The 57,671-nt window shown below is 23.3% G+C and carries 75 protein-coding genes and 3 pseudogenes (2 of these 78 only partly in view); 38 read left to right on the top strand and 40 right to left on the bottom strand.

What is annotated here, in order from left to right:
• Both SPIRDC1_RS10725 and SPIRDC1_RS06180 read right to left on the bottom strand, forming a co-directional pair.
• On the bottom strand, nucleotides 1-774 hold the 5' portion of the coding sequence (locus SPIRDC1_RS10725; RefSeq protein ID WP_174481025.1) for a hypothetical protein. Its footprint begins 546 nt before the window's first position; only the first 774 of its 1,320 coding nucleotides appear in the window; its start codon is at nucleotides 772-774; its stop codon lies beyond the left edge, outside the window.
• A gap of 14 nt (nucleotides 775-788) precedes the next feature.
• Nucleotides 789-1,340 carry a hypothetical protein gene (locus SPIRDC1_RS06180; protein ID WP_174481026.1) on the bottom strand — a complete coding sequence of 184 codons (552 nt, stop codon included), beginning with the start codon at nucleotides 1,338-1,340 and terminating at the stop codon, nucleotides 789-791.
• Between the two features lie 705 nt (nucleotides 1,341-2,045).
• On the opposite strand from SPIRDC1_RS06180, the gene SPIRDC1_RS06190 reads away from it, so the two are divergent.
• From SPIRDC1_RS06190 to SPIRDC1_RS06205, 4 genes are all read left to right on the top strand, one after another.
• Nucleotides 2,046-2,345, top strand: a complete 300-nt coding sequence (locus SPIRDC1_RS06190) for a UPF0236 family transposase-like protein (protein WP_174481028.1) — start codon at nucleotides 2,046-2,048, stop codon at nucleotides 2,343-2,345.
• A gap of 87 nt (nucleotides 2,346-2,432) precedes the next feature.
• Nucleotides 2,433-3,188: an Mbov_0401 family ICE element transposase-like protein gene (locus SPIRDC1_RS06195; protein ID WP_174481029.1), complete on the top strand. Its 756-nt coding sequence runs from the start codon at nucleotides 2,433-2,435 to the stop codon at nucleotides 3,186-3,188.
• Between the two features lie 756 nt (nucleotides 3,189-3,944).
• Nucleotides 3,945-4,235 (top strand): hypothetical protein, encoded by a 291-nt coding sequence (locus SPIRDC1_RS06200; protein ID WP_174481030.1) that lies wholly within the window; start codon nucleotides 3,945-3,947, stop codon nucleotides 4,233-4,235.
• Nucleotides 4,236-4,615: 380 nt separating this feature from the next.
• Complete coding sequence (locus SPIRDC1_RS06205; RefSeq protein WP_174481031.1) at nucleotides 4,616-5,122, top strand: hypothetical protein; 507 nt, start codon at nucleotides 4,616-4,618, stop codon at nucleotides 5,120-5,122.
• Nucleotides 5,123-5,370: 248 nt separating this feature from the next.
• On the opposite strand, the gene SPIRDC1_RS06210 is transcribed toward SPIRDC1_RS06205, so the two are convergent.
• The 4 genes from SPIRDC1_RS06210 to SPIRDC1_RS06225 all read right to left on the bottom strand — a co-directional run bounded on the left by SPIRDC1_RS06210 (nucleotide 5,371) and on the right by SPIRDC1_RS06225 (nucleotide 8,687).
• On the bottom strand, nucleotides 5,371-5,655 hold the full coding sequence (locus SPIRDC1_RS06210) for a hypothetical protein (RefSeq protein ID WP_174481032.1): 285 nt from the start codon (nucleotides 5,653-5,655) through the stop codon (nucleotides 5,371-5,373).
• A 105-nt stretch (nucleotides 5,656-5,760) separates the two neighbouring features.
• Nucleotides 5,761-6,756: a PTS transporter subunit EIIC gene (locus tag SPIRDC1_RS10325; protein WP_368668564.1), complete on the bottom strand. Its 996-nt coding sequence runs from the start codon at nucleotides 6,754-6,756 to the stop codon at nucleotides 5,761-5,763.
• A complete protein-coding gene (locus SPIRDC1_RS06220) occupies nucleotides 6,663-7,571 on the bottom strand; it encodes a PTS transporter subunit EIIC (protein ID WP_174481034.1) in 909 nt (302 codons plus the stop codon). Before SPIRDC1_RS06220 ends, SPIRDC1_RS10325 begins: the two co-directional genes overlap by 94 nt.
• 486 nt (nucleotides 7,572-8,057) lie before the next feature.
• Nucleotides 8,058-8,687 (bottom strand): hypothetical protein, encoded by a 630-nt coding sequence (locus SPIRDC1_RS06225; protein WP_174481035.1) that lies wholly within the window; start codon nucleotides 8,685-8,687, stop codon nucleotides 8,058-8,060.
• A 101-nt stretch (nucleotides 8,688-8,788) separates the two neighbouring features.
• On the opposite strand from SPIRDC1_RS06225, the gene SPIRDC1_RS06230 reads away from it, so the two are divergent.
• The 5 genes from SPIRDC1_RS06230 to SPIRDC1_RS06245 all read left to right on the top strand — a co-directional run bounded on the left by SPIRDC1_RS06230 (nucleotide 8,789) and on the right by SPIRDC1_RS06245 (nucleotide 11,410).
• The gene (locus tag SPIRDC1_RS06230; RefSeq protein ID WP_174481036.1) at nucleotides 8,789-9,424 is read left to right on the top strand and encodes a hypothetical protein; all 636 of its coding nucleotides are present in this window, start codon (nucleotides 8,789-8,791) and stop codon (nucleotides 9,422-9,424) included.
• Entirely contained in the window at nucleotides 9,390-10,202 is an 813-nt protein-coding gene (locus SPIRDC1_RS06235; protein ID WP_174481037.1) for a hypothetical protein, read from the top strand. The genes SPIRDC1_RS06230 and SPIRDC1_RS06235 overlap by 35 nt, the downstream gene beginning before the upstream one ends.
• Before the next feature lie 232 nt (nucleotides 10,203-10,434).
• The gene (locus tag SPIRDC1_RS06240) at nucleotides 10,435-10,764 is read left to right on the top strand and encodes a hypothetical protein (protein WP_174481038.1); all 330 of its coding nucleotides are present in this window, start codon (nucleotides 10,435-10,437) and stop codon (nucleotides 10,762-10,764) included.
• Nucleotides 10,765-11,062: 298 nt separating this feature from the next.
• A complete protein-coding gene (locus SPIRDC1_RS10330) occupies nucleotides 11,063-11,185 on the top strand; it encodes a hypothetical protein (RefSeq protein WP_255495924.1) in 123 nt (40 codons plus the stop codon).
• 18 nt (nucleotides 11,186-11,203) lie between these two features.
• Nucleotides 11,204-11,410, top strand: a complete 207-nt coding sequence (locus tag SPIRDC1_RS06245) for a hypothetical protein (RefSeq protein WP_174481039.1) — start codon at nucleotides 11,204-11,206, stop codon at nucleotides 11,408-11,410.
• A gap of 56 nt (nucleotides 11,411-11,466) precedes the next feature.
• On the opposite strand, the gene SPIRDC1_RS10525 is transcribed toward SPIRDC1_RS06245, so the two are convergent.
• From SPIRDC1_RS10525 to SPIRDC1_RS06270, 5 genes and pseudogenes are all read right to left on the bottom strand, one after another.
• Nucleotides 11,467-12,175: IS256 family transposase (locus tag SPIRDC1_RS10525; RefSeq protein ID WP_174481098.1), on the bottom strand; the 709-nt coding region annotated here is incomplete at its 5' end.
• A 1-nt stretch (nucleotide 12,176) separates the two neighbouring features.
• A pseudogene (locus tag SPIRDC1_RS10635) lies at nucleotides 12,177-12,225 on the bottom strand (hypothetical protein); the annotation flags it as partial.
• Between the two features lie 765 nt (nucleotides 12,226-12,990).
• Nucleotides 12,991-14,322 carry a ribosome biogenesis GTPase Der gene (gene der, locus SPIRDC1_RS06260; protein ID WP_174481041.1) on the bottom strand — a complete coding sequence of 444 codons (1,332 nt, stop codon included), beginning with the start codon at nucleotides 14,320-14,322 and terminating at the stop codon, nucleotides 12,991-12,993.
• Nucleotides 14,323-14,349: 27 nt separating this feature from the next.
• A complete protein-coding gene (gene cmk, locus SPIRDC1_RS06265) occupies nucleotides 14,350-15,021 on the bottom strand; it encodes a (d)CMP kinase (RefSeq protein WP_174481042.1) in 672 nt (223 codons plus the stop codon).
• Between the two features lie 16 nt (nucleotides 15,022-15,037).
• Nucleotides 15,038-15,685: a hypothetical protein gene (locus tag SPIRDC1_RS06270; protein ID WP_174481043.1), complete on the bottom strand. Its 648-nt coding sequence runs from the start codon at nucleotides 15,683-15,685 to the stop codon at nucleotides 15,038-15,040.
• A 477-nt stretch (nucleotides 15,686-16,162) separates the two neighbouring features.
• Here SPIRDC1_RS06270 and SPIRDC1_RS06275 point away from each other — a divergent pair, with 477 nt between their 5' ends.
• Together SPIRDC1_RS06275 and SPIRDC1_RS06280 are read left to right on the top strand one after the other, a co-directional pair.
• On the top strand, nucleotides 16,163-16,675 hold the full coding sequence (locus tag SPIRDC1_RS06275) for a hypothetical protein (protein WP_174481044.1): 513 nt from the start codon (nucleotides 16,163-16,165) through the stop codon (nucleotides 16,673-16,675).
• 116 nt (nucleotides 16,676-16,791) lie between these two features.
• Nucleotides 16,792-17,421: a hypothetical protein gene (locus SPIRDC1_RS06280; protein WP_174481045.1), complete on the top strand. Its 630-nt coding sequence runs from the start codon at nucleotides 16,792-16,794 to the stop codon at nucleotides 17,419-17,421.
• A gap of 72 nt (nucleotides 17,422-17,493) precedes the next feature.
• Here SPIRDC1_RS06280 and SPIRDC1_RS10045 read toward each other — a convergent pair whose 3' ends face one another.
• On the bottom strand, nucleotides 17,494-17,835 hold the full coding sequence (locus tag SPIRDC1_RS10045; RefSeq protein ID WP_233214995.1) for a hypothetical protein: 342 nt from the start codon (nucleotides 17,833-17,835) through the stop codon (nucleotides 17,494-17,496).
• Nucleotides 17,836-18,040: 205 nt separating this feature from the next.
• Between SPIRDC1_RS10045 and SPIRDC1_RS06290 the strand changes: the two genes are divergently transcribed.
• The 12 genes from SPIRDC1_RS06290 to SPIRDC1_RS06345 all read left to right on the top strand — a co-directional run bounded on the left by SPIRDC1_RS06290 (nucleotide 18,041) and on the right by SPIRDC1_RS06345 (nucleotide 23,921).
• Nucleotides 18,041-18,709 (top strand): SDR family oxidoreductase, encoded by a 669-nt coding sequence (locus tag SPIRDC1_RS06290; protein WP_174481047.1) that lies wholly within the window; start codon nucleotides 18,041-18,043, stop codon nucleotides 18,707-18,709.
• 84 nt (nucleotides 18,710-18,793) lie between these two features.
• Nucleotides 18,794-19,789: an IS3 family transposase gene (locus tag SPIRDC1_RS06295; RefSeq protein WP_174479968.1), complete on the top strand. Its 996-nt coding sequence runs from the start codon at nucleotides 18,794-18,796 to the stop codon at nucleotides 19,787-19,789.
• 16 nt (nucleotides 19,790-19,805) lie between these two features.
• Nucleotides 19,806-20,246, top strand: coding sequence for a hypothetical protein (locus SPIRDC1_RS06300; protein ID WP_174481048.1), 441 nt, complete (start codon nucleotides 19,806-19,808; stop codon nucleotides 20,244-20,246).
• 8 nt (nucleotides 20,247-20,254) lie between these two features.
• The gene (locus tag SPIRDC1_RS06305; RefSeq protein ID WP_174481049.1) at nucleotides 20,255-20,608 is read left to right on the top strand and encodes a hypothetical protein; all 354 of its coding nucleotides are present in this window, start codon (nucleotides 20,255-20,257) and stop codon (nucleotides 20,606-20,608) included.
• Nucleotides 20,609-20,689: 81 nt separating this feature from the next.
• Entirely contained in the window at nucleotides 20,690-20,857 is a 168-nt protein-coding gene (locus SPIRDC1_RS06310) for a hypothetical protein (protein WP_233214996.1), read from the top strand.
• Between the two features lie 60 nt (nucleotides 20,858-20,917).
• On the top strand, nucleotides 20,918-21,082 hold the full coding sequence (locus SPIRDC1_RS06315; protein WP_174481051.1) for a hypothetical protein: 165 nt from the start codon (nucleotides 20,918-20,920) through the stop codon (nucleotides 21,080-21,082).
• A gap of 117 nt (nucleotides 21,083-21,199) precedes the next feature.
• Nucleotides 21,200-21,490 carry a SemiSWEET family sugar transporter gene (locus SPIRDC1_RS06320; protein ID WP_174481052.1) on the top strand — a complete coding sequence of 97 codons (291 nt, stop codon included), beginning with the start codon at nucleotides 21,200-21,202 and terminating at the stop codon, nucleotides 21,488-21,490.
• A complete protein-coding gene (locus SPIRDC1_RS06325) occupies nucleotides 21,483-21,788 on the top strand; it encodes a SemiSWEET family sugar transporter (protein WP_174481053.1) in 306 nt (101 codons plus the stop codon). The genes SPIRDC1_RS06320 and SPIRDC1_RS06325 overlap by 8 nt, the downstream gene beginning before the upstream one ends.
• Nucleotides 21,789-21,818: 30 nt before the next feature.
• The gene (plsY, locus tag SPIRDC1_RS06330) at nucleotides 21,819-22,544 is read left to right on the top strand and encodes a glycerol-3-phosphate 1-O-acyltransferase PlsY (protein WP_174481054.1); all 726 of its coding nucleotides are present in this window, start codon (nucleotides 21,819-21,821) and stop codon (nucleotides 22,542-22,544) included.
• A gap of 167 nt (nucleotides 22,545-22,711) precedes the next feature.
• Nucleotides 22,712-22,981: a 30S ribosomal protein S15 gene (rpsO, locus tag SPIRDC1_RS06335; protein WP_174481055.1), complete on the top strand. Its 270-nt coding sequence runs from the start codon at nucleotides 22,712-22,714 to the stop codon at nucleotides 22,979-22,981.
• A 209-nt stretch (nucleotides 22,982-23,190) separates the two neighbouring features.
• Entirely contained in the window at nucleotides 23,191-23,421 is a 231-nt protein-coding gene (locus tag SPIRDC1_RS06340) for an ankyrin repeat domain-containing protein (RefSeq protein WP_174481056.1), read from the top strand.
• 71 nt (nucleotides 23,422-23,492) lie between these two features.
• A complete protein-coding gene (locus SPIRDC1_RS06345; RefSeq protein ID WP_174481057.1) occupies nucleotides 23,493-23,921 on the top strand; it encodes a hypothetical protein in 429 nt (142 codons plus the stop codon).
• A 73-nt stretch (nucleotides 23,922-23,994) separates the two neighbouring features.
• Here SPIRDC1_RS06345 and SPIRDC1_RS06350 read toward each other — a convergent pair whose 3' ends face one another.
• The 13 genes and pseudogenes from SPIRDC1_RS06350 to SPIRDC1_RS06410 form a co-directional block, all read right to left on the bottom strand.
• The gene (locus tag SPIRDC1_RS06350) at nucleotides 23,995-24,231 is read right to left on the bottom strand and encodes a YneF family protein (protein ID WP_233214998.1); all 237 of its coding nucleotides are present in this window, start codon (nucleotides 24,229-24,231) and stop codon (nucleotides 23,995-23,997) included.
• Between the two features lie 13 nt (nucleotides 24,232-24,244).
• Nucleotides 24,245-26,251 carry a transketolase gene (gene tkt / locus SPIRDC1_RS06355; RefSeq protein ID WP_174481058.1) on the bottom strand — a complete coding sequence of 669 codons (2,007 nt, stop codon included), beginning with the start codon at nucleotides 26,249-26,251 and terminating at the stop codon, nucleotides 24,245-24,247.
• Between the two features lie 302 nt (nucleotides 26,252-26,553).
• Nucleotides 26,554-27,791 (bottom strand): annotated as a pseudogene (locus SPIRDC1_RS06360) (IS256 family transposase).
• Between the two features lie 596 nt (nucleotides 27,792-28,387).
• On the bottom strand, nucleotides 28,388-28,588 hold a 201-nt coding region (locus SPIRDC1_RS10050; protein WP_233214999.1), incomplete at its 5' end, for an IS3 family transposase.
• A gap of 328 nt (nucleotides 28,589-28,916) precedes the next feature.
• The gene (locus tag SPIRDC1_RS06370; protein ID WP_174480113.1) at nucleotides 28,917-29,105 is read right to left on the bottom strand and encodes a hypothetical protein; all 189 of its coding nucleotides are present in this window, start codon (nucleotides 29,103-29,105) and stop codon (nucleotides 28,917-28,919) included.
• Nucleotides 29,106-29,139: 34 nt separating this feature from the next.
• Nucleotides 29,140-29,298: a hypothetical protein gene (locus SPIRDC1_RS06375; protein WP_174480111.1), complete on the bottom strand. Its 159-nt coding sequence runs from the start codon at nucleotides 29,296-29,298 to the stop codon at nucleotides 29,140-29,142.
• 16 nt (nucleotides 29,299-29,314) lie between these two features.
• On the bottom strand, nucleotides 29,315-30,139 hold the full coding sequence (locus tag SPIRDC1_RS06380; RefSeq protein ID WP_174480110.1) for a hypothetical protein: 825 nt from the start codon (nucleotides 30,137-30,139) through the stop codon (nucleotides 29,315-29,317).
• An 11-nt stretch (nucleotides 30,140-30,150) separates the two neighbouring features.
• Nucleotides 30,151-30,387, bottom strand: a complete 237-nt coding sequence (locus SPIRDC1_RS06385; protein WP_174480108.1) for a hypothetical protein — start codon at nucleotides 30,385-30,387, stop codon at nucleotides 30,151-30,153.
• Nucleotides 30,388-30,390: 3 nt separating this feature from the next.
• The gene (locus SPIRDC1_RS06390; protein ID WP_174480107.1) at nucleotides 30,391-30,549 is read right to left on the bottom strand and encodes a hypothetical protein; all 159 of its coding nucleotides are present in this window, start codon (nucleotides 30,547-30,549) and stop codon (nucleotides 30,391-30,393) included.
• Nucleotides 30,550-30,552: 3 nt separating this feature from the next.
• The gene (locus SPIRDC1_RS06395; protein WP_174480106.1) at nucleotides 30,553-30,846 is read right to left on the bottom strand and encodes a hypothetical protein; all 294 of its coding nucleotides are present in this window, start codon (nucleotides 30,844-30,846) and stop codon (nucleotides 30,553-30,555) included.
• Nucleotides 30,847-30,858: 12 nt separating this feature from the next.
• The gene (locus SPIRDC1_RS06400) at nucleotides 30,859-31,269 is read right to left on the bottom strand and encodes a hypothetical protein (RefSeq protein ID WP_174480105.1); all 411 of its coding nucleotides are present in this window, start codon (nucleotides 31,267-31,269) and stop codon (nucleotides 30,859-30,861) included.
• Nucleotides 31,270-31,277: 8 nt separating this feature from the next.
• Nucleotides 31,278-31,481 (bottom strand): hypothetical protein, encoded by a 204-nt coding sequence (locus SPIRDC1_RS06405; RefSeq protein WP_174480103.1) that lies wholly within the window; start codon nucleotides 31,479-31,481, stop codon nucleotides 31,278-31,280.
• Between the two features lie 134 nt (nucleotides 31,482-31,615).
• Complete coding sequence (locus tag SPIRDC1_RS06410; RefSeq protein WP_174480101.1) at nucleotides 31,616-32,134, bottom strand: hypothetical protein; 519 nt, start codon at nucleotides 32,132-32,134, stop codon at nucleotides 31,616-31,618.
• A 711-nt stretch (nucleotides 32,135-32,845) separates the two neighbouring features.
• Between SPIRDC1_RS06410 and SPIRDC1_RS06415 the strand changes: the two genes are divergently transcribed.
• The 6 genes from SPIRDC1_RS06415 to SPIRDC1_RS06435 all read left to right on the top strand — a co-directional run bounded on the left by SPIRDC1_RS06415 (nucleotide 32,846) and on the right by SPIRDC1_RS06435 (nucleotide 35,718).
• A complete protein-coding gene (locus SPIRDC1_RS06415) occupies nucleotides 32,846-33,205 on the top strand; it encodes a hypothetical protein (protein ID WP_174481060.1) in 360 nt (119 codons plus the stop codon).
• A complete protein-coding gene (locus SPIRDC1_RS06420; RefSeq protein WP_174481061.1) occupies nucleotides 33,198-33,695 on the top strand; it encodes a RuvC family protein in 498 nt (165 codons plus the stop codon). The genes SPIRDC1_RS06415 and SPIRDC1_RS06420 overlap by 8 nt, the downstream gene beginning before the upstream one ends.
• Nucleotides 33,695-33,823 (top strand): hypothetical protein, encoded by a 129-nt coding sequence (locus SPIRDC1_RS10335; protein WP_255495927.1) that lies wholly within the window; start codon nucleotides 33,695-33,697, stop codon nucleotides 33,821-33,823. Before SPIRDC1_RS06420 ends, SPIRDC1_RS10335 begins: the two co-directional genes overlap by 1 nt.
• Entirely contained in the window at nucleotides 33,823-34,020 is a 198-nt protein-coding gene (locus SPIRDC1_RS06425; protein ID WP_174481062.1) for a hypothetical protein, read from the top strand. Before SPIRDC1_RS10335 ends, SPIRDC1_RS06425 begins: the two co-directional genes overlap by 1 nt.
• Before the next feature lie 130 nt (nucleotides 34,021-34,150).
• A complete protein-coding gene (locus SPIRDC1_RS06430) occupies nucleotides 34,151-34,861 on the top strand; it encodes a nucleoporin Nup88 family protein (protein WP_174481063.1) in 711 nt (236 codons plus the stop codon).
• 92 nt (nucleotides 34,862-34,953) lie between these two features.
• Nucleotides 34,954-35,718: a hypothetical protein gene (locus tag SPIRDC1_RS06435; protein WP_174481064.1), complete on the top strand. Its 765-nt coding sequence runs from the start codon at nucleotides 34,954-34,956 to the stop codon at nucleotides 35,716-35,718.
• Between the two features lie 174 nt (nucleotides 35,719-35,892).
• Here the strand turns inward: SPIRDC1_RS06435 and SPIRDC1_RS06440 are convergent, their stop codons facing one another.
• Together SPIRDC1_RS06440 and SPIRDC1_RS06445 are read right to left on the bottom strand one after the other, a co-directional pair.
• Complete coding sequence (locus SPIRDC1_RS06440) at nucleotides 35,893-36,120, bottom strand: hypothetical protein (RefSeq protein ID WP_174481065.1); 228 nt, start codon at nucleotides 36,118-36,120, stop codon at nucleotides 35,893-35,895.
• A gap of 39 nt (nucleotides 36,121-36,159) precedes the next feature.
• On the bottom strand, nucleotides 36,160-37,047 hold the full coding sequence (locus tag SPIRDC1_RS06445) for a hypothetical protein (RefSeq protein ID WP_174481066.1): 888 nt from the start codon (nucleotides 37,045-37,047) through the stop codon (nucleotides 36,160-36,162).
• 239 nt (nucleotides 37,048-37,286) lie between these two features.
• On the opposite strand from SPIRDC1_RS06445, the pseudogene SPIRDC1_RS06450 reads away from it, so the two are divergent.
• The 3 genes and pseudogenes from SPIRDC1_RS06450 to SPIRDC1_RS06460 all read left to right on the top strand — a co-directional run.
• Nucleotides 37,287-37,568 (top strand): annotated as a pseudogene (locus SPIRDC1_RS06450) (transposase); the annotation flags it as partial.
• 23 nt (nucleotides 37,569-37,591) lie between these two features.
• Nucleotides 37,592-38,119 carry a recombinase RecT gene (locus SPIRDC1_RS06455; RefSeq protein ID WP_174481068.1) on the top strand — a complete coding sequence of 176 codons (528 nt, stop codon included), beginning with the start codon at nucleotides 37,592-37,594 and terminating at the stop codon, nucleotides 38,117-38,119.
• The gene (locus SPIRDC1_RS06460; RefSeq protein WP_174481069.1) at nucleotides 38,112-38,468 is read left to right on the top strand and encodes a hypothetical protein; all 357 of its coding nucleotides are present in this window, start codon (nucleotides 38,112-38,114) and stop codon (nucleotides 38,466-38,468) included. The genes SPIRDC1_RS06455 and SPIRDC1_RS06460 overlap by 8 nt, the downstream gene beginning before the upstream one ends.
• Before the next feature lie 84 nt (nucleotides 38,469-38,552).
• Here SPIRDC1_RS06460 and SPIRDC1_RS06465 read toward each other — a convergent pair whose 3' ends face one another.
• The 4 genes from SPIRDC1_RS06465 to SPIRDC1_RS06480 all read right to left on the bottom strand — a co-directional run bounded on the left by SPIRDC1_RS06465 (nucleotide 38,553) and on the right by SPIRDC1_RS06480 (nucleotide 41,230).
• Nucleotides 38,553-39,791 carry an IS256 family transposase gene (locus SPIRDC1_RS06465; protein ID WP_174479940.1) on the bottom strand — a complete coding sequence of 413 codons (1,239 nt, stop codon included), beginning with the start codon at nucleotides 39,789-39,791 and terminating at the stop codon, nucleotides 38,553-38,555.
• 265 nt (nucleotides 39,792-40,056) lie between these two features.
• The gene (locus SPIRDC1_RS06470; RefSeq protein WP_174481070.1) at nucleotides 40,057-40,827 is read right to left on the bottom strand and encodes an ERF family protein; all 771 of its coding nucleotides are present in this window, start codon (nucleotides 40,825-40,827) and stop codon (nucleotides 40,057-40,059) included.
• Nucleotides 40,820-41,008 (bottom strand): hypothetical protein, encoded by a 189-nt coding sequence (locus SPIRDC1_RS06475; protein WP_174481071.1) that lies wholly within the window; start codon nucleotides 41,006-41,008, stop codon nucleotides 40,820-40,822. Before SPIRDC1_RS06475 ends, SPIRDC1_RS06470 begins: the two co-directional genes overlap by 8 nt.
• Nucleotides 41,009-41,023: 15 nt before the next feature.
• Nucleotides 41,024-41,230, bottom strand: a complete 207-nt coding sequence (locus SPIRDC1_RS06480; protein WP_174480552.1) for a hypothetical protein — start codon at nucleotides 41,228-41,230, stop codon at nucleotides 41,024-41,026.
• A gap of 319 nt (nucleotides 41,231-41,549) precedes the next feature.
• On the opposite strand from SPIRDC1_RS06480, the gene SPIRDC1_RS06485 reads away from it, so the two are divergent.
• The 3 genes from SPIRDC1_RS06485 to SPIRDC1_RS10530 all read left to right on the top strand — a co-directional run.
• Entirely contained in the window at nucleotides 41,550-41,819 is a 270-nt protein-coding gene (locus SPIRDC1_RS06485) for a hypothetical protein (RefSeq protein ID WP_174481072.1), read from the top strand.
• 2 nt (nucleotides 41,820-41,821) lie between these two features.
• Entirely contained in the window at nucleotides 41,822-42,016 is a 195-nt protein-coding gene (locus SPIRDC1_RS06490; RefSeq protein ID WP_174481073.1) for a hypothetical protein, read from the top strand.
• A 624-nt stretch (nucleotides 42,017-42,640) separates the two neighbouring features.
• Nucleotides 42,641-42,953, top strand: a 313-nt coding sequence (locus SPIRDC1_RS10530; RefSeq protein ID WP_368668559.1) for a transposase, incomplete at its 3' end; no start/stop codon positions are given.
• 104 nt (nucleotides 42,954-43,057) lie between these two features.
• Here the strand turns inward: SPIRDC1_RS10530 and SPIRDC1_RS06500 are convergent.
• From SPIRDC1_RS06500 to SPIRDC1_RS06520, 3 genes are all read right to left on the bottom strand, one after another.
• The gene (locus SPIRDC1_RS06500; protein WP_174481075.1) at nucleotides 43,058-43,288 is read right to left on the bottom strand and encodes a hypothetical protein; all 231 of its coding nucleotides are present in this window, start codon (nucleotides 43,286-43,288) and stop codon (nucleotides 43,058-43,060) included.
• Between the two features lie 517 nt (nucleotides 43,289-43,805).
• Nucleotides 43,806-44,228 (bottom strand): hypothetical protein, encoded by a 423-nt coding sequence (locus SPIRDC1_RS06505; protein ID WP_174481076.1) that lies wholly within the window; start codon nucleotides 44,226-44,228, stop codon nucleotides 43,806-43,808.
• 3,647 nt (nucleotides 44,229-47,875) lie between these two features.
• Nucleotides 47,876-48,814: an amino acid permease gene (locus tag SPIRDC1_RS06520; RefSeq protein ID WP_174481079.1), complete on the bottom strand. Its 939-nt coding sequence runs from the start codon at nucleotides 48,812-48,814 to the stop codon at nucleotides 47,876-47,878.
• A gap of 569 nt (nucleotides 48,815-49,383) precedes the next feature.
• On the opposite strand from SPIRDC1_RS06520, the gene leuS reads away from it, so the two are divergent.
• Both leuS and SPIRDC1_RS06530 read left to right on the top strand, forming a co-directional pair.
• Nucleotides 49,384-51,822, top strand: coding sequence for a leucine--tRNA ligase (gene leuS / locus SPIRDC1_RS06525; RefSeq protein WP_174481080.1), 2,439 nt, complete (start codon nucleotides 49,384-49,386; stop codon nucleotides 51,820-51,822).
• Between the two features lie 10 nt (nucleotides 51,823-51,832).
• Nucleotides 51,833-52,546, top strand: a complete 714-nt coding sequence (locus SPIRDC1_RS06530) for a sugar phosphate nucleotidyltransferase (protein ID WP_174481081.1) — start codon at nucleotides 51,833-51,835, stop codon at nucleotides 52,544-52,546.
• A 1-nt stretch (nucleotide 52,547) separates the two neighbouring features.
• On the opposite strand, the gene SPIRDC1_RS06535 is transcribed toward SPIRDC1_RS06530, so the two are convergent.
• Complete coding sequence (locus tag SPIRDC1_RS06535) at nucleotides 52,548-53,018, bottom strand: hypothetical protein (RefSeq protein ID WP_174481082.1); 471 nt, start codon at nucleotides 53,016-53,018, stop codon at nucleotides 52,548-52,550.
• A gap of 290 nt (nucleotides 53,019-53,308) precedes the next feature.
• Between SPIRDC1_RS06535 and SPIRDC1_RS06540 the strand changes: the two genes are divergently transcribed.
• Nucleotides 53,309-53,473 (top strand): hypothetical protein, encoded by a 165-nt coding sequence (locus SPIRDC1_RS06540; protein WP_174481083.1) that lies wholly within the window; start codon nucleotides 53,309-53,311, stop codon nucleotides 53,471-53,473.
• Nucleotides 53,474-53,934: 461 nt separating this feature from the next.
• Here SPIRDC1_RS06540 and SPIRDC1_RS06545 read toward each other — a convergent pair whose 3' ends face one another.
• The 5 genes from SPIRDC1_RS06545 to SPIRDC1_RS10730 form a co-directional block, all read right to left on the bottom strand.
• A complete protein-coding gene (locus tag SPIRDC1_RS06545; protein ID WP_174481084.1) occupies nucleotides 53,935-55,056 on the bottom strand; it encodes a site-2 protease family protein in 1,122 nt (373 codons plus the stop codon).
• Between the two features lie 24 nt (nucleotides 55,057-55,080).
• Complete coding sequence (locus tag SPIRDC1_RS06550) at nucleotides 55,081-56,094, bottom strand: phosphatidate cytidylyltransferase (RefSeq protein WP_174481085.1); 1,014 nt, start codon at nucleotides 56,092-56,094, stop codon at nucleotides 55,081-55,083.
• Between the two features lie 34 nt (nucleotides 56,095-56,128).
• Nucleotides 56,129-56,671: a ribosome-recycling factor gene (locus tag SPIRDC1_RS06555; protein WP_174481086.1), complete on the bottom strand. Its 543-nt coding sequence runs from the start codon at nucleotides 56,669-56,671 to the stop codon at nucleotides 56,129-56,131.
• A gap of 137 nt (nucleotides 56,672-56,808) precedes the next feature.
• On the bottom strand, nucleotides 56,809-57,057 hold the full coding sequence (locus tag SPIRDC1_RS06560; RefSeq protein WP_174481087.1) for a hypothetical protein: 249 nt from the start codon (nucleotides 57,055-57,057) through the stop codon (nucleotides 56,809-56,811).
• Nucleotides 57,058-57,586: 529 nt separating this feature from the next.
• A protein-coding gene (locus SPIRDC1_RS10730) for a hypothetical protein (protein ID WP_174481088.1) crosses the window boundary here: on the bottom strand, nucleotides 57,587-57,671 show its 3' portion. Its footprint extends 455 nt past the window's final position; 85 of the gene's 540 nt are visible here — the last part of the coding sequence; the start codon falls outside the window, past its right edge; the stop codon is at nucleotides 57,587-57,589.

Consider the following 57,671-nt stretch of genomic DNA (forward strand, 5'->3'; position numbering starts at 1 on the left):
ATCATGAATAAATTCTTGTTCTAAATAAAAACTTTCTCAAAATTCCATACCAGCAATTAAACTTGTATATCTTCTACCATATGCTAATGTATCTGCTGAAATTTGACTATAATTTAAAACAGTAAATGCTTTTGATAATCCTAAATTACTATCAATTCCAGTTGCTCCCATTAAATCTTCTCTATTAGTTCCTACAGTAATATAATTTACTAATTTAATTAATTTATTATTTCTTGCTCAAATTTTATAATAAGCTTCTTTTGCTTGTTCTGCATTCATATTAATTAAATCTAAAGGTAATACTAATGATTTAGCAATAGCATAATCTTGAATACCATTTAAAAATATTAATTCTAAATTTTCTCTTAAATTTCTCATAAATGAAGCTGTTCAATTTGAAACAATTTGTACTGCAATATCTTTTGGCGCTTTCATAAATCTTTCAATATCAAATTCTGGAATTTCAAAATCAATTGTTAAATATTTATTAATTTCTAATTTAGTTGTATAAACATCACCTTTTTGTCTTTTAGTTCCATTTTTTCAATCTCATGTTGAACCTCATAATACACGAACAGTTGCTCTATAAATTGCTATAGCAACACCAGCCATTTCACCAATTTGAGAAGCACTACAAGTTCCACGCATAAACATTGTTGATTTTTCACTTGTTAATTCACCACGTACTTGTGCTTCAAGTACACTTAAAATAGCATTTTCTGTTGGATTATTACCTTTAATAAAAAATGCTTCAGGTATTTTTATAGCTCCCATAATAAAACTTCTTTCTATTTACTAATAGATTGAAAAGCTTCATTTCTAGTAATTTCAACTAATTCTTCTAATTCTTTTTGATTAGTCATTCCTTCTGTTTTTGCTTTATTTTTTAAATCTTGAGCAATTTTAAAATGATCTAATGAATTATTATGTAATTTTAAAATTAAATCAGTAGGATTAATTAAATTATCTTGTTGTTTATTTTCTTGTTTAATAGGTTCTGATTTATCAATTAAAAAATCTTTATAATCTTCATTTATTTTATTAAATGCTTCTTGTTTAGATAAAGATTTATAATTATCAGTACTCATTAAATTTTTAATTAAATTTACTTTTTTAGTATCTTTAATATTTGAAAATAATTGTTGCTCTTCAAAACTATTAATTTTATTTTCATATTCTTTTAATTTTGTTTGATATTCATTTATTTTTGGTTCTAATTCTTTTTTAAGAAATTCATCTTTTGCTTGAGCATAAACAACATTTCTTTGTTGTTTTAAAGTTTCTTGTAATTCTTCAAAAGTATAAGTTTCTTTTTTTTCTTTAACTTCAAAATTAGACATAAAAATACTCCCTTGTTAATAATCGCTTTTTTGATAATCCCTTGTAACTTATGTTAATAAATAACATAATCGCTTTATTAAATTATATCATTTTTTCCCTTTAAAATAAAGAAAAAAACCTATATTTATTATAGGTTTCTAATCATTATTTTCTATTTTTCTTGGTTCAGAAATATTAATAATTATATTACTATTATTTGCTTCTATATCTTGATTATCTATTAAATCATCAAACATCTCTCTATGATTTGTTCTTAAATAAGCTCATTCATATTGAGGTACTTGTGTAACATTTTTTAATCTTGCAATTCCTATTTTAAGACATGCTTTATCATATTCTTTAATANTCATAGTATTACGTAGTAAATAATTAGCAATTTTTTGACATGCTTTATCATAATCTTTCAAGAAATTTTGTTGTCATTTTGTCTGGTAGCGTCGGCAATCAAATATATATTTTCTATCAATTCCTAATACTAAATTTAAACCAGTTTTTGTCATTCTAGTTGGCATATTTTTATTATCTCTAAAATATTCATTTATCTTTTCTTTATAATTTCCTAATTCTTTTCTTTTTGCTGGCATATTATCACCTATATTCAATATTTATATACTAATTATAACATTTTCATAAAATCATATTTCACCACTTTAATAATAATTATTACTATAATCAATTCATAAATTAAGAAAGGAAATAATATTATGAATTTTCTTAGTAATGAACTTAATTATGATGAACTTGATAATCAAATTAAAAATAATGGTTTAAATTATTTCACAAATCTATTAAAATCATATGATGATTTTTGATATCAAAATATATATGATAAAACTAAGCATAAATATGTTAAAACTGCCAAAAGAAGTCCAAATACTCAATATGGTAAAATAAATAATTTTTATCGTAGATGTTATTTAATATTAGAAACTAATCAATATTATTATCCTTTAGATGATTATATAAAAATTAAGAAAAGAAAAAGAACACTTAAAAGTTTATAAAATAAAATAATAAAAAATTCAGGTAATGGTAAAAGACAAAGTGATGTACAAGATATAATAAAAAATAGTAATTTTTCAAAAACATATATGACTAATGTAATGAAAAATGCAGTAATAGGTGTTGAAGAAATAAAAGAGAAAAAAGTAGTTTTACCAATTGAAAAATTATTTATAAATATGGATGATTGTTTTATATCTTCATTATTTAATAATAAAAAGCAAAAAAATCGTATTCGTACAATTAGTGCAAATAAGGGTAAAGATTTAGAAAAATCTACTAAAAGTAGAAATATTTTAAAAGATAAAAAAATTACTTATATGAAAACTAAAAATGGTCAAAGAATTAAAAGACAAGAATTAATTGATAAAATTTATGAATTTCTTGATTTACAATATATTTATTTTAAAAGTAGTTTAGTATTTATTGGTGATGGTGCGCCTTGAATTAAAACTACTGCTAAAAAAGAAAATATTCCTTATGTAATTGATAGACATCATGCATTTAAAGCACTTAAAAAAGGATTTATTTTTAATAGAAAAGTAGATAATAAAAAATTAACAAATGCATATAATTTATTTGTTAATGGTGAATATTATCAATTATTAAATTATTTAAACAAAAATAAAGTAAATGAAGAAATATATAAATATTTTAAAAATAATAAAGAAGGTGTTATAAATCAAAAAGAAAATTGAAATCAAGGAGTTTGTGCTGAAAGTGATGTATCACATCTTGTTAAATCTTTAAAAGGTTATGGTGCTAAAATTTATAATGATAAAGTTCTTGATAATATGCTTATTATTAATTCAGCAAGAATTAATAAATTAAATCTTTTACTTTAATATTTTAAAAACTTAATAAATCTAAACCTAAATAGTTAGGACTTTTTATTTTAGATAATTTTAAAATAATAGTCTAAAATACTTGATTATATTTATAAAAAGGTATATAATGTAACCAACAATTAATAATTTAAAGTTGTCTTTTATTTAAAGAAAATTAAATTATAACTATTAACTTTACTCACCCCTTTATTAATTACTTCATATATTTTTTTATTTAATTTTTATAATATAATTATAACAAAAAATAGCAGTATAATGCTATTTTTTTATTTTTTCTTTTAATTTTAAAAATATTTTTTATAGTTTTTCAAAATTTAAAATCTGGATTTTCTTTTTTAAATATTTTATTTGCTCAAAATAAACCAATAATATTTAATGAAATAAACATAAAAAATATACCCATTTTTTTGTCTATGACATAATTCAGTTCCTTTTACACCAATTAATACTAGTGCAAATATTATTAAATATATTGAAAGCGCTATTGCTAATAGTGGCCATTCACCCAATTTTAACATTTTTATTTTCCTTTTCTATTTATATTTTTCTTTATTGTACATTATTTTATTAAAAAAGAAAAGATAACTAATAAAAGTTATCTTTTAAACGTAAATAGAATTTTCAAGTTATCAAGTTATCAAGTTATTAAACGTTTGTTAATATTATACTCTAAAACGAAACATTTTTCAACAATAATGTAGTAAATTTGTTAGAATAGTTAGGACAAAAAATCAATAGAAAGATGTTGAAAAAATGTTTAGTTTTAAAGAATTTCTAAAATCTGAAATCACTAATATTTTAGCAAAATATTTTCAAAAAATCCATGATTATGATGAATATTTTTTTCAAAATAGAGATAAAAATCAATATAAAATTGATTCAAGAGTTAATAGAACAGTAAATACTCCAATTGGAGTGGGAACTTTTAGACAAAGAGTTTATTGAGATACAATTAATAAACAATATTATATTATCCAATTTATGAAGAATTTGGTATTAAAAAAAGAGCAAGAATTACTAATGATTTATATTTTGATATATTAGATAATTTAATTGAAAACTTAATAAGTAAAAAAGGTTATTTTAATATTCAATCAGAATTTAAATATACTTTTTTTTCTAAAAATCTTATTTCAAGAATTTTTAAAAATGCAAAAATTGAAAAATTAATACCAGAACAAAAACATAAAGTATTAGAAAATCAAAAATTAAATATATGTGCAGATGATGCTTTTATTACTTGTTGAGATGAAAATGGTTTAAAACAGCAATATTGTTGTAGAATTTTAACCTTTAATTTAGGAAAAAAAGAAATTTATTCATATAGAAATAAATTAGACAAGAAAATAACTGCATTTTTATTATTTAAATCCGGTAATGGTTTAAATCAAGAACAATTATATAATTTTACAACACAAACTATTTTGAATCATTATGATATTAATTTAAATATATTAGGTGTTCAATGAGAATATCATAATTATAATTTAGTGGTTGCTGGTGATGGTGCATTATGAATTAAAGCAATGGCTACTTGATTGGGATGTTATTATATTTTAGATAAATATCATGCTTATAGTTATTTATGAAAATCTTTTGTTGGAGTTCGTGGTAAGAAAAAAGAATCTCATGATTGAACTAAATATATTGATGGAACAACTACTTTTGCAAGTGGTGATTGTAATCAATTACTTAGTTTTTTAAAATCTAATGTTAATGAAAAAACTTATAATTATTTTAAAAATAATGCTCATGGTATTGTCAATCAAAATGCTAGTTGAAATATTGGTTGTTCTGCTGAAAGTGATGTATATCATTTTTTAAAATCTTTAACTAATGGAGCAAAAATATATAATTATCAAACATTAAATAATCTGTTAATAGCAAAAGCAAATTATTTAAATGCTAGAAGTTATCTTAATAGTGCTTAATAAGTTAAAACTTAATATTTTTTAATTCTAATTTTAAGATTAGTATTTTTGTTTTGTTTAAATGTATTTTTTAAATTATATTTTTTAATCTTTTTAAATTTTATGGTATAATTTAGTTAACAAATCATAGAATTTTCAAGTTATATTGTAAATGTTATTGAATTCTATGGGTTAAACTTATACGTCCTCTTTTTTAATAAAATCACTAAAATCACTAAATAATAAAGGATGATTAAAAACATTAATTATTAAAATAATTGAAATCAAACTTTTCAAACTGTATAAATTGTCTTGATCAATATATTGCAAAGAACTATGCAAATTTTTTCTAAACAATTGACTATCAAATTTTTCATCTTCTTGTTGATAATATTTGACAATATTACTAATAGAACTATATCAATATCATTATATTCTGCACAAGTTATATAGATAATATTAAGCGCAGTAATAATGTCTTCTTTAGTTAATGTTGGTACTTGTGATTTTATTTTTTGTAAAATGTTAGTAATTAAATGTTTACCTACTGCCATTATTTTTACTCCTATCTTTTTTAATCAATTAAAAGCTCATATAACCATTTAATGGCTATATGAGCTTTAGTAGCTTTAATATTATATTGTAATAATCACTTTTAATTATAGATTAACTTTAGTTTTAATATTCAAAGTTGCTGAATTTTGTAACTGTGCCTTTATTGCATTGGCTACATGTTCAACATCGGTACCAATAACAATTTGCAAAGCTTCTTTATTCAAAATTTTAGTACCAAATGCTCCTGCGACCTTAACTTTTGCCAAATTAACACGTGATGTATCTTTAACAATCAAACGTAACCTAGTAGCACAATTATCAATTACAACAAAATTATCTGCACCAATTGCTTCAATTAATTTTGTTGCCATTAATGTATATTTATCACTTTTAAGATTTTTATTGCTTAACTCTGATTTTGTTGTTACTTTATTTTCTTCAACACCAAAATCTTCTTCTCTTCCTGGTGTTTCAATATCCATTTTAGTAATTAATGTATAAAATATAATAAAATAAACTCCACCAGCAGCCACAATTAATAATAATACTCATAGTGAATTTGAAGTAATATGATAAGCACCTGTAGCATGATTAGCAAATCCTCATGATTGAGCAAAAGAAATGCAATAATCAATAATTCCAGCACTAAAACCAAAACCAACTTGGATATGCAATGCTGTCGTTATTGCAATAAATATCCCTGTTAATAAGGCATGAATTACTAATAATAATGAAGCAATAAATACAAATGAAAATTCAATTGGTTCAGTGATTCCACTAATAAAAGAAACTAAAGCAACTCCTCCTAAAAATCCTGATACCATTTTTCTATTTTCTTTTTTAGCTGCCATAATCATAGCTAAGGCAGCAGCGGGAATACCACCCATCATAATAGGAAAGAAACCTGATTGAAAAAATCCAGATCCTTCAATACCTCTAGTAAAAGCATTAATGTCTCCATTTACTCATTCCGTTGTTCCAGATGCAGCACCTGTAATTGGAGATATTATCTGACCATTAATTGGTAATTGAAATCAAAAAAAGTATTTAAGATTTGATGTAATCCAAAAGGTAATAATAAACGATTTAATATTCCATAAACTGCTGTTCCTGGAATAGCAACTGCTGGATTATTTGGATTAGCAACTAATTGACCAAATTTCATTAATACTAATTGAATTCATGGTCAAACAATAGCAAATGCCAAAGCAGTGGGAATAGTTATTGCTAAAGCCACCATTGGTGCAAATCTTCTACCACCAAAGAATGATAATGCTTGAGGAAGTTTAATTTCTTTATATTTATTATATAAAACTGCAGATAAACACCCCGCTACAATTCCACCAAAAACACGAATGTTTAATACATAAATACCACCGATAATAGTTTTACCATCTGTTCCAAATTCTTCTACATAAAATAATGACAAAAATTTTTCACCTTTACTTGATGTAAAAGTTAAAACATTTTTATATAACATTTCTGGTAATGAATGTTCAATTGACGTCATTGCAGATATTGCCAAATAAAATACTGCTCCAACTAATGCAGCTTCACCACGATGATCTTTAGCTAAACCAAATGCTAAACCTAAAGCAAATAATAATGGTAAATTATCAAATACTATTTTTCCTGGTTGTTGAATAATATATGAAATTCAATAACCCACTTCATTAGTAACATGCATAAGACCAGCATCAGTTGTAGTAGTAAATGTAAGCCCTAATGCTCCAAATCTGTTTAAAATAGCAGCGAATGGTAATACTGCAATTGGAAACTGTAATGCTTTACCTAAGTCTTGTAAAAATTTTAAAACATTATTTCAAGGACTTTTTTCTTTTGAGGTTTTTAATTCAATATTACTATTTTTTGTTTGATTTTTCTCTTTATGTTTTTTTCAGAAAACTAAACCCATATTTTAACCCCTTCCTAAAACTTTTTCTTAATTTTTCAAAATTAAAACATTGAACTTATTGAAACTGATAATAGCACAATGGCACCAACTTTTGCACAAAACATTAAAAATATATAAAGAGCTTTATTTCAAAAATGAAAAACTTGATATGTAACTTTTTTTGGTTTAAATAAAAATTGCTCGTTAATCAGGCTCCTTTCTTTACGTAATTTTCTTTTAAATAAAAAAAAACACAAGAAAAATAATACCAATACAAATCAAACCAATGATAAACATTATTCACATTGCCGATGTTGATAAACTTTTATTGTGCGACTCTAATGTTAAAAAATTTAGCATAATCATTTACACTTTCTAATCATTAGTTTTTTATGTTAACAAGTATATAGGGGCTTTGCCCCTAGTTGCTTCGCAACTCACCCCAGTGGCGTAAACGCCACGGCCAACCAACCAAGGTTCTGGTTGGCTTCGACCAATAATATAGGTTTACTCTATTTTAACATCTTTCTTATTTTTCTTAGAATATTTATTTCTATAATAACAAGTACGGCATACAGTATTTTCAGTTTCTTTCTTTTCAGTTTGTAATATATTATCCAACTTATCTAATCCTACTGCTCTAATATCATTAACAGTAAAATCTAATGCTTGTGATTGTTCATAGTCTTTAACAGTACTTAATTCACTCTTTAAAGAATGAATATAATTTAAAGCACGACTATTATATCTTTGTAAATAAGACCTAGGAAATCATAAACTAAAAGTCATAGTTTCACCACTATAACTAGGTGGTAATCCACCACGTTTAATTATTCGCTTTGTTTGTCTTTTAGATAATACAACTTTATTATAATCATCAACATTAGTATAAATATTTAGTTTAAACTTAACTAAAAATAACAAAATACGCATTCTTTTAACTTGAACAATATACTCTACTTTTTCACGTGCTTGTTTTGGTATTCTATCGGGGTGTTGTTCAATCATATACATAATTCCATTAAAATTATGACCTATTAACTTACAAAACATTCCTAAACTTTCTTGTGTTTCTTTAAATTCGGGCGACAAATCATTACTATTAATTTTCAAACCTAACTCATCTAAAACAACCATATTGATATACAAACTGCTGAATTAATAGAAAAATTTAAAAAAATAATTCATTATTTAATAGTTTTTTAAAAAATCCAGCAGGAATATTAAAAAATCAATTAATGTCAAAAGTATTAGGACAAGGTAAATCTCAAAAAGAATTATCTGAATTTCAACAAGTTTTACAAAAATTAACTAATTTACCAGTAATTCATAAAAAAATAATGACACATATTACTAATAATAATATTGCTAAATTACAACATATTCAAAAACAATATTTAAATGGTAAGTCATTAATGGATAAAGGTAAAGAAATAATAATGAATTCTTTAACACAAGAAGATTATGATTCTATGATTGGAGTTTATGTAAATCTTTCTAGTAGTGCATTAGCAGGTGGTATATGAACTCCAGTAATACAACAACAATCGAGTACTTATGGTATTGCTACATTAACATATAGAACTAATTTAAGTAAATCATATGATTACTTTATGATATCAAAAGAAATGTGAATTGATATGTGTAAAGCAACTGGTGCTTATGGTACTGGGGCTAATTCAATACTTATAAGGCAATATTATCACGGTGGATTAGATAAAGAAGATAAAGAATATTTAGCACGTAGGAATTCTAAAAATATAGGTAAAAAAGTAATTCAACAAAAGAAATATAAATCAGTTATTGGTGTAGTTAATAAATCACAAGCAGTACATGGATATGAAAGGTTTAAAAATTATGGAAAACAAAAATAATATTGATTGAAATGTAAATTTAAATTATATTACAAAAGATGATTTAAAAACTATATATGGTTTTATACCAGATGCTGACCAAACTACTAGTGATGAAAATAAGACTAATTTAACTGTTATGGCTATTGCTATATCAAGTGAACGTATTAATACTATTACTGGTAATCAAATTGAAGTAATAGGATTTAAAAATCTTAATGAAACTCAACAACATTTAGTTAAAAGAGCAACAGCAAGAATGACTATATATTATTTAACAGATGGTATGGCATTTATAAGAAGTTCTGTTTCTATTAGTGGTAATGGTTTATCAAGTAGTATTAGTCCACCAAGTGAACCAGATTATGTATTAATGGAAGTATATAATTTATTGCAACAAGCAAATTTACATACTCCAAGAAAAGCAATTAATAATCCTATTTCATGTAATACAGATAATTTTAATACACCTAGTATATTTGATGAAAGTGATACTAGAATTATAACTTGAGATTCTGGTAATAAAACATTTTTACGAAAAGAAGGATTAATTGCTGGTACTGGTATAAAAATAGATGATGTTAGTGATACTATACCTAAATTAAAAATTCATGTTGATAGTAATATTGATTCATTATGAGAAGTTAATATAGATAATCCTAATTTTATTGTTCCAAAAGATGATAAAGGTATTGATGTTAATGGAAAAAGAATTATTGATGTTGGTACCCCTACATTTTTAAGTGATGCTACAACTAAAGTATATGTTGATAATTTATTAGATAAAAAAACAAAATAAATTAATTGCTGGTGAAAATATTACTATTGATGAAAATAATAAAATTAGTGCTACTGGTGGTAGTAGTGGTGAATCATTATGAGAAATAGACCCTAATTCACCTAATATTATTCAACCTAAAGAAAAAAGAATTATTACTTCAAATAATACTAGAATTGTTGATATAGCAGACCCAACACAACCACAAGATGGAGTTAATTTAAGAACTTTAGATAAAAAATTAGAAGATAAAATGGATAAAGACCAATTTAAATATGCTTTTGGTATTAATACTATTGGTACTGAAATTCCTAATTTAGAAACTACTAATAAAACTATTGTCGGAGCTATTAATGAGTTAAAAGAAAAAATAAAAGACAAAAAATTTTCAAATGATTATTTTAAATATAATACTGAAACAAATGAAATTTTACTAAATGATGAAGAAAATTCATTACTTTGTAAAGATTTATTGGAAAATAATGAATATAAATTATTAAAAACTCAAAATAAAAAATTATTACAAGCAATTAATGAAATATTAGAAAAACAACCACAACCTAGTCCAAGTAAAGATAATTAAAAAGAAATAGGAACAAGAGAAAAAAATAAATGAGATAATTGACAAATTACTTATGATTTTCAAGAGAATAAACATTATAGAGTTTATTATTCTTGAAGTATATATAATCCAGTTTATACTATTCAAGAATTTATTATAACTAATAAAAAAATTGCTGGTGTACAAATACAAACCTTTAATGATAGTGCTAATATAGTAATTTTATCAGTTCAACATGCAAAATGGATTACTATTTATACTGGAAAAGGTAATTTAAAAGGTAATGTATGAAAATTAGAAGAATTACAGGAATAATATTATGTTTTTTAAAATTATAAAAATTATTTTAGGTTTAATAGGAGTAATTTTATCATCAGCAACAGCAGGTTTAATTATATTTATCATTGTAAAAATCATATTAAAAATTAATCAAATATTTTAAAGAAAGGTGGTGATTAATATGGATACTACAATAATTATTATAGTTGCTAATTTATGTATTAATGGGGGTTATGTTTTAATTAAATTAGGAAAAACATTAGTTGCATTTGGTAAATCATTAACAGACCCAAATAAAAAAGAAATTAAAAAACAAAATAAAATTAATAAATTACAAAGTAAATTAAATTCTATTAATAAACAAACAGAAATAAAAAGTATTTATTAATAATAAAAAAATGCCGAGGCTTTTTAGTAATCTGTGTTTCTTTGTTTTACAAAGTACTAGTTCAGATTAATTCTGTCTTCAAATTTTATCATAAAATGAGCAATTGCTGTATTTCAATTTTGAATAGGCAATGTTCATTTTTTTGTGATATTTTCAATTGCTAAGTAAAAAATTTTAAAAACTGCCATATCATTAGGAAAAACTTTTTTATTTCTAATAACTTTTCGTAATTGGCTATTAACAGATTCAATAGCATTTGTAGTATAAATTACCCTTTTAATTTCTGCTGGATAACTAATAAAAACCATTAAATTTTCTCAATTTTTATATCAAGATTTAGCAATTTGTGGATATTGTTTATTTCATTTACTTTCAAATGATTCTAAAGCTTGCATTGCTTGTTCTTCACTACATGCTGTATAAATTGGCTTTAAATCGATAACTAGAGACTTTCGATGTTTGTATGAAACATATTTTAAGCTATTTCTAATTTGATGAACTATGCATAATTGATGTTCAGTTTTAGGATAAACTGATTGTATTGCCTCTGACATGCCTGTTAAATTATCACTACAAGCAATAAGAATATCATTTAAGCCTCGATTTTTCATTTCTGTAAAATTATTTAATCAGAATTTAGCACCTTCATTTTCACTAATTCATAAACCTAAAACATCTTTTTTACCTTCTAAATCAACTCCTAAAGCTATATAAACTGATTTGTTAATAATACGTTTATCCTGACGTACTTTAACTACGATACAANGTAAACAAAGATTATAAAAGTACAACCTCTTCAAATCAAATTTGATCAATGGACACTAAACAAATAAATACTAAAGAAGGTTGATTATATCTTTTTGTAATTATTGATTTTTATTCAAATAATATTGTAAGCTATAATACATGTTCAAACAAATCCTATCAAGATTTAATCCTTCCTGCACTTGAAAAAATAAATCAACAATTCTCTTGAAACCAAGTAAAAAACGTTATTTTACACTCAGATAACGCCAACGAATTTTATTGTCAAGACATCACAAATTGAGCTACTGATAAGCAAATAATTTTAAGCAAAAAACAACCTTATGATATTGGTGGCAATGTAATATCTGAAAACTGATTTTCTCATTTATCTCAAGAATGACTACCTAAAGGTTCAAATCAATATTTTTCTCTCAATGAAGCTATAAATGATGTAAACCAATATATTATGTTTTATAATTACGAAAGAATACATTCTAAATTTCTAAAACCACCAATTTCACAAATAAAAATTTAAAACTGTCTATCCAAAAGTGGTCCAGTATTTAGGGCTAACCACCAACCAAAAAGAAATAGGTAAAACTACATTTTTAACATAACAAGCATAAAAAATTTTTTAAGATAAAAATCTTGTTGAATATCCATATATAAAATTCCTGAATTCTAGGTTTTTAAAAACCAATTTTATATTTTTTAATAATAAACAAATCTTAACATAAAAAATTATAAAAACAAATATAAAACAAAAACGTTACTTAACTTATTATACAATAATTTTCTTTAAAATAAATATAATCACAAAATTTTACACTTTTTTATTGTTTATTATACAATGACTTACGCATTCTAAATCTTAATTTAATTGGTACACCCTGAAAACCAAATCGTTCACGAATTTGATTAATTAAAAAACGTTCATAAGAAAAATGACATCGTTGTGGATCATTTACCATTAAAATAAAAGTAGGCGGATTTTTTTCAACCTGTGTTGTGTAATATATCTTTAATCTACCACCTTTAAAGTAGGGCGGCTCATTAATTAATTGAGCTTTATTAATTATTTCATTAAGAATACTTGTTTTAATTCTTAAATTCATATTAACTAATACTTCATTAATAGTAGCAAATAAAGTATGAATTCTAGTATTTTCTAAAGCAGATAAATATACAACAAAAGAATACTCAAGGTATTTAAATTTTTCTTTTATTTTTTTAGTAAACTCTTGCATTGTTTTTTCATTTTTTTTAACTAAATCTCATTTATTAACAATAATAATAACTGGCTTATCTAAATTTTTTGCCATTCCTGCTATTGTTAAATCTTGTTCTTGAATTTCAACACTACCATCTAATAAAAACAAAACAATATCACTACGTTCAATAGCATTAGTAGTTCTAATTAAACTATATTTTTCTAAATCTTCAGTAATTTTTCCTTTTCTACGAATTCCAGCAGTATCAATAACACAATATTGTTTTTTATTATAAACAAAATTACTATCAATAGCATCAGTTGTTGTTCCTGCTATTGGTGAAACAATAACTCTATTCTCTTGAAGAATAGTATTAACTAAACTTGATTTACCAACATTGGGACGACCAATAATTGCTAAATTAATATGTTCTTTTTTTTCTGTATGAACCTCTTTTGGTAACTTAGTAATTATCATATCTAATAAATCACCAAAACCAACACCATGACTAGCAGATACTAAAATTGGTTCGCCAAAGCCAATTTTTAAATAATCATAAATTTTATCATTATCGTTTTGAACATTATCATATTTATTTGCAATAATAATAACCGGTTTCTTAGTTCTGTATAATAATTTGGCAATATCTTCATCTTCGTGAGTTAGACCTTCTTGATAAGAACAAACAAATAAAACAATATCAGCCTCAGCTAAAGCAATATTAACTTGTTGATTGATTTGTTGAGTAAAATTAGTAATCGTTTTAGTAATACCACCCGTATCAATAATCACAAAATTTTGTGTTAATCATTCACCAATGCCATAAATTCGATCTCTAGTTGCTCCAGGCATATCTTCAATTATTGCTACTTTTTTTTGTAATATACGATTAAAAATTGAAGATTTACCAACATTAGGGCGTCCTACAATTACTACTTTTGGTAACTTATTCATTTTATTCAAATCCTTATATTTAAAATATTATTTTTTATGACTAAAGTAATTATCATATAAAACTTTTAATTTATCAACGGTCGTTTGTAAATTATAATCACTATTATCTAAAATAACTGCACCTTCAACAATTACTAGTTGACCAGTGCTACGAGTTTTATCAACATTATCACGAATTACCATATCGTTATATACTTGTTCTTGTGTAATATTAATACCCTCTTTAATATACTGTTTATATCTTCTTTCACTACGAGCGTGTAAACTAGAAGTTAAAAAAATCTTTAATTGAGCATCAGGTAAAACAACACTACTAATATCTCTGCCAACGACAATAAAGCCTTGACTTCTAACCATTTCTTGAATTCTAGTAACCATAACTTTTCTAACTTCAGATAACGAAGCAATTATTGGTACTTTACTAGTAACATTTTTATCATAAATTTCTTCTGTTGGTGGTTGATCATTAAATAAAAAATGACCATTAACTCATCTTATATCAAAAAATTGTAATGCTGCAAGTATTAAATCTTCACTTTCAAAAGCAATTTTATTTTTTAAACAATAATTAGTAAAACTACGATACATAATTCCTGTATCCATAAATTGATAATCAATTTTTTTAGAAAGCAAATATGCTGCTGCTGATTTACCACTAGCTGCTGGACCATCTACTGCAATATTAATCTTTGGGTACATTGTTTTTCTCCATTCTCTACTTAATAAATAATATTAATGATAATACTAACACGACTATTAAAATTAAACAAATAATGATAATACTAAATACTGTTAAACTTCATTTATAATTATGCTTAATTTTAATTTTTTGTAATTCATCTTGAAAATTATTATGTTCTTGATTAATTTCTTTTAGTCCTTTATTAAGATCACTATTATTTATTTTATACTTTTTATATTTAAATTCTAAATTTTTAACAAAATTTTTGACATCATGAATTTTACTTTCTAAGTCTTTTTGAAATTCATTTATTTTATTATGCATACTATTAATTAACGTTTGATATTCCAAGTTAGTACTTATTAATGGCACATCAACTATTTCAAAATCAATATTTTCACTATATTTTTTTAAAATATTATTAATATTTTCTAACATATTTTCCAATATTAATTTATCATTATCATCTAAATGTTGTTCATTATTTTTAATAAAATAATTTTCAAAATTAACTAAATTTAAATCAGAATTTAATTTTTGAAAAATTGGCTGAAAATATGATTTATCAATTTTTATTAGTTGCTGATAATAATTTTCTATTTTTTGTTCTTGTTCTCAAAGCTTACTATTTTCTTTAATTTCTTTAGCAACTTGTTCACGTAAACTTTTATACTTTTCCATTCTTGTCATTAAAACACCCACAAATTAATATTTAAAAAATTCCAATATTGATTTATTTTTAATATTAATGATAATTTTCTTGATTATAACATAAATATATAAAATCATTATAATATACAAATTTAACTATTGATAATATTTTAAAAAATAATTGTTTTTGTTTAGTTTTCTTTTAAACATTATTAAAAATAAAATATTAGAAAAATTTATATTTTTATGCAGACATTATTTTTTTATTGTATATTCTTTTTTTCAATTATAGACTTAAATTAAGATTTACAAAAAATATTTTTATCTAATATCACTTTCACATTATTATAAATATCTTACTATTATTGATATTAAAAAATAAAAATATATTACATTAGGTAAATCTTAATACTAAAAACAAACCAAAACTAAAAATAATAATTTATTTTAGTAACAAAGGAGAATAAAATATGCAAAAAACTACATTTTCTTTAGGAGAATTAAAGATTGAATATACAATGGCTGCCACAACCTGGACAAAATAATATCGAACCTATTGGTGTGCAAACTAACTTAAACAGTATGGTTCCATATATTAATCAAATATTAGAATCTTTACCAGCTACAGAAAAAGTTGCGTTTTTAAAAGATGAACAATATCCAAATGGAACATTCGTATTAGTAACAAGTGCTGGTATAACACCAATTGTACCACAATATTTACTTACTAGACTTCAAGAAACAGCTCCAAAAGCATATATATTAGCACAAGGTCAACAATGAGAATGATCAATTGCTAATCAAACAGATATTTCTATTAACGATTTAGAAAATCAATTTGAAGAACATACTAAAAAATGTTTAAATGAATATATAAGTTCAGGAGATGCACTAAACTATAAAATGAACTTCATTTACAAAGTTGTAGCATCCGTACCTAATGCACCACAAGTAACTGCTAGTTCATCAATTAAATTCCACTTTACTGTTAAAGAAGTTAAAAAAATCATAATTAAATAATTTTAGTAATTCATAAAATATAATATTTTTTTATATTTATATTTTCTTAGTACCTAGGTCAATTTAGTATTACTAAATAACCTAGGTTCTATTATTAAATAAAAGGAGAAACACTAATGAACAATAAAAATATCAATGAAAAAATCAAAATTATAATGAAAACAAAAGTAACCAATAACGAAGAAAAAAAAGAAAATCAAAATAACACTAATAATAACTATGAAACAGTTAAATATACAATACCTGGTTTTGGTTTTAATGATGTTAATAAAATTAGAGAAAACTTAGATAATATGACTATTTATATTACTCAACTTTTAGACTTATCACCACTCACTAGAATTTTCTTATTAAAAAATAATGACTATCCAAGTGGAATGTTTGCAGTAAGGGATAGAAAAACAACAATAGAAAAAAAATATAACATTATCGCTGAACAAGTAGCATTAGATTATATGCGTAATTTGTTTCAAGCAGCTTATAATCAAGCTAGTATTAATAAAACTTGAGAATGATTCATTAATGATTTAAACAATGTTACTATTCCAAATTTAACAAATTCATTTAAAGAACATTTAGAGAAATGCAGAGTAGAAGCAATTTCAGTAGGTGATCAATTTTTAAACTACAAAATGAATTATCCAATAACAATAAAGGTAATGATTGAAGGCAAAGTTGTTGATGTAACTTCAAGCGAAACTTTTGAATATACTATCAAAATTGCTGATTTTAATAATAATGATTAGATTCATTAGTTAACTAAATAAAAAATACATAAATTCTAATAAATATTTAACAAAAATAATGTTATTCTTATTTTACTTTTTAGAAAATTTAAAAATATAATAATTATATAAAAAACAAATTATGCTTATAGATAAAAATATGGGAGTTAAAAATATTGTAAAAACAACACCACATCTTACATTTGAAATGTTAAATCAATCATTTAAATTATTATTAAATACATCTAAAATTCCATTTAAATGAGAATACTCTTTATATTTTCGCGCGATTAATCCAAAACCATTAGTGACCAATTCTGTATGACCTCCTATTAACACTTTGCTAGTAAGTAAACTTAATCCAATTATCATAAATAAAAGACCAAGAATAATAATTACTAAAATAAATCAATTAATTTTTTTATAATTTACCATTTTTTACCCCTGTTTCTTTTTTATTCTCTTAAGCAGAGAATTTACAATTACTTAATTTTGTAAATCATTATTTTTTATTTAATTTAATATTCATTAATTATACATATATTTATTAAACTTTTCTGTTAAAAGCAATTTTAATTGCATTAATTATTAAAAATAAAAAATTGATCATTGTTGATCAATAGTTTAGAGCTGACTACACATGAAATCAAAAGTTATTGTAATCACAGGTGCTTCTAGTGGTATTGGTATGGAAACAGCTAAGTTATTAGCAAGCGTGGGTCATAAATTAATTTTAGCTGCAAGAAGAGAAAAAAAACTTAAAGCATTAGTCACTAGTATTAAAAATAAAAATGGTGAAGCAAATTATTTAGTAACTGATGTCACCAAACATCATGAGGTAGAAAAACTAGCACAATTTGCAATTAAAACATTTAATAAAATTGATGTTTGAATTAATAACGCAGGAATTATGATACTAACATCTTTAAAACAAAAAAACATTAAAGACTGAGATGAAACAATTGATTTCAATATTAAAGGAACACTTTATGGTATAGCCGCATCATTACCATTAATGTATCAACAAAATTCAGGTCATATCATTAATATTTCATCAATTGCTGGTCATTTTGCTCATGCTGGTGAAGCAGTTTACTCAGCAACAAAATGAGCAGTTAGAGCAATTAGTGAATCATTATGAGAAGAAGTAGCAAAGGATAAAACTAATATTAGAATTACAGTAATTTCACCTGGAGCAATCAATACTGAATTATTGAATAGAGTAACTGATAAAGAATTTAGTTCTGAATTTAAAGAATATTATAAAACTTATAGCATATCTGCCGGCTACTTGCTACTTGCTACTTAGCCCTTTTTACTAGACCATTAATTTAAAAAAAACTTGAATGTATTCGAAAAACAATTGTGTTATACAATTAACACTAATTTTGACATGAAAGGATTTTTAATAATGGATAAAATTAAACAAATAGCATTAGTAATTAACAAGTTAAATATCAAACAAAAAATTCAAATTATTGATGATAGCAAAAACCAATATTCAATTAGATATCTTTGCCAACATCTTCAACTAAACCGATCAACATATTATTTTGTAAAAAACAAACAAAACCCTATTAAAAAAGAAAAAAATCAAATTAGTAATTGTACACATAAATATCAAGAATTATGCCAACTTTTACTTGAATTTCATTTTACAAGAAAAGGACAAATTTATGGCTATTTACGAATTTTTTCAGCATTTAAAGAATGATTAAAACAATACAAACATATTATTTTAAATCTAGAATTATCAACAAAACAAATGCGAAAAATTATGAAAGATCACAATCTTCAAGGATTAAAACAAACTAAAAATAACTATCCTAAAAACAAAAAAAATCCAAATAAGTGAATACCTACAATGGATAAAGTAAACAAAGATTATAAAAGTACAACCTCTTCAAATCAAATTTGATCAATGGACACTAAACAAATAAATACTAAAGAAGGTTGATTATATCTTTTTGTAATTATTGATTTTTATTCAAATAATATTGTAAGCTATAATACATGTTCAAACAAATCCTATCAAGATTTAATCCTTCCTGCACTTGAAAAAATAAATCAACAATTCTCTTGAAACCAAGTAAAAAACGTTATTTTACACTCAGATAACGCCAACGAATTTTATTGTCAAGACATCACAAATTGAGCTGCTGATAAGCAAATAATTTTAAGCAAAAAACAACCTTATGATATTGGTGGCAATGTAATATCTGAAAACTGATTTTCTCATTTATCTCAAGAATGACTACCTAAAGGTTCAAATCAATATTTTTCTCTCAATGAAGCTATAAATGATGTAAACCAATATATTATGTTTTATAATTACGAAAGAATACATTCTAAATTTCTAAAACCACCAATTTCACAAATAAAAATTTAAAACTGTCTATCCAAAAGTGGTCCAGTATTTAGGGCTAACCACCATTAAACTTTATCGTCGTCGAGCATTTCAAAGAAAATATGGTTTAACAACTCAATTTGCTAATGATTATCCAATTTATGATATTAAAATGTATCTAGGTTTTACAGTTAATTTAGCTATTGTTTTTAGTTTTTTCAATTTTCTAACAACTATCATTGTATTAATTTATGGTACTATCTTGGTATTAACTTCTTATTTCTTTTGATATATTTTAAAAATTAAAACAGAAATATTAATTATGCATAAATGATGAAAAACACCAAACTTTGCTTTATTTTTATCTGTTATTTTATTCCAAAATGGTTATACTTTATTAAAATCAATATTTGCTCAAAAGTTTAATGTTAACTTAGACTTAATTTTATCAATTATTTTACCCATTGGAACAATTACCATCTTCATTACCTTATATTAATCAAAAATATGCTTAATTCACAAGTTACAGCAGTAAAAAATGCTATTAAAACAATTGCTGCTAAAATTATTGCTTTTCAAATTTTCTATTATACACAAAAAGAAAAATCTTTAGAAGACTACATGTTTGTTAGTCAATTGCCAACACTTGTTCGTATACCATTACAAAATAATAGCATTAACACCAAACAAGCAGTAACGCTAATGGCAACTATTGATGAAACAATAATATTTTTTAAAAAACACTTTCATAAACCAAAAGAATTAAACTATATGCTTTTTCACTTATTTAATAGAATAACTGATATTGAAGAAATTGAAGAAATCAAAAATAATATTCTTAAAATAGAAAAAAATAATTAATCAAAATTTAACAAAAAAAGTTTTAAAAATAGTTAATACCATAGAAAATAATAAAATTTGTTATAATTGAGTAGAGTAATTATGATATGATGAAAGGAAGTTATATACATGTGACCATTTAAAAAAAGGGATAAAACTTGAGAAGCAAAAGATCAAAAAAAATGTGATGGTTGTGGGAAAATGAAAAGTTCATCTGAATGCACTAAAGCAGCAGATGGTAAATGTTTGTGTAAAGATTGTGCTAAATAAAAATATTAAATAAGTGTGTCATTAACACACTTATTTAATATTTTAGAAAGGAAGGATATAATGAAATGATTCAATAAAAAAAACAAAAAAACTGATGATGAATCTTTAACAAAAACTGTAAAATGTTTTGATTGCGGAATGATGTTTGAACCTTTTGACATTCTTGATACAAAAGAAGGAAAATCTTTATGTAAAAAATGTTTCATTAAAGAAGAAGAAAAATAAATTAATGATGTGTTTATCAAAACACATTTTTTATTATTTAAAATAAAATAAATAACTATTTTCACAATATTTTATTATAATTATTATGATAAATTAAATTAATTAAAAGGAGAAAAAATGAACATTTTTATAGAAATATTGGGGTATCTTGCAGCCATTTGTATTCCTTTGGCATTCTTACCACAAACTATTAAACTAATTAAAACAAGAAATACTTCAGGTCTTTCTATTTTTTCATATAGTATCTATCAACTGGGGGGTCTTACTTTTTTAATATTTGGCATACTTCGTAATGATATTCCCATGATTACTTGTCAAACTATTACTGCTACACTAAATTTCATAATAATTGGGATTATTGTTAATAATTTAATTAAACAAAAAAATAAGGAGGAAAAAAATGTCTAATATTGCAATTGATATTATTGGATATATAGGTGCCTTTTTTATTTCAGTTGCCTTTTTACCACAAACTATTAAACTAATTAAAACTAAAAACACAAAAGGTTTATCGTTAATTTCTTATAGCATATATCAAATAGGCTTAACTTCATTCATAATTTATGCTAGTTTAATTAAAAACATTCCCTTACTAGCAGCAAATGCCTTTGGTACAGTTATTAATATCATATTATTAACATTAATAATTTATAATTTATATTATAATAATAAAGATAAAAAGAACATTTTAACTTCCAAAAAATAAAATTTTTATTAACATAATACTTGCACAAGAATGGAGAAAAAAATGGCACATATTAATCTATTAGGAACTTTTATTTTTATTATCATTGGTTATTTAATTGGCTCAATCTCACCTTCAATTATTATTAGTAAATTAAAATTTAAAACCGATGTTAGAGATTATTACTCTAAAAATGCTGGTGCTACTAATTCAACACGAGTTATGGGTGGTAAATGGGGAGCTATTATTTTAATTATTGATGGTTTTAAGCCCGCTATCCCTATTTTAATTGCATACGGTTTAACCTTTATTGATATTACTAATCCTAATTATGAAACAATGTTTAAACAAGCATATATTTATCCAACTGGTCTTGCTGCAATTATTGGTCACTGTTGACCACTATTTTATGGTTTTCGTGGTGGTAAAGGAGCTGCATCTTCATTAGGAGTACTATTAATGATTAATCCTATTTATTGCGTTATCACAATTGCTAGTTGATGATTTATTTTATATTTAAGTAGAATGTCATCTTTATCTTCAATGTTAATGATGATACTTGCTTTTATCTTATCATGAATACCGAATATACCACTGCATTCTTTTCTTTCCCAACAAGACACTCAATACTATATTGTTAATATAACTATGGCTCTAATTTGAATATTAATTATTATTCGTCATTGAGATAATTGTAAAAGAATTCTTAATCATACTGAACGTAAAGTGACTATTTTTGATAAAAAAAATAAAAAAGCAAATGAAGAAAAAAAATAAAAAATCATCTCTTTATACAAACTCAATAAAAATATTTTTTAAAAAAATACTTGTTTTATGTTTAAAATTAATGTACTATTATAACCGTGTTGACTTAACATTGTTAATATTCTCTCCGATATTAGCTTTGCTTAAGCCGAATTATATTTAAAGGAGAGTTGTCAAATATGGAACAAATTAAACAAGATGAATTGATTAAAAAATTTCGCTTAAATGCCAAAGATACTGGTTCTTCTGCAGTTCAAATTATTAATTTAACAAAAAGAATTTTAGAATTAACAGCCCATCTACAAGTACAAAAAAAAGATATTACTGCAAAACGAAGTTTGTTAAAAATGGTAGCAAGCAGAAAACGTTTCTTAAAATACTTTAAAAAACAAGATGTTGTTGCTACATACAATAAATTATTAACAGCACTATCACTAAAAGATAACTAATATTAAATTAGTATTTACTTATTAATACTGATTTTTTTATATACATGTAAATAATATTAAACATAGAAATAGATTTACAAATTATTTAAACAATAATAAAATTAATACTAAAAGTGTTATAATATAATTATTAATTATTATATGTTTCTAACCCATTTATTTTTTACTAAAATAAATAGTTTTTGATTTCAAAAAGGAGGAACAAAATAATGAATGATAAAGATATTAATGGTGAAAAAATAATATCAGTTATTTTAAATTCTCTCACTTCATATCAAAATATTACATATTTTAATTATTGGAATTATATAATTAAAGAAGAAAAAATTAGTTCTGAAATAAAAAAAGAGATCAATAATTTAATAGAAAAAAATACTAATATAAATTATACAAACGAAAATGGTGATACAGCCTTGCATTTAGCTGCTAAAATGGACTAGCACAAATAGTTAATACTTTACTAATAAATAATGCAAATATTCATTTCATAAATCAAAATGGTAATACGGCTTTGACAATCATTATTAATGATAGTTTATTTTATGATAAAAACATAAAAAATATATTAGAAAACATATTTTATCACGAATATGAAGAATATATTACAAATAAGGCAAAAGTAGAAATTATTAAATACAGACCAGAATTTTCAAATAACTCATTATTTCATGATATTAAAGATAATATATTAATACATTTAAATACAAATAATTCAGTAAAAAATATAAAAGAAAATTTAATACTAATTGGATTAAAAATTGATAAGAAAAGGATTTTAAAAATTGAACAAAAAATAAAGAAAATATTTAAATGTAACATTAATAAATTAAATACTAATCAAGAAAAAGAAAAAAAATGACAGAAAAAAATTAAACAAGAATTAAAAGAAGAAAATTATCGACAAAATAAGCCATCAACAAGTGCATATATAAAACATTAAATTTATCACAAATATAATGAATAAAAATAGTTACCATTATGGTAACTATTTTACAATTTATATTTAATAAAAATTATCGTTTTTTAGTACTACTTTGTTGACGTTTCATTGCTTGCATTACTGATTTAATTTGAGATTCAGTAGGTTTACGCCCCATTTGTAAATACATTGCACGAATCATATTTTCATTAATAGGAGGATTTTTCTGTAATTGTTTTTCGAAAATCTTCTTAGTAACAATAAAACCAACTAATCCACCAATTAACGCACTAGCAATGCCAATGATTAATACTGCTCACCAAACCATCATTATTAATTTCTCCTTACTTACTGTTTAAAAACTTATTAATTTTATCACACACTTGATTTGATGTAAAGCCATATTTTTCTAGTACTACCTTATCAGGAGCAGAAATACCAAAAGTACTTACGCCAATAACAAAGCCATTACCTGCAACATATTTATATCAACTATCTTTAGAACCCATTTCAATAGCAACTTTTATAATATCATCAGGTAAAATTCTATTTTGATATGTTTTATCTTGTTTATCAAAAATAAAAGTAGAAGGCATTGAAACTACACGAACATTAAGTTTTTGATCGTTTCATAGTTGTTCTTGACTAGCAATAGCTAATGAAACTTCACTACCGGTAGCAATAATAATTAAATCTAAAGTTTTACTACTATTCTCTTTACTAATAATATAAGCACCTTTTTGAACTGCCTCAATATTACTATTTGCAAGTTGTGGTAAATTTTGTCTAGTAATAATAATAGCACTAGGGTTAGTTTTACTAGATAATGCCATTAAATATGCACCAATTGTTTCTTTTGTATCAGCAGGGCGAATTACATTAAAATTAGGAATAGTTCTTAACATTGTTAGTTGTTCAACTGGTTCATGGCTAGGACCATCTTCGCCAACTGCGATACTATCATGACTAAAAATAAACAAAGATGGAATTGACATTAAAGCTGCTAATCGTAATGCAGGCTTTAGATAATCACTAAACACAAGAAAAGTAGAACCAAAAGGAATTGTGCCTTGATGTAACGTCATACCGTTAACAATAGCGCCCATTGCAAATTCTCTTACTCCATAATGAATATGTCTTCCTGAATGATCAAGAGGTAGAAAGTCTTTGTCTGTTACTAATGCTTTAGTTGAGCCAGCTAAATCAGCACTACCACCAATTAATGTTGGACAATGAGCTGATAAAAGTTTTAAAATATTACCAGAGTCTACTCTTGTTGCTTGTGAATTTACCCCAATAATTGAAGTTCAATCAATTTTATTTAATTGATAATCTTCATTAAAAATTTCATTTTTCAATGCTGATTTAATTTCTTTATACAATTTTGGATATAATTTTGCATATTTTTCAACTTTTTGATTTCAAACTAATTCTATTTTAGAACCATGATTAAGTGCTGTTTGTGTGAAGTAAGTACTTACTTCTTTTGGAACAGTAAATTCAGGATATTCTCAGTTTAAATTTTTAGCAACTGTTTTAATATCTTCCATTAAAGGGGACCCGTGAACACTCGGTGTTCCTTGTTTACTAGCCCCATAACCAATTATAGTTTTAATTTCAATTAAAGTTGGTTTATCACTAACTTTTGCTTTTTTAATAGCTTCAGAAATAAGTTTATCATCTTCACCATCTTCAACTTTTAAATAATTTCACTCTAATGCTTGAAGGCGCATTTTTAAATTTTCCGAATATACTAATTTAACAGATGAATCTAATTGAACATCATTTGAATCATATAAAATAATTAGTTTATTTAATTTAAAATGTCCAGCAAAACTAAGTGCTTCTTGCACAATACCTTCTTGTAAATCACCATCACCACAAATTGAATATGTATAATGATCAATAATATTAAGATCTTTTTGATTATATTTAGCACTAAGAAAACTCTCAGTAAGCGCCATTCCAACAGCATTAACGATACCCTGACCTAATGGTCCAGTAGCCGTCTCTACTCCATAGTCTAAATGATATTCGGGATGACCAGGTGTATTACTATTTAATTGACGGAATTGTTTTATATCATTGATTGTATATTTATAACCAGCATGATGTAATATTGAATATAATAAAGCACTACCATGACCTGCTGATAAAACAAATCGATCACGATTAAATCATTTTGGATTTTTTGGATTAAAAGATAAATGATTTTTGAATAAAGAAAAAGTCATTGGTGAAGCACCTAAAACAATACCAGGATGGCCACTTTTAGCAGCATTAACTGCTTGTACTCCTAACATACGAATTGAATTAATAGTTAATTTATCTAAATTAATTTTATTTTCCATAATTTCTCCTTAAATTTTTAATAGTTATTATTTAATATAATATTAACAATATTCTTAATAAAATAGGTAATTTTTTAAAAATAATTAAAAAAGTATAAATAATAATAACAAAAAATATAATTTTATTTTAAATAAATTGAATCTTTGCACAAATTAAAAAAGAAAAGGTCACCCCAAGATAAAAAAAATAATATTTCATCTTAAATAAGATAACTCTTTTCTTAATATTTTACATTTGCGATGTTCTTGATTTATTTAAGTGAGGCTTTTTAGTAATCTGTGTTTCTTTGTTTTACAAAGTACTAGTTCAGATTAATTCTGTCTTCAAATTTTATCATAAAATGAGCAACTGCTGTATTTCAATTTTGAATAGGCAATGTTCATTTTTTTGTGATATTTTCAATTGCTAAGTAAAAAATTTTAAAAACTGCCATATCATTAGGAAAAAATTTTTTATTTCTAATAACTTTTCGTAATTGGCTATTAACAGATTCAATAGCATTTGTAGTATAAATTACCCTTTTAATTTCTGCTGGATAACTAATAAAACCATTAAATTTTCTCAATTTTTATATCAAGATTTAGCAATTTGTGGATATTGTTTATTTCATTTACTTTCAAATGATTCTAAAGCTTGCATTGCTTGTTCTTCACTACATGCTGTATAAATTGGCTTTAAATCGATAACTAGAGACTTTCGATGTTTGTATGAAACATATTTTAAGCTATTTCTAATTTGATGAACTATGCATAATTGATGTTCAGTTTTAGGATAAACTGATTGTATTGCCTCTGACATGCCTGTTAAATTATCACTACAAGCAATAAGAATATCATTTAAGCCTCGATTTTTCATTTCTGTAAAATTATTTAATCAGAATTTAGCACCTTCATTTTCACTAATTCATAAACCTAAAACATCTTTTTTACCTTCTAAATCAACTCCTAAAGCTATATAAACTGATTTGTTAATAATACGTTTATCCTGACGTACTTTAACTACGATACAATCAAAATAAATGATTGGATAAACACTATCTAATGGACGATTTTGCCATGCTTTGACATCATCAATGACATCATCAGTAATTTGACTAATTACGCTTTCGCTAATATCTGCGCCATCATATAACTCTTGCAACTGCATTCTAATATCTGATAAAGTCATACCTTTTGCATATAGTGAAAGAACTTGTTGATCAAAACCATCAAATCTTCTCTGTCTTTTTGTGATTATTACTGGTTCAAAATTACTATTGCGATCTCTTGGTACATCAATTTCAATTTTACCTTGTTGAGTTATTAATTTTTTTGATGTTGTACCATTACGAACATTGTCATTATTACTGCGTTGATTTCTTTCGTGTCCTAAATAATTTTGCATCTCAGAATTCAACATTTTTTCTACCAATCGTTTAGTTAATTCTTTATATAAGCCTCCCTCTTTAAAAACTGTTGTTAAATCCTCAGTATTTTCTAATAATAAATCTACTGCTTTTGATATTGGATCATTGTTATTAAGATTATCTTTTTTAGCCATCTGTAACTCACTCTTTCTAGATATATAAATTATATTTACTAGAATTAATTAAACATAGTTATTTTTGTAAGTCACACAGATTACTAAACATTCCCATTACATCTGCTAATCATAGTTCAATCATATTTAATCTTTTCCATATCATAATAATTTAAATAATTATAATTATATACTATTTTTATCTTGCATTTAAAATTATTTTATAAATACTTGCTACTTCTTGATTTGTATATATTTTAGCATAAGAATTTTGACCAAAATCTATAATAGTTTCTACATAGCTTTTACAAGGTGTAACAAAAATATTAATTTTTCAATTTAAATTATTGTTTGAATTACTTAATATATCAAATCCAATAGGATTATTATTACTAATTTTGGCTTCAGTACCAGCAATTACTGTGAATTCATAAGTTACTAAATTATATTGTGATTTATTACCTTGATAATAAGCATAAGCATATCCAGAAGAATGACTCCCAATTTTACCTTTTTCAAAATGTTTCTTTTTATCAATATTAGATTGACTTTGAAAATATTAAATCATTTAAATGGTGGTTAGCCCTAAATACTGGACCACTTTTGGATAGACAGTTTTAAATTTTTATTTGTGAAATTGGTGGTTTTAGAAATTTAGAATGTATTCTTTCGTAATTATAAAACATAATATATTGGTTTACATCATTTATAGCTTCATTGAGAGAAAAATATTGATTTGAACCTTTAGGTAGTCATTCTTGAGATAAATGAGAAAATCAGTTTTCAGATATTACATTGCCACCAATATCATAAGGTTGNTATTATTGTTTGTGGTTTGCCACCTGTATTAATTGTTTCTTTAAATACTGGTTGTTCTTTAATTATTTTTTTAATAGTTTCTTCAATTTTTGAATTTTCTAAATTATTAGTTTTAAATTTTAAAAAATCATAAAATTCAGTTTTAACTTGATATTTTTTAAATATATTAATTATTTCTTTTTCTTTAATTTCTTGATTAAGTTTATTTAACTTATTTTCTGCTTCATTAACTTTATTTTCTATTTCTTGTTGAGCATTATTTTCAGTTAAAGGTTCAGTTGTTTGTTGAACATTATCTTCATTTTCTAACATTTACATCACCCTTTATTATTTATTTTCTTTATTAATTTTTTCATTTAATTTTGCTAATTTTTTTTGATGTTTGATAATTTTGTTATTTGCTCTAACATGTTTTGGAGTTGTGATAAATCTTTTTAATAAAACAATAATTTCTCTGCAAATTAATGTTCCAACACTTGTTCCAATAATTATTAATTCATGTAAAAATTCTTTCATCTGAATATTTTCCTTTCAATTGTTTATTTTTTAATTATTCATCAAATTGACCACCATTAATTCTTTCAATCATTGATTGTGAATTACTTATAACTTCTACTAATACAGATATTTCTTTATTGAATTCTTCTATTTTTTCTTTATATGTTTTTATTTCTTTATTATAATATTCAAGTAATTTTTCTTTATTCATAAATTATTCACCTCCTTTATAAACTCATGTGATTATAATCTCAATTTAATGAAGCATTATCGTGATTTAATGCTACTTCGCTCATATTATCACTACCGTATTGACTAGTTGTTTCACTATTAATTGTGAATCTATTATCATTTACTAATCTTGCAGTTTCATCATTAAATGATGTTTCTTGCATTTCTTCATTATGATGTGTAGTTTCCATAGGTAGTAAATTATGGATTATTTCACTTGCACCAGCAATTATGGTAGGTACTGCATAAGCATTATTAAAATCATTATTAATACCCATTGCTAGACCACTTGATATTAAACATCCACCAGTAGCCATATTACAAATCTTTCTTATTGTTTCAAATTTATTAGGTATTAACTCAGTTAATCCACTAATAAGATTTGAAATACCATAAGCATTTAAACTAATATATGTATCTCAATCCATTAATGACTGATGTTCTTGTTTATCTAATAGTAATCATGGAGGACCCTCAGTTGTAGTTGTAGTAGTTATTGGAGTTGGTGTTGTTGGAATAATAGGATTAATATTATTTTCTGTTCATTTACTATAATTTGCTAATCCAATTATTCCTAAACCCAGTAATATTTTTTTACTACTATTAATTAGTTTAGTTTTAGTATTTGGTCTTTGATTTAAATTTCATATATCTAAACCTAATTTTTTACCAAATAATAAACTATTAATTGAACCTAATACTGGATTTGCAATTACTTGACCATAATAAGCACTTGTACCAATCATTGCACAAATTGGACTTATTCCAGTTCTAATTAATTTAGTTAAAGTATAATTTGATTGATTTTCTATACTTGGCATTTTATTCTCCTTTAATTTTCTAATTTTTTAATTGTTACTTTAATTCAACCTTGATAAACATCATTATCACCAACTATTAATGCAACATTACTTTCTGGGTCAGAAACAATTATGTGTTTTGATTTAACATTTGGATATTGTCTTAAAATAATTGCTCTAATATCATTACTTGTATGAATTGCTTTTGGAAATGGTGATAATATTTCAATTTCATCTTTATTTTCAAACAAAGTAGGTAATATTATCATTAATTATTTCTCCTTATTTTTAATTTGATTAGCAATTTCACTTAATATTTTTAATACTTTATATTCATTTTTTAATTCTTTAATAATAAATATTAAAAATATTATTAGTGTTATGCTTGTTATTAATATTGGTACTATTAATAAAATTTTTCATAATATCATTTTTTACTCTTTTCATTTTTTAAATCATTTAACATTAATTGAACAAAATGCACGATTTTTAGGAATGTTTAAAGTATTAAAAATTTGACCAGTTACTATAATTTCATCATTTTTGTTTAATAAAATACATCGGTTATAAAATTTTGGGTTATTAAAAATTAAAGTAACATAGTTTAATCCATTTCATTGACCTCTAACACTATAATATAATTCTTTATTACCTTTTTCGTAATATTTTGCTTCAATAGTGTTACTCAGTTTTACTGTTAATTTGACATAATTTGATTTCTCTTTCATTTTTATAATTCCTTATAATTGGGTTTGTTTATACGCATCTTGTTCATGTTTTGTTAATTTTATATTTCCTTGATAATTTGGTATTTTATCTTTATTTTTTGGATGGTTTTCTTGATAATCTCAATTCATAATATCTTGTACTAATACCATTAATGCACCAATAATTTTAGGTGTTGCTAAGGGATTGGTTAATAATTGTTTTGGGTTTAAATAAAAATTTTCTACACTTACTAATACTTTTTTATTATTTAAAAATTTTTTAAAATATAATAATTTTTCTTTATAAATATTTTTACATTCTAAAATAGTTTTTGCTTGGAATGTTTCATGAAAAATAATATTATTAGTTTCATTTGAATAGATAATAATGCCATTATTGCCAATACCAGCTGGGTCAATACCAATCTTTATTTCATATTGCATTAATTAAGTTAACCTCTAATAACTGTTTTAATAATTTCTAAATCACAATTACATCAACAATATTTACATTCTTCAATAAATTCTTTATGACCACAAACTAAATTATCTTTTTTTAAATCATCAATCAGTTGAATTACTCCTATTTTAAATTCAATATTATCACTGTCCGTTATGCAAACTGTTCCTCTTTTACTTAAGTATTCTTTATCCATATTTATACCTCCTACTTAACCTAATATTTAAAATACAGTCATAACAAATTGCTTTACCATTTTTATCTCTTAAAAAATATTTTCTTGTTTTTATATCATTAGTATTAAAGAATAAATAATCTAATTTATTTTGTTTACATGTTCAACAAAAATACTTTTTCATTATGAGTTGAAATTTCCTTATAAGAAGTAACTAAATAATTAATTGGTAAATCATCATGTTTATATGGATTATTTATTTTAAAACCTTTTCTGTTTTCTTCTCACGTAATGTTATATTTAAAACAAGGATTAGTAATTTTAGTTTTGTTATCTGTTATTTCACCGATAAATCAACTATTATGCTGTTCATAAAATTTTAATGGTTCAAGTTTTATATCATTAAGATAATATTCTTTTGGAGCAGTTGGTTTATTAACAGTTATTTTTTGGTCTTTAATATATGGTTCTAATAATTTTATTAATTCATTACCACTTAATTCTCTTTTAATATTTTCTAAATTAAAAACTCAATATGTGTAACTGTTATCAACAATAAAAGAATTATTTTTAATCATTCATTTTGGAAGTGATAATTTATATTCAACATAATCAATAAGAATAGATTGTGGTTTATCTTTAACAATTTGTTCTTTTTTAAATTCTATTTGCATAATAATCCTTTCTTAATATGTTCTGTTGCTTCTAGCATAAAGAACATATATTTTGATGTTTAGATTATTAATACTACTACTATTCGTTTTATTAATTCCAGAAATTCTGGGCTCAAAAATAAATTGTGAAATTTTAAAAAACATTGAGGCATTCGATTCAATATTTATTTAATTTGTGTTAAACAAATTAATATTTTAATTGAACCGGCACCGCTCAATTTTTTTTACAAGTTTGAAATTTATTTTCTCGCCCAAAAAAATTTTTCAAAAAAAATAAAAAATAAAACCAACACTTGCTCACTTGGTAGTGGCAAGGTTGGTTAAATAAAGAATAGAATTAATATAGTAGGTTCCCTAAGCAGGTCTATATATACTAGTTTCCAATTCGCTCCCACCCCAAGAATTACCATTTCTGGTTAGTATATTTTATTAGGTATCACTCCACTTTTTATTTATCCATGCAAGTCCACATGCTAGCTACTATTTTTAACAACTGTGTTGTAGTTCACTTTTTTAGTTCCCTAACACGTGTTGATAATAGTATTAAAGAGGGTTATTAAAAATTTTAAAATTTTACAATTACAAAAAAAGACAAGAATTTTATTCTCGTCTTTTGTCATTTATTTTTAATTCAAGGGTTTAAAAAAGAAAGGAGCTATTTAAGGGAAATGAGTTGTTATCGACATCTTCGACACGCTCCCATATTTTTTAATGAATTTATTATTATTAAGTGAAGATGAACTTGACCCAGATAATGATAATGTTAATTTAATACAAAATAATAAACCACAAAATAATTATATTAATAATGTAAAAATACAAAATGAAAAATGAGAACCCAGTGAAAAACAATTAGATTATTTTGAAAAATATATGATTACAAATACAGTTTTATTTGATGAATGTATAAGAGAAGATATGGAAAAATTAAATCCAAGTAATAATAAAGATTTTTTAATTTTGATGGGTGAAAATTATTTAAAAGTATTATTTGATAAATTTAAAGAAATTCGTGAAAGATTTAAAAATTTAAAAAATAATAATAAAAATGAGTATAGAAATTATGAATAATTATTTACTTTCAGTAGACCCAAGTATTAAAAATACAGGTTTTACATTATGAGAAAATAAAAAACCAATATGAATAAATAGTTATAGTTTTAAAAATTATAATTATGATTGAGAAAAAATACAAGTACAAATAAGTTATTTAATTGATATGAATGAATATGATTTATTAATAGAACGTGGTACTTTTCATTCAAAAAATGGTATTGGTTATGAAACACAAGAACATTTAAGAGGATTTATTGCTGGACAATTTAATAAATTATTAACAAAAAATATGTTAATAAGTCCTTCTTCATGAAAGAAATGATATAAAAATAGACCTTTTGGAGCATATTGAGATATTAAAAATGAAAAATGAACAAAAGAAACATCATTAGCAATGGCACAAATCATTATTTCAGAAAATGAATGAGATTTTAATATTACTAATCATGATGAAGCAGATAGTTTATTAATTGGTTGATATTATTTAAATAAGGAGAATAAATAATGAAAATAGAATTTGAAATGGATATTTTTACAAAAAATGCAATTATTGAATCATCAGAAAATTTAAAAAAATTAAAACAATTAAATATATCAATTAATTTATGTAATTGTAAAAAGGAACAAAACTAATGCAAAAACAAAAACAAGAAAAAGTATTATTAAAATGTATTGTTAAAGATTGTAATAATAAAGTATTAGTAACTTTAAAAACTTTAAATATAGAAGATAGTGTAATTCAATTTTTTAATATGTGTTATTTTCATAAAAAACAATTTAAAAATAAAATAAAAGAAATAAGAGAATATTATAAACATAAAAAAGTTTAAACAAATATAAATAAAATAATGGTATAAAATAAACTCATAAAACTTAATATAAGTTTTTAACTCATTGCTTTAATTTTAAAGTAAATGAGTTAGTTTAACAAAAATAATATAAAGGAGTTTATGATTATAAATGAATAAATATTTAAATGATTATTATTATCAATTAAAAAATGAAAATATAGATGAAAAAGAAAGAGCTATTAAAAAAGAAATTGCTTATATTTCATATTATAAAAATCAGGAATTTTTTAATCATTTGTTTGATCAAGATTTTAATAATATTGACATTTCAACAAATATGTATAACATGGCAATAATTAACGAAAAAAATGAATTAATAAATAAAAATCAAATACAACAAGAAATTCAAAGAACATTAATTATGTTTTTAGGTGATGAAATACATAATTTAAAAGAAGAAAAAAACAAAATTCAAGATGCATTAATTAAAAATGAAGCAAAATTTGTAGAAGTTGTTAATGAACTTGAAAATTTAAAAGAAGAAAATAATAAATTTAAGCAAATGCAACGTATTACCAATAATAGTCCAGCATTTATTAAAACTTTGGAAAATCTAAAAAATGAAATTATAGAACATAGAACACCTAGTCCTTTTTTTCCTTCACCATTCATTAATAATGAAATTTCAAGTCAAAGCCTTTTTGCCCAAGAAATTGAAAATTTAAAAGAAGAAAATAGTAAATTAAAAAAAGAAAATATTTATTTAAAAAAACAAAAATTTACGAAACAAAAATATCACATAGAAAAACTAATTAAAGACAAAAATAAAATTAATTTAAAATTAAAACAATTACAATCTAAAAAAGTGCAAATATTATAAAATAATTATGACTAAATTAAAAAATGACTCATAAGTAATAAGATAAACTTATAAAATATTTAAATATTTAAATATTGAAAGGATAAAATAAATTGAAAACTTTTATAAAACCAATTTTAAATCATTCAAAAAAAGGAAGAAAAATTATAAAAAAATTAAACTTAAAAAAAGAAAATAATCATACAACTAAAGTTATTTATCAAAAAATTGAAAACTTTTTAATAAAAGATAATTTAAATCAGGAAACAAATGAAAATTATATTAAATTAAAATTAAATAATATTTTTCAACATCCAAAACTAGGTCAAAAAGAATTAAAGTCAATAACTTGCAAAAAAATAAATGAAAATGATGAAATTATTAGTAATGAAATTTATATTAATTTTGAAGAATTAAATAATTATGATTATAACATTGAAATTCAGAAAATAGAAAATGAAAATATAGACGAAAAAATAAAAAAATTAAATGAAACTAAAAATAAAATTGAAAATTATATAAAAAGTTTAATTAAAACTAACAATGAATTAATAAATGATATTAATAAAAATGAACTTGAAATTAAATTTGAAAAAAATAATTATAATTATTCAAATTTAACTAATATTTCAGAATGAAGTGCTAATATAACTAATTTAGCTGCTGGTGCTAGTGGACTTATTCCTGGTTCTGGTTCTATAATTTCTCCTATTTTAACAATGACATCTGCTAGTTGTTCAATATTTAATAGTTATATTAAAGATAAAAAAAATAATTCTATTGAAAATATTAAAACTCAAATAAATAATATAGAAATAACTGAACAACCTTCAACAAGTACAGGAATATATAATTCAAATTTCTCTACAAGATTATAATTAAAATTTAAAAATATAAACAAAAAAGTTACCATTTAGGTAACTTTTTAATTAGGTGCCAACCTAATAATATAACTAATATAACAGTGAAATTATATACTTATCTTTCTCTATAACCCTTGATAAGTATTAGAATAAATTATACATTAATATTTAAGATTGTGGGGAAATTTACTAAGTAATGGTTGTAAAAACAATTACTTCTATGAAAGATAAAAATGATAATATTAAAAATATAATACCAATAATGGTTTTTTTTTCTTTAAAATTTATTTTTTTATTTTCATTTACAGAATGACAAAATAATAATACACCAGGTATTAAAGTAAATACTAAAAAAAGAGCACCTAATATTGCTAACTTAATTCCTAAAATTGGAGTTATTATTGCTAATAATAACATAAAATTATTCCTTACTTTTTTATTTTGATTATAGCATAATTATCTTTGGTTAAAAATAATTTTTGATATATTTAATTTATAATACTTATAATATCTTATGTATTGTATTAAACCCAAAACTGCTTTTTCACTGAATATACCAAGTTCTGATTGCATAATATTTGGTAATAATTGTATTTTTCACTTAAATTCTTTATCAGATAAATCACAAAAACCTAATAATGTATCTTTTTGATTTTCAATACTTTGTGTAGTAATATTATCTTCAATTTTAGTTTGCATATAAGTACTTTGAATACTATATAAGTTATATTCATTTCTATCAATTTCTATTCCTATTTTACCATTACCATAATATCCAGAATATAATCCATGATATGTAATATTATTGTCTTCATAATGTTTTAACTTTAATGAACTATTATATGTTAATAATTCTTTTAAATTTCTTGAAAAAATAAAAGTTTGAGTTTTAGATGGTTTAAAAATTTCTGTTGTAGAACAACCATCTGATTTATGATTAATAAATTCAGCCGTTTCATATTTATAACTTAAATATACATCTATGCTTTTATAATATCTTTTTAAATCATTAAAAGTTTTGATTAATAATGTAGGGTCTAAATAATCTTTAAAATTAATATTTATTTCTAATGGTTTGATTTTAGGAAATACATTTTCTACTCATGAATTATAGTCTCATATTAATTTATCTTGTGTATGATTAAATATATTATTTTCTGGAATATTAACTTCTATACTTGGATTTTTCGGAATAATAACAATTGATTTTGCTATATTTTGTGGACTTGGAGGTAATATTTTTGCTGGATAACTAAATGTTGTTTCTTCACTTTCTTCATATTCATCATGATTTAATTTATATAAAGTAGTTCAATTAAAAGCATTACCAGTTAAATAACCCATATTATTATAACGAAATTGAGCAACTGATATTTCATTATAATCACCTTGATAAGTAAATGGATTATCACTATAAAATGTATGTCTTTCTTCACCTTGATGTAATGATTGAGTTACAATTGTATCAATAATATAAGCATAATTTGAGGGAATGTTTAGTAATCTGTGTGACTTACAAAAATAACTATGTTTAATTAATTCTAGTAAATATAATTTATATATCTAGAAAGAGTGAGTTACAGATGGCTAAAAAAGATAATCTTAATAACAATGATCCAATATCAAAAGCAGTAGATTTATTATTAGAAAATACTGAGGATTTAACAACAGTTTTTAAAGAGGGAGGCTTATATAAAGAATTAACTAAACGATTGGTAGAAAAAATGTTGAATTCTGAGATGCAAAATTATTTAGGACACGAAAGAAATCAACGCAGTAATAATGACAATGTTCGTAATGGTACAACATCAAAAAAATTAATAACTCAACAAGGTAAAATTGAAATTGATGTACCAAGAGATCGAAAGTAAATAATGCTCAATTTCAAATGGGATATAAAGGTTATATTCAATTAGCATTACGTAGTCAACAATATAAAGAAATTAATGTTAGTGATGTTAGATTAACAGAAATTAAAAAAGTAGATAGACTTAAGGGAATTGAATTTAATTGAATACAAGATGATTTAGAAAGATTGAAACAACCTATTATTGGTTATGTAGCATATTTTCAGTTAGTAAATGGTTTTGAAAAAACTTTATATATGTCAAAAGAACAAATTGAAAAACATTTTTTAAAATATTCAAAAACTTATGCAAAAAATAAAGAATTTGTTGTTAGTGATTTTGATAGTATGGCATTAAAAACTGTATTAACTCAATTATTAAGAAAATGGGGAATTATGAGTACTGAAATGCAAATTGCATATGAAAGTGACCAAGCAATTATTACTGAAAATGAAAAAATATATATTGATAATCCAAATATTAATAATGTAATTGAAAATAATACTAATTTTCAACAATTAGAAGAAAATATTAATAAATTAGATAATTTGGTATTTAAAAATGAATAATTATTTACTTTCAATTGACCCAAGTATTAAAAATACTGGATTTACTTTATGAGAAAATAAAAAACCAATATGAATTAAAAGTTATAGTTTTAACAATAAAAAATTAGACTTTATTGATTTTCAAGGCGAAATATTTTTTCAGAGAAAAAGAGATGAAGATATAGATTTAATTATTGAACGTGGTACTTTTCATAGTAAAAATGGTATTGGTTATGAAACTCAAGAACATTTACGTGGTTTTATTGCTGGACAATTTAATAAATTAATAACAAAAGATATGTTAATAAGTAATACAGAATGATGAGCATATTATGAAGAAAATTATAAAGAAATAATAGATATTCTCTAGTAGGTCAATAATTTAAATTTTTATCATATTTATATACTTTTTCGAGGCTTTTTAGTAATCTGTGTTTCTTTGTTTTACAAAGTACTAGTTCAGATTAATTCTGTCTTCAAATTTTATCATAAAATGAGCAATTGCTGTATTTCAATTTTGAATAGGCAATGTTCATTTTTTTGTGATATTTTCAATTGCTAAGTAAAAAATTTTAAAAACTGCCATATCATTAGGAAAAACTTTTTTATTTCTAATAACTTTTCGTAATTGGCTATTAACAGATTCAATAGCATTTGTAGTATAAATTACCCTTTTAATTTCTGCTGGATAACTAATAAAAACCATTAAATTTTCTCAATTTTTATATCAAGATTTAGCAATTTGTGGATATTGTTTATTTCATTTACTTTCAAATGATTCTAAAGCTTGCATTGCTTGTTCTTCACTACATGCTGTATAAATTGGCTTTAAATCGATAACTAGAGACTTTCGATGTTTGTATGAAACATATTTTAAGCTATTTCTAATTTGATGAACTATGCATAATTGATGTTCAGTTTTAGGATAAACTGATTGTATTGCCTCTGACATGCCTGTTAAATTATCACTACAAGCAATAAGAATATCATTTAAGCCTCGATTTTTCATTTCTGTAAAATTATTTAATCAGAATTTAGCACCTTCATTTTCACTAATTCATAAACCTAAAACATCTTTTTTACCTTCTAAATCAACTCCTAAAGCTATATAAACTGATTTGTTAATAATACGTTTATCCTGACGTACTTTAACTACGATACAATCAAAATAAATGATTGGATAAACACTATCTAATGGACGATTTTGCCATGCTTTGACATCATCAATGACATCATCAGTAATTTGACTAATTACGCTTTCGCTAATATCTGCGCCATCATATAACTCTTGCAACTGCATTCTAATATCTGATAAAGTCATACCTTTTGCATATAGTGAAAGAACTTGTTGATCAAAACCATCAAATCTTCTCTGTCTTTTTGTGATTATTACTGGTTCAAAATTACTATTGCGATCTCTTGGTACATCAATTTCAATTTTACCTTGTTGAGTTATTAATTTTTTTGATGTTGTACCATTACGAACATTGTCATTATTACTGCGTTGATTTCTTTCGTGTCCTAAATAATTTTGCATCTCAGAATTCAACATTTTTTCTACCAATCGTTTAGTTAATTCTTTATATAAGCCTCCCTCTTTAAAAACTGTTGTTAAATCCTCAGTATTTTCTAATAATAAATCTACTGCTTTTGATATTGGATCATTGTTATTAAGATTATCTTTTTTAGCCATCTGTAACTCACTCTTTCTAGATATATAAATTATATTTACTAGAATTAATTAAACATAGTTATTTTTGTAAGTCACACAGATTACTAAACATTCCCACTTTTTCTCATAATGTAAATCCAGTATTTTTAATACTTGGGTCAATTGAAAGTAAATAATTAGTCATTATTTATTCTCCTTATTTTTATTTAAATTCATAACTAATATTGCTAAACAATTCATACATCAATAATTAGTTAATCAAATTTTTTTATTACAATATTTACATTTATTCATAATTTCTATATTCATTTTTATTATTATTTTTTAAATTTTTAAATCTTTCACGAATTTCTTTAAATTTATCAAATAATACTTTTAAATAATTTTCACCCATTAATATTAAAAAATCTTTATTATTACTTGGATTTAATCTTTCCATATCTTCTCTTATACATTCATCAAATAAAACTGTATTTGTAATCATATATTTTTCAAAATAATCTAATTGTTTTTCACTTGGTTCTCATTTTTCATTTTGTATTTTTATATTATTATTAATATAATTATTTTGTTGTTTATTATTTTGAATTAAATTAACATTATCATTATCTGGGTCAAGTTCATCTTCACTTAATAAAAGTAAATTCATTAAAAAATATCTATAAGCATAAGTTTCTGCACTACCTTTTGCTTTTGCTATATCTGTATTTTTAGCACAAGCAAAAATATTAAAATCTTCTCTAAATTCTATATTATCTAAATCAATAATTGAATATTTTTTTTGATATGAAACTTCTATTTCTTTTGTTACATTTTGTATTTTATTATTATTTTTATCTATAAATTCTTTAATATTTTCTATTTTATTTATATTAATATTTTCTGAAATATCTGAATGTAAAATAAGTATATTTAATTCTCTACATAGTACTTTTAATTTATTAAAAATATCACTTAATAATCAATATTTATAATTACCATGAGTATTAAAACCATTTTTAGGTGTATTACCAATTTCTAATTGTAATTTAAGTATTTTTTTATATAAATTATTCATTATGATCACTCTTTCTATTTTTTTTAATTGCATTTTTAATTAAATTTTTTACAAAACTATTAATTGTAATATCTTCTTCTAAACACATCTTTTTTAATTCATAATAATCATTTTTATTTAATCTAATATGAATTTGTTTAATAATTAAATCTTCTGGTTTCTTTTTTGGGGCTGCTACCATTTCTATTCATCTCCTTTAACCTTTAAAAATTCTTTTATAATCAATAATTACTTGTTCTAATTTATTTACATCTTCATATATAAAATAATCATTACTAATTTTTAAATCCCCATCATTATCAATTTCAACTTCAAAATCTTCATATTTACTATTAAATTCTTCTTGTAATTCTTCAAATTTTTCTATTAATTTCATTGCATTTTGTAATTCTAATCTATTCATTATTTTTACACTCCTTTAAAATTTTCTAATTGTAATTCATTAATATAATATTCATATAAGTAATCTCAATTATTAGATGNGATCATTGTTATTAAGATTATCTTTTTTAGCCATCTGTAACTCACTCTTTCTAGATATATAAATTATATTTACTAGAATTAATTAAACATAGTTATTTTTGTAAGTCACACAGATTACTAAACATTCCCAAATTAACACCATTTAATGAATATAATTTTTCATTTAATCTTTATTATTGTTTAAAACATTTAGAAAATAAGTTAAATTACTTTGATATTGAAATTGAAGGAATTAAGTAATGATACATATAATTAAATGTATGGCAAAAGATTGTCAAATTAAAATTGAAATTGAATTAAAAAAAACTTGATATTTAAATGATAATAATAAAAGAATTTATACATATGCAAGAGAAAATAAATTATCTTTTTGTTCAAAACATAATGAAGAATTTACTAATGCTTTAAATGAAATGAAAGAAAATATGGCAAAAGACATTATTGAAAATATATTAAAAGAAAATATTAATAATAATGTAAATAAAGAATTAAATAAATATAAGGAGTAAATATGAATAAAGATAAAATAAATTTAATTAATAAAGATTTTTTAAGAGAACAATTATTTTCATGAGAAAAAGATATAGAAAATAGATTTGATGATTTAGTCATAGGAACATCTGAATATTTTTTAGAAGTTGGTAAATTAAGTGCTTTTAAAGATATTTTAAATTTAGTTAGAGAAACACAAATATGAGATAAATAATTAAATTATCTATATTTAATATAGAAAATATGATATAATTTTATTATATTAGTATGGTATTTATTTGAAATAATAATGAACTAAGTACATTAGTGTTGCCTTACTAATATTTTTTTTATATAAAAAAGTTACCATTTAGGTAACTTTTTAATTAGGTGCCAACCTAAGTTTAAATATAAATGAAATAAATTGATATATACAACTTACCTTTTCTAACCCCTTAGGTAAGTATTTTCATATTATACATTAATATTTAAGATTGTGGGGAAATATTATTTTGGTTAGTTTTTATTTTATTTTTTGTAACTTTTAAAATTATTCAACCTATAAAAAAAGCAATAGAAACAACAAATCACAATGATAACATTTTAATTAAAAACATTCTTCCACTACTAAAATATTTAGTCATATCATCAGTAATAATACTTACATTATCATAAAATTTATCTCAATAGATTAATGTTCCTAAATAATAAATTGATATAATTAAATAAATAAAACTAATAACTATTAATCATGTTTTTTTTTCGGGAATGTTTAGTAATCTGTGTGACTTACAAAAATAACTATGTTTAATTAATTCTAGTAAATATAATTTATATATCTAGAAAGAGTGAGTTACAGATGGCTAAAAAAGATAATCTTAATAACAATGATCCAATATCAAAAGCAGTAGATTTATTATTAGAAAATACTGAGGATTTAACAACAGTTTTTAAAGAGGGAGGCTTATATAAAGAATTAACTAAACGATTGGTAGAAAAAATGTTGAATTCTGAGATGCAAAATTATTTAGGACACGAAAGAAATCAACGCAGTAATAATGACAATGTTCGTAATGGTACAACATCAAAAAAATTAATAACTCAACAAGGTAAAATTGAAATTGATGTACCAAGAGATCGTAATAGTAATTTTGAACCAGTAATAATCACAANTTAATTTTATCCATTATTAAAAATCCTTTCATGTCAAAATTAGTGTTAATTGTATAACACAATTGTTTTTCGAATACATTCAAGTTTTTTTTAAATTAATGGTCTAGTAAAAAGGGCTAAGTAGCCCTTTAATACTTTCAATATCTTTTGTAATTGATTTTTTACCTAATTTATAATTAAAATCTTCAATTATTTTTAATGTTATTTTTTTATTATTTTGATTAATAATAGTATCTTTAATAGGAAATCATGTTTCATATTCACCAATTTCTAATAACATACCTTTAGTTGTTTCTCTAACTTTATTTTTAATATCTAAATTAACATTAATCATTACAAATCCTTTCTACGTATAAGCCTTATCACCTACAGTGATAAAAGGCTTATATACTACTAACTAAATACTTCTACTACTATACGTATAGGCTTATTGCTACTATAGGTAGCAAAAGCCTTGGGGGTAGGAGGTCTGGAGGGAGGGGGAACCAAAAAATATCAAGTTGTAAAAGAGCATGACAAAAATTACTATTTGCAAATTCCTATACAATAGCTTTTATAATTTTTATTAAATTTGGAATAATTAATTACTTTAATAAAGTATAGGTTTAATAAAATAATTAATTATAATTGTTCAACAATTAAAAATGAGAGTTTTATCTCTCATTTAATTTCTTATTAAATCTAACTAAGGTTGCAATACGTCCTGCCTTACTAATATTTTTTTTATATAAAAAAGTTACCTAAATGGTAACTTTTTAATTAGGTGCCAACCTAATCATATACAGTGAGATTATATACTTATCTTTCTCTATAACCCTTGATAAGTATTAGAATAAATTATACATTAATATTTAAGCTTGTGGGGAAATATTATTTTGGTTACTTATGTCTTTTATTTTACTTATTGTACTGAAAAAATTATTATAATTTAAACTAAATTTTTTAGTTAATCATGGAAATAAAGGAGTTATATCAAATTTAGGGTCTACTTCAAATAATAATTTATCATTTTGTAATTTTATTCTTGTTCAATGTTGTTTAACTTTTTTACTTTTAAGAAAAAAATAACCTAATTTTTCATCTGGTTTATTTATTAAATTAAAATCTATCTCTTTTAAGAGAATATTACATTTTTTATGTATTATTCCATTTTTTCAAATAATTGTTATTCATTTTTTCTTTTTTTTATTAAATTTAATCTTACTATGATTATCAATTTCATAATAAATTATATTGTTTTTTTTTCTTTTAAGATAACAAAAAATATTTTTCATAATAGTTAACAACTCCTTATTAGGGCATTATATCATAAAATAATATATTTTTATCTTGAATTTAATACAATTTTTGAAATTGTTAATGTATAATTTTCTACTTGCCTTATTATTCATTGTTCTTTGTATTCTGGAGATAATGGTTCATTAAAATATTCATGAAAAGTAGCATATAGATAAATTGGAAATATTTGTATTTTAAAATTTAATCTGCTATTATCTAAATTTTGAAAACCTAAATATGTTGTAGTAATATCACTAATACTATATTTATGAATAATTGGATTTGGTTCATTGCTTGCTGTTACAGATGTAATAGCGCTATTATCAAATAAATTATATAATTGATTAATATTATTAACTTTTTTATTAATTGTAGCCAATGCATAATATTCCATATAATTACCGGCTTGATACGGGTGTATTACATTATTACTTTTAATTTCTAAATATTTATTATCTTTATAATATCTTAAATCTTTTAAATCAAAAGGATACATTTGTGTATGATTTTTTAAAATAAAATGTTCTTTTGTATTTAAAAAATCTGCTTTTCCACCTTTATATTCGTTAGTTTTATAATCTCATGAAATATATAAATCTATTGACTTATAATATCTTTGTAAATCTTCAAAGCTATTAATTAATAATGTAGGGTCTAACTTAGATTTTATATCTAAATTAATTTCCAATGGTTTAATTTTTAAACCAACATTATTAATTCATTTGTCTTCATTATAAATTAATTGATTATTTTCATTTACAACAAATAAATTTTTTATTGGTAAATCAGCACTATATGTAGGATTATCCGGAATAAATAATAATGTTTTGGCTATATTTTGTGGACTTGGTGGTAATATTTTTGCTGGATAACTAAATGTTGTTTCTTCTGTTTCACTATATTCATCATGATTTAATTTATATAAAGTAGTTCAATTAAAAGCATTACCAGTTAAATATCCCATATTATTATATCTAAACTGAGCAATTGATATTTCATTATAATCACCTTGATAAGTAAAAGGATTATCACTATAAAATGTATGTCTTTCTTCACCTTGATGTAAACTTTGTGTAACAATTGTATCAATAATATAAGCATAATTTGACCCATCAATAACTCCATTACTTGTCGGATTTCATTGACATTCAGTATCTTCATTAGTTAATGGTGAAGCAATATCTAAAAATTCTGTATCTTCTGCCATTATATATACTTTATCATCTATTATATGATTAAAAATTTCTTTTGTTTTCTTTTGTGATAAATCAACTGTACTTATTTGTTCTTTTACTTCTAACTTTTTACCAGTTTTAGCATCTCATGGATAAACACTTACTCTATCACTTAATTTCATTGTCATAGCAGTTGTTGAAACATGTGAACCTAACATTTTACCTAATGCAAACTCACTTGAATTACTAAATACATTTAAAGGAATAAATCAATTATTATCATTATTACCAATAATACTTGATAAATTTGAAGCAAAAAATGCACTCATAAATCCATTAAAAAATGGCATATTTTTATATTGTTGAGAATTTTGAGTAATAATAAATCCTACTGGAATACCTAATGTTAAAGCATTTAATAATTTACCTACTAATGGAATTGAACTTAAAGCAAATGGTAATCATTGTACACTATCATAAGGCATTTGAATTAATGAACTAAATACTACACTATTAAAATTTAATATTGCTGACATATATTTTTGTGATATTTTTTTATAATCAACAGTTGGTGAACCAATAACTAATCCAGTATCTGGGTCTTTATATTTAAAATTACTACTCATATCAACATTATATTCACCTTGTAAATTATTTATATTTCATTCACTATCTCAAAAGAATTTTGCTTTACCAATAGCATCACCATTACTTTTAATTGCTAATTCTTTATTACATGTTAATATTCCTTGAAAATCTTTTTGAGCTAACATATCAAATTTTCTTGCTTCTAAAAATTTTTGTCATGTATCATAATGAGTAAATCCAGTTGGTTTTGCGTCCATAATATTATAAAATGTAGTTTCTGGATGACTACTTGTTGTTATTTTATCATTTATTCCAGCAAGTAAACCACCATTATTTTTAACTTCAGTTGTAGATTTTTCATTATTACCAGCAATAAATAATCTTCTTGAAGCAAATACTTTACTTTCAAATATTTCTTCATTATTTTGTTGTATTGGTTCTTGACCTTGAATTATTGGTCTTCCATAATAATAACAACTTGTTAATAATTCTAATCCATAACTTTGTCTATGACTATATCTTACTCCAATATCACGCATTAAAGTACGATTTAAAGTTACTTTTCCTTGTTGAATAGTTGGGAAAGCATAACCACTACCTGGGCTTGCATATTGTACAAAATCAAGTGTATTTTGACCACTAGAAACTACTCTATCATTTAAACTACTAAAAGTTAATACTTGCATACTAAATGCACCATTATAAGGACTATAATAATTTGTTACATTTGAAATATATAATAATTGTCTATCTTGATTTTTACCACTATTACCACCAATATTTTCATTTTCATCATTAAATACACAAAAAAATTGTAAATAATCATCAATTGTAATATGTTCTTCAAACATTACTAAAGTATATTGTCTTTTTGTTTGTACTGTTTTAAATATTTGATTATTTGGTAAATTACTAAAATCAACACCACTTGTATCATCAANATCAATCACAAACATATCCATATGGGTTTGTATAATCTAAATGTTCAGCAATATCATAATCATCTTCAAATTTTCTAATATCGTGTTGTTCTGATTCTAATTCTGTTTTAAAGTAATAAAGCATATTGATTTTGTCATCTTCATATAATTCATTACATTCAACACATCTTTTTCTTCTTTTTTTAATTTTTTTATCAATCTTTCTTAGTGCTTCATAATCAAGAATTTCTATTGTCATAATAATCCTTTCCTAATATGTCCTGTTGCTTCCTAGCATAAAGGACATATATTTTTATTTTTAAATTATTAATACTATTTTTATTAGTTTTATTCATTCCACAAATCGTGGGCTCAAAAATAAATTGTGAAATTTTAAAAAACATTGAGGCATTCGATTCAATATTTATTTAATTTGCATTTAGCAAATTAATATTTTAATTGAACCGGCACCGCTCAATTTTTTTTACAAGTTTGAAATTTATTTTCTCGCCCAAAAAATTTTTCAAAAAAAATAAAAAATAAAACCAACACTTGCTCACTTGATAGTGGCAAGGTTGGTTAAATAAAGAATAGAATTAATACAATAGGTTCCTACAACAGGTCTATATATACTAGTTTCCAATTCGCTCCCACCCCAAGAATTACCATTAAATGGTTAGTATATTTTATTAGGTATCACTCCACTTTTTATTTATCCATGCAAGTCCACATGCTAGCTACTATTTTTAACAACTGTGTTGTAGTTCACTTTTTTAGTTCCCTAACACGTGTTGATAATAGAGTTAAAGACGGTTATTAAAAATTTTAAAATTTTACAATTACAAAAAAAGACAAGATTTTTATTCTCGTCTTTTATAATTTATTTTTAATTCAAGGGTAAAAAAAAGAAAGGCGCTATTTTTAAAACTTTTTAGTTATTGACATCTTCGACACGCTCCCTTATTTTTTATAATAACCCATAACACAAGTTGCTGTTATAACAAAAAGATAAACAAAGATTGTTATATTAGTTGTAAATCCCAACATTTGGTTGTAATTAAAACTAATTCCAATTAAATCCGGAATTATTAGCATAATAATACAAACTATAATTGTAATTATAAAATTAATAGTATTACCATACATTGCAATATTTTCTTTATTTAATTTGGCTATTTTTTCACTAATGTATCCTTCTTTCGCTAATGGTTGTAGCATAGCTCCAGAATATAGCGCTACTTGTATTACACCATTCAATTTAATTGATAAAGTACAAATAACTAGTAAAATGATACCTGTTGTACCAGCAATCCCAGCAATAACATTATTTGGATTATAATTATTACCACCATTTGCTCATCCGTTATTACCATTAGGTGCTTGTGAACTGATGGCACCAATAACTAAAATTGTAATAATTAAATAAAAAATAGTTGTCAAAAATAAGACAATAATTGTTCCCCTACCTAAATTTTTATTAGGATTTTTAACATTTTTTCCAATAACAGTAAAGGTCTCAAAACCAAGGAAAAAGTAGAAAAAATTGCTAAAAGCATTATTAAAAATATTAATTGTAAAATGAAGATGTTTAGTACCAACAAATGCTTGTTGATAAACTATAGTGCCATTTTTGATTACCAGAATAATGGCACAAATAATCAAAAAACAAGTTGACAGTCATTTAATGATTCCTGAAATATTAACAAATCAACGAAAACCTCTTAATCCAAAATAGATACAACTTGTAACCAAACAATAAACTATAATTCCTAAACTATCAATAAATAAATTAGATCATCTATCAGGTAATCATGAAAAAAATGATAATTGGTTTAAGTTAATTCTAAACATTGAAATAATACCACCAATAACAGTAGATGGTAAAATGATATATTGCATAAAGCCGATTATTCATCCTCAAAAACGACCAAAAGTTGCCCTAACATAAATATATGCTCCAACCATTATTACCAGCATAAACTTTACTACATTTTAAAAAAGCACATGCACTAATACTAGCAATTATAGCGCCTAAAATCATAATTCAGATTAGATGTAATCCAACTCCGCCATTATTTCAATAATATATTCCTATAAAAGACATAGGAAAAGCTATTGTGCAAGTATAATTAAATCCAAAGTCACATCAGTTCTCCTAAGCCTATTTTTTGCTGCTTTGTTTTTTGTTTTAAAGACTTATTTAAAACTTTTTGTGTGTTCATAGAATCCTCCTTTGAATTTATTTAATATTAACGATAATTATATAGTATATTTTATTTGAAATACAATAAAAACTATTTCATTTTTGTAGAAAATAAATATTAGTAAATAGTTTAATAACATTGATTGATAATTAACAAAATATTTAAAATATAATTTAATCAATAAGTAAACATTGCAACTTGTTAAATGATTATGATATTATGGTTTTATGATTACTTTACCTGAACATATTAAAGGAGAAAAACATGAGTTATAATCACCAACAAATAGAAAAAAAATGACAGCAGTATTGATTAAAAAATGAAACTTTTAAAACAAACATTGATGATAATAAAAAACCAAAATCATATATTCTTGATATGTTCCCTTATCCTTCAGGATCAGGTTTACATGTTGGTCATCCTAAAGGTTATTGTGCTACTGATGTTATTTCACGAGTTAAAATAATGAATGGTTTTAATGTTTTACATCCAATTGGTTGAGATGCTTTTGGTTTACCAGCCGAGCAATATGCCTTAAATACAGGTAATAATCCAGAGACATTTACTAAACAAAACATTAATAATTTTCGTAAACAATTACAAAGTATTGGTCTAAGTTTTGATTATAATAAAGAAGTTAATACTACAGATCCTCAATATTATAAGTGAACACAATGAATTTTCATTAAACTTTATGAACAAGGGTTAGCTGAAATTAAAGATGTTGAAGTTAATTTTTGTGAACAGTTAGGAACTGTTTTAGCTAATGAAGAAATAATTAACATTAATGGTCATATGGTTTCTGAACGTGGTAATTTCCCAGTTATTAAAAAACCAATGCGTCAGTGGGTTTTAAAAATTACTAAGTATGCTGAAAAATTATTAAAAGGATTAGATGATTTAGATTGACCAAATAGTGTTAAGGAATTACAACGTAATTGAATTGGTAAAAGTGTTGGAACACTAGTTGATTTTATAGTTGAAAATAATAAATGTAAGGTTTCTATTTTTACTTCAAGGGTTGATACTATTTTTGGTGTTTCATTTTTAGTACTTGCCCCTGAACATCCATTAATTCATGATTTAACAACTAGTGAATATTCGCAAGCAGTTACTCAATACTGTTTAGCTGCTAAAACTAAAACAGATTTAATGCGTCAAGGAGATGATACTTTAAAATCTGGTGTTTTTACTGGAAGTTATGCTATTCATCCTTTTACTAAAAGTAAATTACCAATTTGAGTTGGTGATTATGTTTTAAATCATTATGGGACAGGAGCAATTATGGGTGTTCCTGCACATGATAGTCGTGATTTTATTTTTGCTAAAAATAAAAAGTTACCAATCAATTTTATTATGAAAACTAATAATAAAAATGAACCATTTTTGGATACTAGTGAATATATTAACTCTGATTTTATTAATGGTAAGGATTTAGAAACAGCTACTAATTTAATTATTAAAAAATTACTAACTTTAAAACAAGGAAAAGTACATACTGCATATAAGTTACGAGATTGACTTTTTTCTCGTCAACGTTATTGAGGTGAACCTTTTCCGATAATTTATTGAGAAGATGGTACAATCTCAACAGTAGATGAACAACAATTACCAGTATTATTACCAAAAATGACTAATATTAAGCCATCTAATTCGGGGAATGCACCTTTAACTAATGCACCAAATTCCTGATTACATGTAACTAGAAAAGATGGTGTAAAAGGAAAAAGAGAAATTAATACAATGCCACAATGAGCAGGTAGTTGTTGATATTATTTAGCATATATTTTAAAAAATGATGATGGTACTTATTGTGATTTTAATAGTGCTATTGCGCAAAAACGTTTTAACTATTGATTACCGGTTGATTTATATATTGGTGGTCAAGAACATGCTGTTTTACATTTATTGTATGCTCGTTTCTGACATTTAGTGCTATATGATTTAAAGTTAGTTAATGTTAAAGAGCCATTTTTAAAATTGGTAAATCAGGGTATGATTCTTGGTGAAAATAATGAAAAAATGTCTAAATCATGCGGTAATGTTGTTAATCCAGATGATATTATTAATGAATATGGTGCTGATACTTTGCGAATATATGAAATGTTTATGGGACCATTAACAGCATCTTTACCGTGATTAAATAGTGGTTTAGTTGGTTGTTATAAGTTTTTAATGCGTATTTATCGTCTTGTTAATAAAGATGAGTATAAAATAAAAATTACTACTAAGAATGATAAATCATTAGATACAATTTATCATCAAACTGTAAAAAAAGTAACTAATGATATTAATGATTTAAATTTTAATACTGCTATTGCACAACTTATGATTTTTATCAATGCTTGTTATAAAGCACCAACTATTTATCAACAATATTTAGTTAATTTTTTAAAATTATTAAATCCATTTGCTCCACATATTGCTGAAGAATTATGATTTCAATTTGGTAATAAAGAAAGTATTAATAAAAGTCAGTTTCCAAGTTATGATGAAAAATTTTTGATTACTAGTGAAGTTACTATTGCTATTCAGATTAATGGTAAAACGAAAATAACTTTAGTAGTAAAAGAAAATTTAAATAATCAAGAACTTTTAAAAGTAGTTAATAATGAAGAAAAAGTAAAACATTGATTGCAAGATAAAACAATTATTAAGACAATTTGTATACCAAATAAGATTGTTAATTTTGTTGTTAAGTAAAGGAGGAATAATGAAAGTTGCTATTATTTTTGCAGCAGGAATTGGCAGTAGATTACAACCTATCTCAAATAATGTTCATAAATCGTTAATTAAATTTAAAGGTTTAACTTTAATTGAACATATAATTAATCATTTAATTGAAATACATGATTTAAAAAAAATTATTGTCATTACTGGTCATTTAAAAGATGAATTTAATTTTCTTACTCATAAATATTCAAAATTAATCTTAATAAATAATCAACATTTCCTTGATTATAATAGTGGTTATGCTTTGACATTAGTATCATCATATTTTAATGGTCAAGATGATATTTTTATTATTTCTGGTGATATGATTAGTACAAAAAATATTTTTTTAAATAATTTTTCAACTAATATGATGGCCGCTATTAATCGTGATCATGATAATATCAAAGAAGATTGAAGTTATAAATTAAACAAGAATGGTAATATTATTGATATTATTAAAAGTAAAAAAAAGGATAGTTTCTTGGCGGGAGAATGAAGTTATATTACTAAAAAATGAGCAAAAGTTCTTGGTGAAGATTTAATAAATGCACAACAAGAACTTGTATTGCAAACAACAATGGTTGGTAAATATTTAATTAGTAATAGTATTAAACATAATTTTGAATTAAAACCTTATGTTTTATCATTTGATTGCCATTGGGATGTTGATAATATTATTGATTTAGAACGAACTAATAAATATTTTAAATAATTTAAGTAGTTAATTTTTTTCCAGAAGTTGTTTTTGAAAATAATGGAATTTCTTCACGATTACAACTATGTGCAACATTTTGGAATGGATTAGTAGCATTACCATTTAAATTTAGTGCTTCTGCTACTGATTCATTTTCTGGATCTAGTGCATCTACTTCTTTAAAACTAACTTGTCCATTACTATTTGTAGAAACATTATTTTTTTGATTAACATTATCTTTATTTTTAATAATATTAACTGACTGATTTAGTTTAGGCTTTTTAGTTCGATTATTAAATAGTGAAACTAAAAGTTTTTTTAGTCATATGTATGGAAAAAAAGAAATATAAGTGACATCTTTTGCAATTTTTACAATTCAATTTCTACTACCACCACCAGAAGAAGTATTTGCTTTTTCTTTTTTATCTTTTTCACCTTGTAATTTATCAAAAATTTCTTTACTTGGTTGTTGCTGTTGTTGCGCTGACATAATTTTCACATCCTTTTTTATTTAAAAATAATTAGGTTCCACTTATCTAATAAAAAAGAATAAGTCGAACCTAATGGTCTTTAATAATTTAGTTTATTATGATGTTAGTATAACATATTTTCAATTTTTAAGCATAATAATTAAAAAAATAACATCCTTACTTTTGAGTTAATAAATCATAATTTTATTTAAAAATATTTATTTTATCTTTTAATTTTTATGAAAAATTTTATACTGTATTTTGGATATTTTTAAAAATAAATATTTAAAAGAAAGGGAGAAAAAATATTATGAATGAAAAAGAAAAAGCAGCAAAATTATTACATGATGTAGAACAAGAAAGTAGAAAACTTGATTTATTACTTGCAAAAGCTAAAAAACAAGAAGAGACATTAAAAAAAATTGAAGAAGAAAAACAAATAAACAAACATAAATCAAGAAATCCGAAAATTTAAATGTACATTATTTAATTTTAGATAAAAACTCATGTAATAAAATTGTAATTTTATATAGTTTTAATACATTTTTAAATTTATTATTTTTTTATTTTTAAAAAGAAATATATTGAAATTAAAGGTTATTCAGAAAAATTAAATAACATTTATAAATTAAAAAAATATCCATAAATTAAAATATTTAAAAGCTTAGATTAATACCTTAACAGAAAATGCAATGATAGCTATTCAGAAATTTGTTGAAGAAAAAATAATTCTCTTAGGAGCAAATAATCGATATAAATTTTAGTTTTTATACTTATAGATTTATTTCAAAATAAAATAAAAAGTGAACAATATTGTTTACTTAAAATAGTAACTATTTTATTTTTTAAAATATAAATAATTAAGAAAATTGCTCAAAACTTTTTCATTCAAATTTATTATCCTATTTATAATAGGATTTTATTATAAAGTAAAGATTAAAAAAATATATCTTTAATAGTAATAGCAATAAAGATAACTAAAAATAATATAGCTCCAGCAATACTGACAATAATTTTATATTTTTCATTTAATTTTTTTCTTGTTATCGCTTCAACTGCATTTTCAACAAATTTATAACCATCCAATGGCGGAATTGGTAACATATTTAATAAAAATAAATTAGATGATAATAATGCTGCTCAACGAAAATATGTACTTGCTGCTTGTGTTGATGATAAATCAGGATTTAAAAAACTATTAGTTGATTTAACAATGCCAACAGGTCCTGATAAATTTTGTCAATGAAAAGTAACTAATTGTCCTAATGCTTGTAAAAGACTGTAACTATCTTTAAAAGTATCAATGATACCATTACTAATAACTTGCCCTGCATTTAAATAATAACTACCTTGACTAACACCAATGAATAGTACCCCTTTTTGTTTTACAGGTTTAAAAATAACAGTTTTATCGTCTTTATTATCAAAAGTAATTTTGTAATCAGCAATAACTGTACCATTAGTAGTCTTTTTATTATATTTACTTAATCATGTTTGTAAATCATAATATGATTTAATTGATTGTTTAGATTCAATATCACCAGTATTATAAATACTAGTAATAGCATCAGTATCTAAAATTGGTAAACTTGGATTATCTTTATTATATTTTTGAACAGCTTCATATAATGGTCCTGTTGTTGCATAGGTTGGTGGCAAGTTAGGATCATATTTATGTGGATAAATTGCATATCCAATCATTAATAAAATAAAAGCTAATAATAAATTCATTAGTGCACCTGCACTAATGAAAGCTGCTTTTTTACCACGTTGCAAGTTTTCCATCATTCGTTTACTATCAATTACTTCATCTTCTCATCCTTTAGGAGCATCAGCAATTTCTGAAGCAATAGAAACATAACCACCCAATGGTAATAGTCTTAAAGTATAACGTGTTTCTTTTTTACCTCACTGCAAAAGTTTTGGTCCCATACCAATAGCAAATTCATATACATATGCTCCTGATAATTTAGCAATTACAAAATGAGCAAATTCATGCAAGGTAATTAAAAATAATATTGTAAATAAACCAATTAAAATGGCTAAAAATATATACATAACTTCATCCTTAAATTTTATATATTAAGTAATAGCTGCTAGAGTAATTAGAGAACCAAAAATAACTACTGTTGAAAATGAATCTAAACGATCTAATAATCCTCCATGTCCAGGTAAAATATTTGAAAAATCCTTAACATGATAATTACGTTTCAAATAAGAAAATAATAAATCACCCATTTGACTAGCAATTGAAAGAATAAAACTAGTAGCAAAATAAGCAATATAGATTGGTGCTTTACTATTAACTTCTAAAAAAGGTAAGGGATTATAATTACTTGTTTCTAAAAAAACAGTTACTGTTATCATACTTAAAATAATTGCTGTTATTAAACCAGTAATAGCACCTTCTCAAGTTTTATTTGGTGATACACTTGGTGCCATTTTTGTTTTACCATAAATTATACCACCAATAAAAGCACCAACATCATTAGACATAACAATAATGAATAAAAACAATAATGTTGGTCATCCTAGTTTTGAAAGTTTAATTTCTGATAACATTAAAAAATTAACAGCTTTAACAACAAACACTAAATAAATAATTCAAGTAAAAATAAAAATAACATCACTTAATTGAAAATTTTTACTTCGTCAAGCAATTAAAATAAAAATACAAATGAAAAATAATAAAATTAATAAAGTCATTCAAGTTTCAAATCAATAATGATTATAAATATATGGACCAAAAGTTTCTTTACCAAGCGGAACTCATAAAAGTATGACTCCTGTTAAAATTATAGAAATTTTAAGTACAATTGATCAATTTGATTCTTTTTTTAAATTAATAATTTCTCATAAACAACCAATAAAAATTAAATTATTAATTATCATAAATGTATAGGCTGATCACTGTGGTTTATTACCAAAAATTGATTCTAAATAAACTGCCCCAATAAACATTCATAATACACCACAAGCAATTAACATAAAGCTTGTAAGAATACGGTTTCGATAGGTTCTAAAAAAATTACTAAGTTTTGCAAAAAAAGAAACTTTAGATTTTATATTTTCTTTATTTATTATCTTTTTTTTCACAATATTTAACCCCTAACTATTTATTGCTTTATTGCTAAATTTTCATTAAATCGGCTTTTTTATTGTTTTCTATTAATACAAGTTCTTTAATTTTACTATCAGTTAAATCTTGAATTGTAGTTTCTGCATGCTTTTCTTGATCTTCTGGTAATTTTATTTTTTTCAGATTTTGAACAGCATCACGTCGACAATTACGGATTTTAACTTTATATTCTTCAGTTTTTTTACTCAAATCTTTAACTAAAGTTTTACGAACGTCTTCTGTTAATTGTGGGAAAATTAAACGTATATTTTCTGCTTCGCTTTTAATTTGTAATTTCAAATCAGCTTTTGTAACAGCTTCTGTAACGTCTTTAATTAAACTACGATCATATGGTTTAATTAATAATTGATGTGCTTCTGCTACTTTAACTTGGGCAATATTACTTAAACTATCAACACCACCATAACATCTAACATTAATTCCTTCTAAGATATTAGGATTAGCTCTTCCGGTGCGAATTTTGTTAATTTCATTTTTATAACGTAAAATTATTTCATTCATCAGATTTGTGGCTTCTAAAATAATAACTTCCATATTTGTTTTCCTCCTAGTTAATAATTTTAAGTTGTTTTTAAATCAAACTATAAAAATTATATAATAATTTTTATTAAAACCAATGGAAAACTATTTAAAAAAATAAAAAAACATCATTAATTAATGATGTTTTTTTATTAATATCTTTGGATTTTATTTTCATCATTGTTTAAATCAACTAATATAAAAATACCACCAATAATACCTAATGCAGCACCAAAGATAATTCCTAATATTGCTAAAGCAATTTTTTGATCAGTAGTCGCTTCACCTTTACTTACTTTTTTGTATAAAATAAAACCAGGTATTGTTCATAATAAAGGAATTACAAATATTGATTCTAAAATAAAAACAATAAATATTAATATATTTCCTGCTTTTAACATTTTTTTCTCCTTCTTTAATTTTTATAATTAATAATATCACTTAATAAAATTGAAAGATACAATTGTGTCCTCATTTAAAGTTTAATTTTTTAACTTATAAATGTTATCACTTTAATTACTATCGATTTCAAATGTCTAATTCTAAATTATTTTTCACTTATATTAATAGTAACAAAAAAATATGATAATTAACAACAACTCTCATTATATTTTTTAAAATATTTAATGATTTAAACAGTTGATGGTATACCACAGTCTATTCTAGGTAAAAGATGAACATCACCAAAATATATTGCTAAATAAACTTTTAAATTTCTAAAATTTCCTGTTACTAATGGATCATCAGCAACTCTAGCATGAAACTGGGTACTAACATTTGTATTTAATAGTTGAACTAGAGAATCAAATTGTTTTTGTTTACTTTCTGATTTTATTACTAATTTAAAATCAGTAACAGATTCACCTTGTTTAAATCCTTGCGCAACAGTTAATTTTAAACCATTTTTATCACTAATAAGTTCAGTAATAACTATTTTTGAAATGTATAACCCATCATTTTTAGCAGTATTGATAGTATAAGATCACTATCATCATCTTTACTTATAATATCAATT

It is taken from the genome of Spiroplasma endosymbiont of Danaus chrysippus (genome assembly GCF_902809815.1).
Classification (GTDB): Bacteria; Bacillota_I; Bacilli_A; order Mycoplasmatales; family VBWQ01; genus Spiroplasma_E.